Raw genomic sequence first — 52,696 nt, 5'->3', positions numbered from 1 at the left:
GCCCAAAAATCCGCATCAAAATCAAAAAAACGACCTACAAGCGCGATGGCTCCCCGGGTGGTGAAATATCCGGGCTAGGGTATCCCGCGTCATCCGGAGGCTTGACTGCAGCTCGTCGACAACCGAGTCCCGCTCGCTTTGTTCGATCCGCTCCAACACGAGCCATGTCAATGTGAGCGCGAACCCGGCAACGTCCGTGCCACCGGCCGTGACCAGCAGTCGCATTCGGCCCACGCTTCCGTGGGCGCCCCAGCGGCGAGTGGAGAAGAGAAACAGGGCGGCCAGCGCGAGCGCCGCCACGAACCCGGAAAGCGCCAGTTCGTACACCAGGGCGCGGGGGGTGGTATCGGAGGAAGGAGCGGCCCAATGACGCGCGTCCGCGCGGGGGGAAAGGGGCGCGGCCGCCAGGTCGGCGTCGGCTCCCACGTCGTACGACCACGGCACATGCCCCCCAGAGAAGTCCGTCGCCGGCACAGCCGCGCAAAAGGTCCGCGAATCACCCGCCAGGGCGTCCAGCGCCACAGCCCCCGGAACAAGTAGAACAAGCAACAGGAGGGCGGAGAGGCGGTAGAACCGCATCACGTCGCAATTGAACGAGAACCAATTGCGTGCAGAAGTCATGGCCACTCCAATAGCCCGCGGATACATGGCATTGGTGCCAGGCACCCAGGCCCCAAGATCCCACCCCCATCGATTCTCGCACGCCCGGCGGTCAAAGTCAATTACAGGTGCGCCGGGAGCAGGGTCCTATAGAGTATGTTCTCTGCGCCCATGTGTGCATCAGGTGAGTAAGAGCGAAATCGGTGATTCAGCGAGCAACTACATCCCTTCGCGCAGCAATCATACAATACTTCGTATTCGTGGTGAAGCACGAAACCGAGCCCCGGGGCAGCACCAAGTCACTTAAGGTGGCATCCGAAGTACGCCCGTTTCCTCCGTCCTGCCTGCGACGTCTACCTGATCGAACTCAGGGCTCGATGGTGAAGGTCGCATTGCTCGCATCGAACAGGGTCGGCGTGGCGGCTGAGATGACCTCGATTGTCCAGCCGGGCCCGTAACCGTAGGTGGCCGGGATGTTCCAAATGTAGCTTCCGTCGTTGGGGGTTCCCCCCGCGAGGGTGCCGCTGTAGGCGCCCCTCCGGATCACAATCTTGATGGTGGTGCCAACATTGCCGGTCGATTCCCACCGGATTTCATGGGAGGTGCCCCGGCGGATTATCTCGCCGCCATTGGGCGACAGCAGGGTGAGGCTATCCATGGGGGGCGGCGTGGCAATCGTAAAGTTGGCGTCGCTGCTGTCGTACAGCGTCGGAATCGCGACGGAACTCACTTCGATCCGGTAATCCGTTCCGGGGAACTGCGCCGACGGTACGGTCCAGTTGAAACTTCCGTCGTTGTTCGTGGAAGAGGTTACGGTGTAGGTCTGGCCCGCGCTTCGGGCGACGATTTTCACGCTGTCGCCCGCCGGGCCCGTGGAGTTCCAGGTGATGGGGAGGACAGCTCCCTGAAGGTAAGATTCGCCGCCATTCGGGGTCGTCACCGTAATCGAAGCAGGCGCCGTGATGGAAAAGGTGGCGTTGCTGCTATCCAGTACAGCGGGAAAGGCTACCGAGCTCACCTCAATGGTGTAGTCGGCCCCGGCGAGTTGCGCGGAGGGGATAGTCCAGTTAAACGCGTTATCATTGTTCGTGGATGGGGTCACGGTGAAGGTCTGGCCTGCGCCGCGGGCAAGGATTTTTACGCTGCCGCCCACCGCCCCGGTGTAGTTCCACGCGATCGGCAGGACGCCCCCCTGGAAGTAGGACTCCCCGCCGTTGGGGTTCGTCACTGTTATCGTGGCCGCCGTCAGAATGGTGAAGGCGGCGTTGCTCGTGTCGCCGATGGCCGGCAGGGAGGTGGACCGCACCTCGATGATGTAGTCGGTTCCCGGCGTCTGGGCCGTGGGCACGGTCCAGTTGAAGCTGCCGTCGTTGGCGGTGGATGCGGCCACGGTGTAGGTCTGCCCCGCGCTCCGGGCAAGAATCTGTACATCGGCGCCGGTCGTTCCCGTTGTGGTCCAGGCGATGGGGAGGACCCCGCCCTGAAGATAAGATTCGCCGCCGTTGGGCGCGGTCACGGTAATACTTGGCGGCGAGGCAATCGTGAAGGCGGCGTTGCTGGTGTCGCCGATGCTCGGCAGGGAGAGGGACCGCACCTCAATGATGTAGTCGGTCCCCGGCGCCTGGGCCGTGGGCACGGTCCAGTTGAAGCTGCCGTCGTTGGCGGTGGATGCGGCCACGGTGTAGGTCTGCCCCGCGCTCCGGGCAAGAATCTGCACATCGGCGCCGGTCGATCCCGTCGTGGTCCAGGTGATGGGGAGGACCCCGCCCTGCTCATAAGACTCGCCGCCGTTTGGCGCGGTCACCGTGAGCGTCGACGGCGGGGCAATAGTGAAGGCGGCGTTGCTGGCATCGCCGATGCTCGGCAGTTCGACGGAGCGCACCTCAATGTTGTAGTCGGTCCCCGGCGCCTGGGCTGTGGGCACGGTCCAGTTGAAGCTGCCGTCGTTGGCGGTGGATGTGGCCACGGTGTAGGTCTGCCCCGCGCTTCGCGCAAGAATCTGCACGTCCGCGCCGGTCGTTCCCGTGGTGGTCCACGCGATAGGGAGAACCCCGCCCTGAAGATAAGATTCGCCGCCATTCGGCGCGGTCACCGTGAGCGTTCCACTGGGCAGGGTGTTCACCAGACTGAAGAGGCCGTTGCTCGTATCGGTGATGGCCGGTGCGAGAACGGCGGTGATCTCGATGTAGTAGTCCGACGCCACCGGGCTGCCGGGCATCCAGTCAAAGCGCCCATTGTTTGCCGTGACGCTGGTGACATTGATGACCGAGGCGCCCCGTCGCAGCGCAATCTTGACCGCGCCACCGATATTGCCGGTTGTGCTCCACGTGATCGGATAGGAGACATTGCGAAGGATGGACTCGCCGCCGTTGGGTGAAAGCACGGTGATCGTTCCGGCCAGTGGCTCCGTCCCAACGACGGTGAACGGCGCATCGCTGCTATCCAGGATGGTCGGGTTGGCCAGTGAACTGATCTCGACGGTCAGTCCGCTTACGGCTGGAAAATTCATTGGCACCAGCCAATCGTAGGCCCCGTCGTTCGGTGTGATGGACGAGAGCACCGCGCTGAAGCTCCCCTTCCGAGCGACGATTTTCACGTTGGGTCCGATGTCGCCCCGGCTGTTCCAGGTAATTGGCTGCAGCGTGGCCCAGGGAATCACCTCGCCCCCATTGGGACGGGTCACCGTGATGGTATCCAGAATAGGCGGCGTATCGCTCTCAAAGGCGCCAATGTCGTAGTTGGATCCGTCGCCCGTGACCGAACCGAGGCCATCGCCGTCGAAGCCGCGCGGCGTACCGTCGAAGTCCTCCACGACCGCGCCATCCGCCGGGCCGCTGGTATCGAGTCCCGCGTCGATGGCCGTCGAATCCAGCTCCAGGTGGTAGTCGGCCAATTGGTAGCTCTGGCCCGATAGAATCCACGAGGACTGGTCGCCCCGGACTTCGATGGCGTTCGATGTGTTGTCCTGGATGAGGAGCTGAACGGTCCTGTCCGCGGAAAGCGCGATCAACTGGCCCCGCAGCGCACCGGGCACAAAGGTGGCCGCGCCATCGGTCAGCGTGCTTCGCCCCGTGGTGGCGTTGTAGGAAACGGCCGCGGTCCAGGCGCCTTGGGGCATGGTGAAGTCGGAGGGGCCGTCAACATTACCACTCGCGCCGACAACTCCCGCGTTGATGGCGGTGGCGCCGTTGCGGATCACGGGGGCGCCGCTCACAAACTGGTAGTAGTCGCCCTCCGAATTTCCATCGAAGAGGCAATTTTCCATCACGAGTCCGGTGCCGTTGGCATAGTCGACCACGGCGTAGTTTCGGTTGCCCGCGAAGAGGCAATTGACAAAGACGGGCGTACCCGCCAGAACTTCCACGCCGCCGCCGCCGTTGGCACCCGCGTCGTTGTGCGCGATGGTGGTATTGGAAACCACCGTGCCCGCACCCCCGCCGATGCTGAGTCCGCCCCCGCCCATCTGTCCCGCATCGTTGCCACTGATAACGCAATTGGCGATGAGGGCCGTGGCCGCGTCCCCGATGAACACACCGCCGCCCGCGCCCCGGTTGCCGCCGATGACACAGCGCTCTATCAGGGGCGCGCTCGCGCCGCCTGCGTAGAGCCCGCCACCTTCGCCGTCCGTGTAGTTTTCGGCGATGGTCGTACTTGATATTACGGGACTCGCGTCGATCAGCCGGATACCGCCGCTTCCATTCGTGCCGGCCGTATTGCCGATCACGGTGCAGTTGGCAATCTCCGTGGTTGAATCGAGGCCCACGCCCAATATGCCCGCGCTGTTCGCCGGGCCGCTTGCCGGGGCGTATGCACCCGTCACGGTGAATCCGTCGAGAATGACATTTACAACGCCATTCAGCACCACGACGTTGGGTGCCGGACCGCCGCTGACCGCGATAGAGGCGTCCAGCACCGTCGTATGGGTTTGAATATCCCGGGTCCAGGCGCCCGCCTGATACCCCCCAATCAGATGTTCGTGGCTGTCGGCCATGAGCGCGCCGCCGCCCGTGCGCAAGTGGCGGTATGTGCCTTTGGCCACGCGGATAGACACCGTGTTTGCCGCGGTCCCGCGGACCGCCGCCACGGCCCGGGCGATAGTGGCCCAGGGGTGGGCCTGTGTGCCGAAGCCGCTGCTGTCGCTGCCCGACGCGCCATCCACGTAGACGCTCGAAAGGACCGATGCGCTGCTGGACGGGTTCGTGCCCCCGTCTACTTCCGTGCCGTCCGGAATACCGTCGCCGTCGGTGTCGGCAAGCAGCGGGTTAGTGCCGAGGCCCACCTCCTGACCATCGCTCAGCCCGTCGCCGTCCGTGTCGGACTGGAGCGGGTTGGTCGTGCGCGTCACCTCGTCGCCATCGTCAAGCCCGTCTCCATCCGTATCCGCCACCAGGGGATTGGTGCCCCGCGCCGCTTCCTCCGCATCATCGAGTCCGTCGCCATCGGTATCCGGCGAGGGACTGCTGGTGGATATGGTCAATTTCGCCCACTGTATACCCCAGCGATTGGAAACTTCGGCGTACTGCTGCAGTGCCCAGATCGAGGCGCCGTTCAGCGGATCGGGATAGATGCCGCTGTAATCGCCCCAACGCGGTCCGGTGTAGGGGCCGGCGCCCGCGCGGAACTTCTGGTAGCCATCCAGCGTCCCCGGCAGGCTCGACGGAGTGCGCCAGGCGTAGAAGGCCCCCACATACTCCGTGGGCGAACTTCCCGAGCAGGCCAGCATCATCACACCCTGGTTGTTGACTACCAGACTGGGATAGTAAAAGGAACGCTGCGCCGCGCCGTCGTCCAGCGCGCCCTGCTGTTCGGTGATGCCCGTTGCCGGATCCAGGCACCACCACTTGGCCCCGGTTCTCACGGCGCCGCCGGCTGGAAAGCCCGCGTTGTGGCAGGCCCAGATACGGCCGTCGCGATATACGGCGGAGAGCAGGCGGTCGTCGTTGGTCTCGATGGTCGCCGTGGATCCCAGTTGGGGGGCGTTGGGGAGGGATGTGGACCACGGATCGCCCAGCGCCGCAAAGGGCGCGGCCAGAAAGGTCGAAGCCCCGAGGATTCCGCCGAGGGTGAAAAGCTGGATCCGCCCCTGAGAAAACAAGTTGGCCGAACCCGTGCGCACCACATACTGGGTACTCACGTCGGCATCGAAGGTGCACACGGGCACCAGCGTGCCTCCCGCGTTCGTAACCTTGAAAGTCTCTCGGGTCAACGCGCCGCCGTCCAGCGCCGAGGCCTTGTTGATCCGCCAGAATTGCACACCGGTGAAGGTGTCGTCGGACACGCGGAACATGTTCCCCGTGACGGTGATCTCGTCGAAAGTAAAGCCCAGATTCCCGTAGTCCAGCCAACTTAGGTTGGCGGGATCCGCATCCAGAACCCAGCGGTGCCAGATTCCCGTCGGATCACTGTTTGCGCTGACGGCCAGCAGCAGGCTCGAGGAGGCGCTGCGGCGATCACCGCACGTGATCATGATGTAGCGCCCGCTATGGGGATCATAGTAACTGCGCGGGTCAAAGGCGTCAACCACCCCCAGGTCCTGCCAGAAGGCCAGAAGCGTAATCGAACTGATCACGTTGCCCGAACGATCTTGAATGCGAACGCTGCCGTTGGTTGCCAGCAACAAATGATTGGGGCCCACCGCGCCGTTGGTATCCGGCGGCAGGGAAGTGCCCGGGGCGATTGCGGGAAAGCTCTCGGCAACGACCGGGGCCTCCAGTTGGGAAGGTTGACTCCAAGCCGAAAAGGAAAGCCCTGTGGTCGCGCAGAGAATCAAAAAAATAGCGGCGGCGCGAAGATCGAATTTTAAGCTGCTCATCAAGTGAGGTTTCCAGTCCACCAGAATTTAAGGGCGGAGTATAGCACAGATTACAAAAAAAGTGCCCAAATTCTGTGCATCGGGTTCGTGTTGGATCGGGTCGCCAGGACGGTTCCGGATCTGCGGTGGGAACAACAAACCCGAGCATGCCAGTGGGAGCGCGAAGCACGCGGTAAAGGCTGCGCCGCCCCCGGGCGGAGAGCGGCGCGGCCATCGGTTCAAACCGGTAAATCTATCTGACGCCTCAGGTCATCGTGCATCCAATCGGAGTTTCCCCTTCTCCTTCGCCCTCGCCTTCCCCTTCGCCTTCACCCTCGCCCGCCGTGGGGTTCGGATTGACAAAGGAGGCCAGGGCCATACCCGCGGGGATCTCGAAAATGGGGTCGTTGAAATCGGCGCCAAAAACCGCCTCGGGGCTTTCGCCGAACCAGTCTTTGATGACGTTGGAATAGATGGAACGGAAATCGACTTTGTGGGCGAGGTTGCCGCGCAGGAGCGCTTCCTCGCTCAGGTCGGGCTGGCCGCCATAAACGCCGCCCTTCACACCGCCGCCGAAGGCCATGATGGCGCTCGCGCCGCCATGATCGGTGCCCATGCTGCCGTTCTCATCGATGCGTCGCCCGAACTCGCTGAACGTGAGCACGAGGACCTTGTGCAGATTGCCGGTGTCGCGCAAGTCGCTGAGAAAGGCGTTGAGCGAGTTGTTGAAATCGCCCAGCAGGTTTGCGTGCTCGCCGTAAGCGGTGTTGCCGTCCGTTTGATTGGCGTGGGTGTCGTAGCCGCCCTGGCTGCAATAGTAGATCTTGGTGTTGCGTCCCGAGCGGATGAGCTTCGATACATTGCGAAGACCCTGTCCGAGACTGTCGCCGGGGTACTCGCGCAGGTCGGGTGTTTCGCTTGCCTGGTTGAATTCTTCCACCGTGGCCTCGACGACATTCTCCACGCGCTGGATATAGTCCAGATCCGAGCTGGGGACGTTGAGTCGGTTGAAGGCCGAGAGGTAACGCGCCAGCAGGCCGCCGTCATCGGGCAGATAGAACTCGTTCAGGTCGCTCACACGGGGCGGCAGGTAGAGGTCGCTTCCCGCGAGGGTATTGGGCAACTCGTAGGTGTTGAGGGCGAGCATGGACAGGGCGGGGATGTCCTCGGGGTTCACGCCGGCGCAGGCGTTGTCGAAAAAGCGGGCAATCCAGCCCCGGCCATCGGGCACGGTAACGCTGCCGGGGGAGGCGCCAAACTCGTAGTAGTCCGTGGAGAGGAAGTGGGAGAGATTGGGATTGGGGTAGCCCACATTCTGCAGCAGGGCCATATAGCCGTCGTCGTACCAGTTCTTCAAATCGCCCATGCGCGGGTGGAGCGCATTCAGGCCGTCGCCCAGTTCATGGTATTCGCCGGTGATGCCGATATTCGGTCGGGCGATGTAATAGCGATCATCCTGATAGGGGATCACGGTATTCAGTCCGTCGTTGCCGCCGCCCATCTGGAGCAGCACGAGGATGCGGTCTTCGAATTCGCCCGCGCCGAGGCCGTGGGCGGATTTGGCCACCCAGACGGGCACCGTGGCCGTTGCGCTGATATAGGCCAGACTGCCGAGGCTGGCTTTCATAAAATCACGTCGTGAAAGTTTCATGGATCGGGTTCTCCCTTCGTTGCGTGCTGGGCGCGATGTTCCGGTTGGGGTTACTTCATCTGCCACATGGGGAGGGACATCATGAGAAAGATGAGCCCGCGCACCTGGCGCCGGAAGCGGTCGGGCGGCCAGTCGGATTCGGCCGCCTGCTCGTTGAGAAACGTTATCATGCCTTCTTTGGCGCCCGGTGCCCACCGATCGATGTCGTCCTGAATAATGGCTTTCAGGAAGTAGTCCCGGAGCCCTTCGTAGTCTTCCGGGTCCAGTACGCCGCCATTGATGACGGTGAGATCGTCAATCGCCTCCTCGGTGACGAAGCGCGAGGTGGTGCGCTCGAGAAACTGGTAGCGATTGAGGAGATACTCCGCATTGATCCAGGGGCGGCCATGGCGCCAGCCCGAGACGTTGGGCGGGCTGAACAGGGTCATGCCCATGTTCCGCATGCGGTCGATGGGCGCATCCCACCAGAATCCCCGTTCGTAGTCGAAATCCTCCGGGGCAATACCGACGGCGGCCTGGGACATGCGCAGCCCGGCCACGCAGAAGTCCGCCGGGGTCTTGGTGATGGTGAAGAAGTTGTCCGTATCGTAGAAGAGCTTCGACAGAAAGAGCCGCCGCATGCACGCGCGAAGGTCATAGGGGTAGCGGCGCTGCGGATAGGGGGCGCCGTCGCTGCCGCGCATGTAATCGGCCAGTTCCAGCACGGCGGGATCCGGCGGATCGAGGGTGACATTCTGGTTCAGAAACCAGCGAAGGATCTTCCACGACATGTAAACGGCCGCGGCGGGAAGGTCATTGTAGGGGGCGGAGAGGCCGCTGACATTGGGGTTGACACTGACGCGGGCAAGAATGAGGTCGACAACCTGGATCAATTCGCCGCCGGCGTTGTCCTCGGTGACCGTGAGGCCAAAGACGTTCTTGTCTCCCGACGCATGGTTGCCCGCGCGGAATCGGTAATCGAAGGCATCCGGCGAGCCGTCGTCACGTATGCCGTCCAGGGTTTCCCCGGTCAGGCACTTGGCAATTTCGCGAACGTCTTCTTCGCTGTAGTTGTCCACGCCCATGGAGAACAGCTCCATGATCTCGCGGGCATAGTTTTCCTGGGCCCGGCCTTCGCCCACGCCGTTGAGCCAATTGTCGAGGTAGATCAGCATGGCCGCATTGCGCGATATCTGGATCAGCGTCTCGCGGAAGTCGTCGAGACCGATCTGGCGCAGGAGCCGGTTCTGCTCCAACAGGAGATCGCACGTGGCCTGGTAGGAATCGATACTGGGTTGATAATCACCCACGACCTGGCGCACCTTCCCAAATTCGGATACGAAGTGGTCGTGCAGGAAGAGGTTGAACTGCTCCTGGAAGGGTTGGGATGTATAGAACATCCGGTAGAAAAGATGGGCTTCCAGATGGCGGTCATAGCGCGGAGACTTGACCTCGGCCTCCGCCGGGGGCTCCTCCTCGCCCTCCGCACGATTCGGGAGGCCCGCAATCGGCCCGCCCCAGCGTCCGGGGCCCGAAGGCGCGTCCAGGTTCGGATCTTCCGGCTGTATGTCCAAAAGACTGTCGACTGCGGCGTAAAGGGCGTCCTGGGTGCCGTCGCCCACCGCCACCGCCAGCTCGGCCGCTGTGGCGCCGAAAGCCGCGCGCCGCCAAAGATGGGCGGCCTCCAAATCAGACCAATTTCCATCTTCACCCACACGATACTCGTCCAGTAACGCCATGGTACTCCTCCCGTGGTCGGATCTCCGACCTTATGCAGATGTTGCACCCCCGATTCTGGATTTCGAACGTCGTCATCCGCCCTAATCATATGGGGAAAATACCCCATGTCAAGTGGCGAAAAATATCATAAGGGCGCAATTCTCGAATTTGGTGGTGCCGGAAATTTGTCGATTTTCTGTGTTGCCGGCGCGCGAAGTAAAGAATTTACTGTAAATATGCGGGAAGGACGCGTTGGAGAGGCCGTCAGGGGTGAACTTGAGAAATATCGCCCCGGTGCAGAAAAATTACGTGCGGGGGTGCGTCCACACCGGGATACAGGCGCAGAACGCCTCGACCGGGAGAGGAGTGCCGTGGGGGCGGCGAGCGCCGAATTTCAGCTTGCCATTGCAACGCGCTTGATGGTGTCGTCAACCTCGCCCTTGTTCAGGAAGCCGATGTTGAAGGCATCGATGCAGCCGAGTCCCATCACGAAGCTGAGACTGCTGTCGATCTTGTCGGCGATTTGTCCTTCGCCCAGGATCTTCATTCCGATCATGCCCTTGCCATTGTCGTGGGCAGTTTTCAGTACTGCGGTGACTTCCTCCGGGGTTCCGTCCATCTTCACGCCGTAGGGGTTGATACGATTCAGCATGATATCAACCCAGTCGAGGGAGGCCGCGGTCTTCATGGCATCCAGATTGTGGCAGGAGACGCCCAGAGCACGGATCTGACCCTTTTCCTTGGCCTTGGACAATACTTCCATGCATGGCGCGAGGGTCTCGTTCCAATTGCCTTCCGTCATGCAATGAAGCAGCACAATATCGAGATAGTCCGTTTCCGCCTCCTTCAGAAAGCGCTCCACATCGGCCTGGGTCTCTTCGGCGGTCTTGCTGGTGGTCTTGGTCAGCAAGGTCAATTCGTCGCGCTTCATCCCCGCCTTCTTCTTGGCTTCCGCCATGTACGGGTGGGAGCCGTACATGTCCGCCAGGTCAAAATAGCGGATGCCCTGTTCGTGCGCATGGATCAGCGTATCCACGAAGACATCCTTGCCCGCACGAATCTGTGCGGAGTCCTTGTTCCAGGACACGGTCCCCGTCCCCATGCCGAGGAGCGTCGTGGTGATGCCGGTCTTGCCCAGGGTGCGGGTGGTGGTGGCGGTGAGGGCCTTCACTTCGGCACGGCTGGCGCCTGAATACATTAAAGAGGCGGCGAAAGCCCCGGCCGAAGTCTTCATGAAAGTGCGGCGGTCGATGGAGCGCATGGCGGACATCCTCCGAGGGTTGCGAGCGGCATCCGAATCGAATTGAAGCAATTGTTTCCACTCTACGCCATTCGAGGCGTAACATCAAGTCAAGTTCTCCAGGGATGTATCCTATGGAGACGAATACTGTTTCTAAACTATACAATCGCGTCGTTTTCGCCTTAAAGTTGCATGATTCACCAAGCGGCAATCTTCGTAATCGCGTCGTGTAACGACTTAGACCGATTGGCACGACAGTTGCACTCCGAATAGCGAAGGCGCGATGTGTGTAATTGGATCGGCTGACGCGCCGCCGAAGGCAGGAGGATTGTACGATGAGCGGAAAGGTACCCCCGAACCTTGGGTTGAAGCTGGCGGCGGCCTGGCTCATTGCCACGGGCTTGATCGGTCTGGTGAATCTCACCTTCGCCGGTCTGGCGGTGCTCATGTCTGTGCTGGCGCTGGCCGCCGGCCTACTCATTCTTGTTGAGCGTTAGGAGATAGTATTATGCCTTGCCTGATGATTTTGATCGGAGCCTTCTTCCCCCGCGTCGTGCTGGTTCTCGTGTGGCTCACGGGCTATGGCGCCCGGGCCTTTGATTCCACGATTGTGCCCCTGGCGGGATTCTTCGTCATGCCCTACACCACCCTGGCCTACGCCATCGCCATGAACGAAGTGGGGGCCGTCCATGGCCTCGGTCTCGCGCTGGTGATCGTTGGCGTCGTATTTGATTTGGGCGGCTGGGGCGGCACCCACTCGGGCTACAAGCACCGGCGAGGTCGGGGATAGCTCAACAGGATGTCGGTAGCGTTTCACTGTTGCCGCATGGGCCAACGTCAGAGCCTTTCATATGCCTGAAGAAAAGCCCGATGGGTCGCGCTGCCAAAGAGGACGAAGCGGACGAGTTCAATTTCCCCGTGGCTCTCCAGAACGCTGGCAACCGTGCCCAGGGCGATCCATGCCGCTTCTGGAATGGGATAGCCATACACGCCGCAACTGATGGCCGGGAAGGCGATGGTCTTGAGAGCGTTTTCAAGGGCGACCTCGAGACTGCGACGATGGCAGCGGGCAAGCAGCTCGGGTTCGCCCTGCTGGCCGCCGCGAAAAATCGGCCCCACGGTGTGAATAACGTGTTTCGCGGGCAGATTGCCCCCCGTGGTGATCTTGGCGTCTCCAGTCGCGCAGCCGTGGAGCTTGCGACAGGCCTCCAGAATGGCGGGACCGCCCGCGCGGTGAATTGCACCGTCAACACCGCCCCCGCCGAGGAGGCTTTCGTTGGCGGCGTTGACAATCGCGTCGACGTGTTGGCGGGTTAAGTCGCCTTCGACAATTTCGATTCGGGCACGGGGCATGGTATCGGGATTCCTTGTCCCGTAGTTGCGCGTGGAGCTTCCCACTGCTTCACTGATCGGGAGTGCGGTTATGCGGGCGTCACTTCTCGTCGTTACGCCATGCGACCCCATCGGAAGGTCATTGGTTCCAGATTCCGTCCCACCGTTCCAGCGGTCGAACATCGGGAATCGGGATTTCATTTTCGCCCGGCCATTCCGGGCGCAGCAAGATCGAGAGGGTGACGGATTCCGCGCCCGGAGGAACGGTGGCGATCAATCGGCTTACCCCCTTGTTGGTTCGCTGCGGTTCGGCTTGCTCCGCCGATTCCGTCGTGAAGATCGCGTTTTCCGGAGAGAGAATGCGGGCCTCGAGACGTTTTCCGTTCTGGACCAATGTGGCGGCTCCCGGTTCTGAAATGGTAATCGCCGCATCCGTCGTCATGCCCCACGTGATTGAGGCAGGCGCCTTCAGCGAGAATTCGTCCTGCACGATCAGGGCTCTCCGATTCGCGATGGCCGCGACGCCCCGCGCCACGGAATGGGTTTGGGCCGAGTAGGCGCCGCTGAGGTCGAGGATGGCAAAGGCACAGCCCGCGTTGCTCCCCGCGCGGGTGATGTCCGCCTTGCCTGAATGGTCCTGACCCTGGCCGTCGATCAGGGGTACATTGTGACTCTGAGAACTATTGCGGTAGTAGGTCCATCGCTGGCCTCCGGGTTTCCGATCAAAATACCCCGGCAGGTTGTAGTCGTCCGACCCGAGGTCCCGTGCCCAGCGCACCCCCAGTGCGTCCATCTCGAAGTTGCCCAGATCCAGATGGCCGTGATTGACCTGATTATAGCCTCCTTTCACCCCGACAAACAGCGCATCGGGATCTTCCCAGTCGCTTCGCGTTACCGCCACGGGCACACTACCCCGGAAGACCCGGTCTCGGGGCGGCGCGGCGGAGGCGCCCGCCGGCTTCGGCACATACCAGATCAGGTGCAACGCCTCGGCGGGTTCCATCTCCAGCATCGCGTGCTCCAGAGAAGCCACCGCGGGCAGGTCGTAGGTCTTTGCGAGCCAGAAAAGGGCCGGCATCGGCTTGCGCAGGCTGTTCTGGCTGCAATCCGCGAAATTCAGCAGGAGGCCGGTTGGCCCGGTCGTGAGGAGCGGGAACCAGGCCGTTTCTCGAAGTCCGGGCGTCTCACCCAGCCCGAAGTCGGTCCCCAGGGCGGAGCGGAGCGCGGCAATGCCGTAGGCGGTGTAGCGTGTGGCGTAGTGCCAATAGGCCGGCCCTTCGCTCCAGACCCCTTCCGGCCCGTAGGAGGCCAGCGCGATCGGCAGGGAGGTCACTGCTTTGGGAACGAAGGAACGGGCGTAGTCGGGATCGGTTTCGGCAACGGCCAGAGCGCCGATCAGCAAACCGCTGTTGCAAACCTGATTCCAGTTGAACTCCGATCCGACCCACCACGCATCACCGGCGTAGGCCGCCACGCCCGCCTCAAGGCCATGGCGGATGAGTCCAGCCCTGATTTCGGTGCGCGTGGGTTCATCCATCGCGTCATAGAGCCAGTCATAGCCGATAGCCACCGCATGGGTCATCTCGGCCACGTCGAGGAAATGGGACGGATTCCAGTCCGGGAAAGCGCAAACGGTCTTGAGATTGGCGATGGCCGCTCCGGCATAGGCTTCGTCGCGGGTCCAGCGCCAGGCGAAGGCCAGTGCATAGACCCGATCCAGACAATCGCGGCTGACCGCCAGGAGCCGGGGGCCTTTGAGTTCATGCTTGAGTGCCGGGGCCTGCTGGTAGGTCAGGGCCTGATCCTGAACCTGGGCCCACATGCGCTCGAAGGCTGGGTCGTCCCGGGTCCGCACCTTCAGGGCCGCCAGCGCCGCATCATCCAGGAGTAGCCTCGGATGGCCCGGTTTCAGCGTCGCAAGCGGATCGCTCTCCACACCTCGGGCCGGCGCTATCGGGACACTCCAGAGCAGGAGCAGCATGCCTAGTCGAAGCAGTGTGGATTGCAGAGGTTTCATGATGGTGCCGATGCTCCGGGAGATTCGCAGGAAATTCGGGGAAAGCCCGATGTCGAAGCGATTAAAGCAGGCCCGGAGGCGCCGGTGCAAGCTGTGGCGGCAATACGTCATTGTGGTTTCTTTACGGGTTGCGTATACTTGCGGCACGGGAGGGTTTACTCAGAGGTCACGACGGGTGCGTGGCGTGTGCGGCGGGTTCCCGAACCGGAACGAGCGGTATAGCGAGGCCGCGCCAGGCGCGGCCCACAGTCAGTCCTTGTACGGGCCTGCCGGAGTGTTGAATGAAGCTGAGTGACAAGCAGATCGATGCCCTCACCGAGGTGCTGAACGTCGGCATGGGCCGGGGAGCCGGGGTGCTCAAGACCATGCTCCAGTCCCACGTTTCCCTGCAGGCGTCACCCGTGCGGATCCAGGCGCTGGACGCCTATCTGGATCAGCTTCGGGGCTCGGGCCCCGATCACCTTTCCGCCGTGCAATTGGGTTATCAGGGCGCCTTTTCCGGCAAGGCGCAGTTGCTGTTTTCCACCGCAAGCGCGTCAAAACTGGTGACCGTCTTGACCCGGGAGGCGCTGGATTCGGACGATTTCGATCTGATCCAGGCGGGAACGCTCAGTGAAGTCGGAAACATTGTCATCAATGGCGTTCTGGGCACCATCAGCGGCATGCTGGGCCAGCACTTCGTCTATTCCGTGCCCACGTACCTGGAAGAGAAAGCCGAAAGCCTGCTCTGCACCCCGGATCGGGGCAAGGGCTACACAGTGATGCTGGCGCGCACCCGTTTTACACTTGAAGGTCATCAGATCGAAGGGGATTTACTGTTGCTGTTTGAAGTTGGAGCGCTCGATTCGTTGCTGGAGGCGCTGGGAGCCCTGATGCCTCATGAGTGACGCGGAACATCGGGAGCACGCAGAGTCAAATCGTTTTTCGTTGCTAAATCATGTGCCGGTCGGGGTGTGCGTGCTGAGTAGCGACTACCTGGTGGTTTTCTGGAACGAGTGCATGTCCTTCTGGACCGGTATCCGCGCGCGGGACATCCTCGGTCGCCCCATTACCCACTATTTTCCCCACCTGGGCGAGGCCCGCTACCGGAGCCGCATCGAAACCGTGTTTCAGGGCGGGCCACCGACGGTCTTTTCCTCCCAGTTGCACAAGCACCTCTTTCCCGCCGAGCTGGCCGGCGGAAAGATGCGGGTCCAGCAGACCACCGTCATGGCTGTTCCGGTTGGCGACGGTCCCGAGGCGACCGCCGAGGCCTGGCACGCCCTCATCACCGTGGAGGATGTCACCGAGCTGACCCGGCGCGTGCAGGATTACCGAACCATGCACCAGACCGCCCTTGAAGAAATGGAGCGGCGCAAGCTTCTGGAGGAAGACAAGGCGCGGATGGAGGAGCACGTGCGGCACATGCAGAAGCTGGAGAGCCTGGGGGTTCTCGCCAGCGGTATCGCCCACGACTTCAACAATCTGCTCGCCGTCATCGTGGGCAATTCCGATATTATCGCCGCGGAAGTGGGGGGCAGGCAGCTCATCGGCCACTGCAACATGGAAATCCAGAAAGCGGCCCAGCGCGCCTCCGATCTGGTCGCGCAGATGCTGGCCTACTCCGGCGGCGGCACCTTTGTCGCCGACGCGGTCGATCTTTCCCTCCTCATAGAGGGCATGCAGTATCTGCTGCGCTCGTCGGTGTCGAAGAAAGCAAGACTGGAGTACGCCCTGGCGACCGAACTGCCCGAAGTGGCGGGAGACGCCGCCCAGTTGCAGCAGGTCGTCATGAACCTGGTTACCAACGCCTCGGACGCCCTGGGCGAAGACAATGGGGATATCCGCATTGAGACGGGCCTGGTGGACGCCGACGAGGCCTACCTCGCTTCGCTCTACCTCGATGAACATCTTGCCCCCGGGCGCTACGTCTACCTCGAAGTGAAAGACACCGGATCCGGACTGGATGAAGCGGCGCTGGACAAAATATTCGACCCCTTCTTCACCACCAAATTCGCCGGTCGCGGGCTGGGCCTCGCCGCCGTAATGGGGATCGTGCGCGCCCACAAGGGCGGGGTGCGCGTGCTCAGCATCCCCGGCCAGGGTACCGCCTTCCGCATTCATCTGCCGCTCATGAATCCCACGGTCGTGGCGGAGAGCGTGCTGGATGACGCGGACCGCCTCGTGGAGGACAGCGACGGCGCCACCCGAATTCTTCTGGCCGACGATGAAGAAATGGTCCGGGTGCTGGGACAGCTTATTCTGGAGCAGCACGGCTATGTGGTGCTCACCGCATCCGACGGGGACGAAGCCATCGCCGCATTTCGGGAGCATTGCGACACCCTCTCGCTCGTGTTGCTGGACATGACGATGCCCCGTAAAAACGGCTATGAAGTCGCGGCCGCCATTCGCGCCATTCGCCGGGATACGCCCATCGTGCTGTGCAGCGGCTATGCGGACGTGGAGGCGCGGACGCGCTATGCGGATCTCCAGATGGACGGGTTCTTGAAGAAGCCCTATCGCATGAATGAGCTGATTCAAGTAGTCCAGCGGGTTTTGATGCAATTTCCCTTCTAGCGCACGGCAGACACTTGAACAAATATTCAGTATGTGCTAGGCTGTCTCACGAGGTGAACAGCCATGACGCTACGACTGATTGATGATGAAACCATCCCCGGGCGCGGAACCTGGTGGAATACGGAGAATCGCTTCGAGGAACGAAGCCTCGTGTATGAGTGCGACGACCAACCGGCCGGGCCGACGCGGGTCCCTACGGTTTTCCGCGAGGACAGTTCCAAAAGCATCCTCTGCCAGAACGACAGCCCGGATGTTGGCTTCGATTTCAGCATCAACCCCTATCGGGGCTGTGAGCACGGCTGTGTGTATTGCTATGCGCGCCCGACCCATGAATACATGGGCTACTCGGCCGGCCTGGATTTTGAGACCCAGATTTTTTACAAGCCCCGCGCGGCGGCCCTCCTGGAAGATGCCCTGGCGAAGAAGTCCTGGAAACCCGATGTTATCGCCCTCAGCGGTGTGACGGATCCCTACCAGCCTATCGAGCGTGAGAAACGGCTGACCCGGGGCTGTCTGGAGGTACTCTGGAAGTACCGCAATCCGACGGTCATCGTGACAAAGAACCGCCTGGTGACGCGGGATATCGATATTCTCGCCACCATGGCGGAGCAGGGCTGCGCCGGGGTGCTCCTTTCCCTCACCACCCTCGATCTGCGGCTCAACCGCATTCTGGAGCCCCGGAGTTCTTCCCCCCAGCAACGCCTGGACGCCATTCAGTCGCTACGCGCGGCGGGGGTGCCGGTCGGCGTCCTGGTGGCGCCGGTGATTCCCGGGCTGACCGACCACGAGATTCCCGCGTTGCTTTCAGCCGCATATGACGCGGGCGCCCGCCATGCGGGGTATGTGATGCTGCGCCTGCCCCACGCGGTCGCACCGCTCTTTGATGCGTGGCTGGAACAATACTATCCCGACCGCAAAGAGAAAGTACTGGGACGGCTCCGTTCGATGCGCGGGGGAGCCCTGTATCAATCCGCTTTCGGCGAGCGCATGCGGGGCACGGGATTTCACGCCGATCAGGTGGCCCATCTATTTAACCTGCTCCACAAGCGCCTGGGCTTCAAAGATGGCCCCATGCCCCTTCGGACTGACGGGTTTCGACCCGCTGGCGGCGAGCAGCTCGCCCTGTTTTGATCCCGCTCTTCCTGGCGCTCGCCCGAGTTAACCATGATTCGGATGCGCGGGGAAAAACTCGTCCCGAGTCGCGCCCGTTCAGCGAGGGGGGACCGCGGATTCCCGGCCGGTTGGTTCGGTTGAGGTGGAAGCTTCATTCAAGAGCGCCATTTGGGCCTTCGCGATGGGCAAGTGGGTTGCCACAATCGACTTCAAATCCGCCAGTCTTGCCGGAAGGGAAAGATAGTCGTCCATACCGGCTTCCAGGCAGCGTTCCCGCGTGCCCGCCATAGCGTCGGCGGTCATGGCGACGATGGGGACATGCATCACCTCGCCTTCCCAGGCCCGAATCTGTCCGGTCAGTTCCATGCCGCTCATGTCGGGAAGATTGATGTCCATCAGAATGAGGTCGAAAGATCGCTGGCCCAGAAGAGAGAGGGCCGCCGCACCGTTTGTCGCTATTTCGCAACGCAGACCCAAACGATCAAGCATGCGGCGCGCCACCTTCTGGTTCACCGGGTTGTCTTCCACCACGAGAATACTTCCCGCGTTACGCATGGTCTCGGCAATGGTGTACTTCGTCACCAGGCCGTCGTGGTGATCGCGACCGGTCGCGGCACGGCGGAGCAGGGCCTCAATACATCCGATGAGCTCGTCCCGCTTCATGGGCTTGGGCAGGTAACCGTCAAACCCCGCGCTGCGGAGCCGCTGGGCGTCTCCCCGCTGCGGGGCGGAGGGAATCATGACAAGGGCCAGCGGGTTGAACGCGGAATTGGCGCGTATCCGCTTTCCAAGCGCGGCGCCGTCCATCTCGGGCATGTGGAAATCGATGAGGGCGATATGGAAAGGATTTCCTTCATGCAACGCCGCGTTCAGCGCTTCAAGCGCCGCCTGGCCCGATCCCGCCTCGGCGGTCTGGTACCCCCAGCGCCGCAACAGCCCCTGAAACATAATCCGATTGGCCCGGTTGTCGTCGACAATAAGAATCCGGACCGACGCCGGGGCCCGTGCGACAGCCGGTTCGGACGTGTCCTCGTCCTTGCGTGCATCGCGGACCTGGACGGTAAAGGTGAAACGGGCGCCGCCATTCGGGCCATTCTTTGCCTGAATGGCGCCGTGCATGGCGATGACGAGCTGCCGGCAGATGGAGAGACCCAGTCCGGTACCGCCAAAGGTGCGCGTCGTGGACGCATCCGCCTGCGTGAAGGGTTGAAACAGGTATTCGACCATGTCCTCGGGAATTCCGATGCCCGTGTCGCTCACGGTAAAACGCAGGGTATAGCCCGATTCGGTCTGTGCTTCCAGATCGAGATGAACGGCCACTTCCCCGGCGTGGGTGAACTTGATCGCGTTGTTCAGGAGGTTCAAGAGGACCTGGCGGATCCGTCCCGGATCTCCACTGACGGTGCGGGGCAGCTCGGGGCTTACGACCACGGCCAGATTGAGCCCCTTCTCAATCGCGCGGAAACTCATGAGTTCCACGGCACTCTCGACGCAGGTCCGCAGATCGAAATCGATGTACTCGAGGTCGAGTCGACCGGCTTCCATTTTGGAAAAATCGAGAATGTCGTTGATGATCACCATCAGTGCCTCGGCGGAGGTCCACATGATGTCGGCAAACTCCTCCTGCTCCCCGGTCAGCGGAGTCTCGCGGAGCATTTCGAGCATACCGATAATCCCGTTCATGGGCGTTCGAATCTCATGGCTCATATTGGCCAGAAACCTGCTCTTGGCCTCGCTGGCCTGCTCCGCCGCGATGGCCATGGCGCGGGCCACGGATGCCGGGACGAGGGCCTCGCTATTGTCCACACCCGTGATGGCCGCCGCCGGGGGAGGGGCGTCCGCCCGCAGGACAATGACGATCTGGTCGCGCAGCGGCGCCGCGGAGGCTGTGACGCCTCGCTCGTCTTCCCCGCGGGATGGAGAAATTTGCAGGCTCTGCTTCGTTCTCGTCCGCAGGGTGGTCGCGAGCAGCGACTCCAGCGGCGCCAGCCATCCCTCGGGAACGAGATCAGGCAAGGTTTTCCCCGGCGTAGCGGTTCGAAGTCCGAAGAGGGGAGGGGAATGTTCGTCGCTGAGATAGCTAATGGTTCCAAGCGGATCAATGCAAAGGACACACCCGCCCAGGAGATCCAGCACGAGCGCCATCTCGTTATCCATGGGTCTATCCATTGCGTCGGCTCCCACCGTATCATAACCACAAATCACTGACCGTCCGGCACTGCGTGTTTATCCGGGCTTCCCAGACTCCCACCGCGATGACCTGATAGGCCTGTAGTATAGCGGTTCTGAAGCCCTCGATTCGAGGGCGGCCAAAGTCGGCGTTCAGCCGCCGTGATTGGCCTTGTGGATGATGGAATCCTCGAGTTGGTTCGCGTTCAGGTATTCATCCCCGTCACTATCGCCCTTCAGGAATTTATCGAAAAAGGCCACACTATAGCCATTCGTGAGGGTGTGGGCCCGCCGCATGGAGAAGTACTCCAGCGGCTGGCCATTGGTGATGCGCGTTCCCGATCCGGCGCCGTCGCCCCACTTCGGATTGATCTGGTCCATATCGGAAAAGGTGTAGTGTCCGCCATCCTTGAATTCGACAAGGTACTTCGGCGCGGTGGTTGCCTCGAAATAGGCCCGGGCGCCGGCGTTGCCTTTCTCCCCGATCGTGTCGTCTTCCGTGGCGATGAAAAGGAGCAGGGGACGGGGGGAGGCCGAGATGGATTCGGGCACCACGCCGGCCATCGGGGCGATGGCGTCGATGCGCGGGTCCTGGGCGACCGCGGCCATCGCGGTGAACCCGCCGAAGGAGTGTCCGGCAACGCCGATGTTCTCGAGATCCACCTTTCCGAAAAAATGAGACTTGGCGTCACCGTTCAGTTGGCCGAGCTGGTCAATCAGAAAGCTCACGTCTTTCGGGCGATCCAGCGCCGCCTGGGGCCGTCCTTCGTTGTCATAGGGGATCACCTTGCCCTCGAAGGATGTCGCACAGGCGTTGCGCGTATGATCGGGTGCGACAACGATGTAGCCGTGACTCGCCATGTGGTCGCACCAGAAGGTGCTCTGGGAGCGCATGCCGCCGTTGCCGTGGGAAAAGATCAGCAGGGGGAACTTGCCGTCCGCGATCTCGCCATCCCGCACCGCCAGGGTCTTAAAATGTTTGTCGATTTCCGTGATATTGAAGCGGAAGGCAATCGTCAAGATGGTGTTCATCTGTATGTCCTTTCCGCCCATGAAGAAATCCGTGAACTTTGCGGGGGTGCCGGCACGGGCCGATTCGGCCGCCGGATACCAGATTTCCACCAGCAGCGGTCGGGGGGCCTTGAGTGTCGGATCCATGCGGGACGGATCCTGCATCTGAATCGTCGTGACGCCAACGGGATAAGGGCCGGGCGATTCGGGGCTCTCCGCAACCGCAAACAGGCTATACAGTCCGGTGCCGATGACGGCAAGTGTGCAAATGCGCATTTTCATTGGGTGTCGGGGCTCCTGCGATCATAGGCGCGAATGGCGATCACGCGCTCGATCTGGTCGTTGGATTCCTGCCAGGCGCGGTGGGCGCGCGGTGGCAGATTGGCGGCGGCGAGTTCTCTCCGGCTGCGTTCGAGGAACTCGGGGGTATAGACCGGCGGAAAGAGATTGTCGAACCACACGCCAATTCGATGCTGCTCGGTTTCCCAATCGGTTGTGCGAACGGCCTCAAACCATTTGTCCACGTAAGGCTCGGAAAGCTCGGGGTAGAGCGCACTGTGGAACGAACCCGACCCCGCGCGCTGCAGGCTGAGGGAAAGCCCGGAGTCGGCGAGACGCTCCCACTGGGCCCGCTTGGCCTCCGCCGTCGGGATGGCGCCGCGAATGCCAAAGGCGGCGCGATGGCCTTGATCGGTGGGGTCGCGCACGAGCTCCGCCTCCAGCAGGGCCTCCGCATCCGGGGCGCCCAACTGAGCGAGCTTGCTCACAATGTTCCACCGCCGGGGCTGGTCCAGCGTATTGCCTTCGAGCAGGGGGCGAAGAACGTCGATGGATTCCCTGGTGGAGGCCAGGCTCACCAGGGCGTCGTGCCAGAGTAACCAGCTATCGGAGTCGCCCGGGGCCTTGTCGCGCCCTTCCATCAGAATTCCCACGAGTCGCGTTGCGAAATCGGGGCGGTGCTCCGGGGCGAGAAAGTTAAACAGGGTCTCGTTGATAACACGTCCGCCGAGGAGGTACTCCAGGACACCCAGATCGTGTTCGGTGGGGAGGTTGGCAAGAATCAGCGCCATGAAGTCCGAAGCCCGAAGTTTCTCATGTCGCACCATGGCGTACAGCGTGCCCCAGACCATCCTGCGCTGGAACGGTTCCTCCAGCGCGGAAAGATGATTCATGATCGTGTCATAGGAACGGGGATCCAGAAAAAAGAGGCCGTAGTCCATATCGCCGAAATTCGGGTCGATGAAATCGGGACAGGGCTTTCCAACCAGATCGGGCACATCGGTCAGGGCTTCTGCATAGTCCACAGCAAGCACTTCGCGCCGTTCCAGTTTGCCCGAGGCGTTCAGATAGAAGAGGGCCGCCTGCGTTCTGTGCGGCGAGAGCCGGGTCGCGTTCACCGCCGTCTGGCGGATGGACAGCCGCTGGATCCTATCGTCGTCACATGTGATGTCCATCACCATCTGCGCCAGCCCTTCCGTCTTGAGCCAGGCCTCGGTCCAATCGCCGAGGTCGGTGCCGGAGGCCTGGGCGATGGCGTCCATGAATTGCGCGCGGGTGGCGTTTCGCCAGGCAAAGGCCTTGAAATAGGCCGCCACACCCTGCTGATAGGCATCGGCGCCCACTCTAAACCAGAGCTGCTTCAAGGCGGAAGCGCCTTTGGCATAGGTAATGCCATCGAAATTGTCCATCGCCATCCGTGCGGAGGGAACCTCGGCCTCAATCGGATGGGTCGTGCTAAGCTGGTCCTGATAGTAGGCCCAGCCTTTCATGCCGTAGAAATCCTGCCAGATCGCGGGATCCTTCGTCATCGTGTCCTGGGCGAGAAAGGCCGAAAACGTCGCGAAGCTCTCGTTCAGCCAGAGGTCGTTCCACCAGGCCATGGTGACGAGATCGCCAAACCACATGTGGGCCATTTCGTGGAGCAGCGTGTTGTTGCGATCGCGGTAGTTCTCCGCTTTCACGGCCCCGCGAAAGATCATGTGCTCGTTCATCGTGACCGCGCCGGCATTTTCCATGGCTCCGGGATTCAGCTCGGGCGCAAAAATGTGGTCGTACTTGTCGAACGGATAGGGATACTGGAAAAACGCATTGAAGTAGTCCAGGCCCGCCTTGGTTTCGGCGAAGAGCCGTTCCGGATCGAAGTGCTGCGCCAGGGACGCGCGCGCATAGAGGGCCAGGGGCAGGCCATCGTGGGTGTCGCGCCAGACCTGGTAGTCGCCCGCGCCCAGGAAGAACAGGTACGTGCTCAGGGGCGGCGTGGGTCTGAAGGTCACCTTCTGAACGGTCCCGGACGATGATCGAGACGCCTCCTGCATGTTGCCGATCACCACCCAAGCCGCCGGGGCCTCCAAGGTCAGGGAAAACGTGGCCTTGATATCGGGTTGATCGAAACAGGGAACCACCAGATGGGCGCCATACGGTTCCAGATTGGTGTAGAGATACTCTTTATCATCGACAGGATCGGTGAAATGGCACAAGCCCTCGCCGGACCTCGAATAGTCGCCGGTGTAGTTGACCACAATTTCCAAGGGCTCCAGCGAAAGGTGTTCGGGCGGAATGTCGAAACTACCGTTCCGTTCGACCAGATTCTGAACCGCCTTTCCGTTGACCAACACGCTATGCAGCGCATGGGCCTTCAAGTCAATACTGAGCGCCGCGTCCGCGTCATGAAGTTGCACCTGCAGTCGGGCCGTACCCTCAAAGGTCTCCGAGCGTTCCCGTAGTGCAAGGTCGAAGGCATAGGAGACCGACTTAATCTGGCCGCGGCGAAATTCGGCCATCTCCCGCGTAAGGTCGTCCAAATCCGAGCGCACGGGAGCGCACAGGGCCGACGGCGCGAGAAAAGCAACGTCCACAAGCCAAAATATCAGGCTGCAGGCAAGGCCGGCGTGTCTCATCATGTTTATCATTCCTTGTGCTTCGCGTGTCCGGCGAGCCAACGGCAAGCGGAATCGGGTAACCAGTCGTGTCCGCCTTCAAACACTGTGACCCGGGCCGGGCCGGCCTCCTCGCGAAGATGGATTGCCCGTTCGTAGTTCGGGTCCACCACGGGCGTCGCGGCCGGAGTCCACTCCTGAGAGAGCGCGTTGATACGGGATTGAGAAACAAGCGGCAGGCCGAGCGTTTCGGCGATGACATTGAAGGCATCCAAGCCGTGGTGGATTGGCACGGATCCCGTATGGCCGTCGTGGATGCCCGTGTTGATGTCCAGGGGCAGACCCGCCGCAGCAGCCAGGTGGTAAAGGGGAGATCGGAGCTTGAGCTGGGCGTCCGTTGCCGCGTTGCTGCCGGGAGCGCCCCCCGCCGAGGCCACCACATCTTCCCAGTAATTCCGGCCTGCGGCCTTCGTTTCATCATGCCAGGCCGCCAGATCGCTGATGCCGACCCAGGCCGAGACCGCAGTCCAGGTATCGGGCGCATGGGCCGCCATCACCAGGGCCATGTGACCGCCGCCCGATACGCCGCAGAGGTAAATGCGCGATGGGTCAACGTCTGCGCGCGCCTTCGCGGCCGCGACCGTATCGAGGATATCCTGTCGCGCCGCGGGCGATGCGCAGGCCTCGGGATTCTTATTCGCTCCGCGAAAGTGGGGGACCACCACGTGCCAGTCGTGTGACCGGGCCGCAGTCACCCAGTCGTCGGGATTAAATGAATTGATGTCCGAACTCCAGGTGTGGAGTTGCACCAGCAAGGGCTGGGGGCCATCCACCGGTGATGGATAAAAGCGCGCGGGCTGCTCCGTCTGGTCGTGGGAGCTGACAAAGGTGATCGTCTCGTAGGGAATGTCTCCCACGGGGGGCGCGGCGAGCATGAGCAGCGAGGCGATGAACTGGAGCATGGGCGTGTCGTCCTTCCTGGTAAGTGGATGCGCCATGGTAGACCGGGGCTCCGGGAAAGATCCAGCGAAGGGGTGTCATGGGTCTTATGGGGCCGCACCGCTGGTCCCACACGACTCACGCCTTCATCCGCCTGCAACATTGATTCCCGGCGGTGTGCCCCCCTACACTGCTTCGGCATAAGCCGCACCCAGGAGACTTTGATCATGCTCGCAGTTCGTTTTCCGTTCCTCGCAATAGTCGCCGCGTTTACTGTTCTTGCTTCGACAGTTTTCGCCGCCGACCCGAAAGAAGTGGAGAAGCTGGATCCAAATTTTGCGGTAAAAGACCCCGCCGCGGACATCCAGTGGTTTGATGCGCTGCAACTGGGCCTTGAGGGCCAGGGCTGGACCGAGAATGCCCACCCCTACGACCGCCTCCCCGCGAAGGCCGAGAAGCTGGCCCCGCCCGCCGTCTGGTCCCTGTCTCACCACTCCGCCGGACTCGCCGTTCGCTTTGTCAGCGATTCGCCGGAAATCTCCGCGCGCTGGTCCGTGCGAAGCGAAAACCTCGCCATGCCCCACATGCCCGCCACCGGCGTAAGCGGGCTGGACCTCTATGCAAAGGATGGCGCGCGCTGGCGCTGGCTCGCCCAGGGGCGTCCAAGCCAGCAGATGGACAACGTGGCGAAGCTTGTGGGTGGTGCGCCGGCGGGCATGCACGAGTACATGATATTCCTGCCGCTCTACAACGGCACGGAGAAGCTCGAAATCGGCGTGAAGCCCGGCACGACCCTCGCCAAGGCGCCCGCTCGGGCCGATGAGCGCCCGATCCTGTTCTACGGCACTTCGATTACCCACGGCGGCTGCGCGTCCAGGCCCGGCATGGCCTACCCGGCTATCGTGGGCCAGCGCCTTGACCGAAAGCACATCAACCTGGGTTTCTCCGGCAATGGGAAGATGGAGCCCGAGATGGCCTCGCTTATCGCCGAGATCGACGCCAGTGCCTTTGTCCTCGACTGCTTGCCCAACATGACCCCCGAGCAGGTGGCGGAGCGCGTCGCGCCGACGGTAAAGACGCTGCGCGCGGCGCACCCGGATACGCCCATCGTTCTCGTGGAGAATATCATCTACCAGAGCAGTTGGTTCTTTGAGGGAGACGCAGGACACGTGGCAAAGAACGTGGAACTGAAGAAAGTCTACGAGCAGCTCTTGGCCGAGGGCGTTGCGGGCCTGACGTATGTCCCCTGCGACAACCTGCTCGGCGCCGATGGCCTCGCCACCGTAGATGGCACCCATCCGACCGACCTCGGTTTCCTCCGCCAGGCCGATGTGCTGGCGCCGCTCCTTGCAAGGTTGTTGACGGACTGAGCCTATACTTCAAAGGCCGGGCCAATACGAGCCACACCACAGGGAACCCTCCATGACCGATCACATTCTCATCACTACAGCCGACGCCGTTACCACGCTCCAGCTCAATCGCCCGGAGAAGAAGAACGCCCTCACCGTCGCGATGTATCAGGCGCTGGCGGATGGCCTCGCGGCGGCCGAGGCGGATCCTTCCGTACGCGTCGCCGTCATTCGCGGCACCGATGGCTGTTTTACGGGCGGTAACGACCTGATGGACTTCATGCAGCATCCCCCCACGGGTGAAGATTCTTCCGTGGGCCAGTTTCTCAAGGCGATCGCCACTTTTGGCAAGCCGCTCGTGGCCATTGCGGATGGCGTGGCGATCGGCGTGGGGACCACGCTGCTGCTTCACTGCGACCTGGTTTATCTGGGCGCCAGTGCCCGCCTGAAGCTGCCTTTCGTGAATCTGGGGCTGTGTCCCGAAGCCGCGTCGAGCCTGCTCCTGCCCCGTCTGGTGGGTACCGCGAAGGCGTCGGAGCTCCTGCTGCTCGGGCGCGAATTCAACGCCTCCGAGGCGGTGAGCATGGGGCTCGCCAATGCTAAGTTCGAATCTGCGGACCTGGTGGACGGCGCGATGGCCGTCGTGCGCCAACTGGCCGCTCAGCCGCCCGAAGCCGTGCGCGTATCCAAAGCGCTGATTCGCGGGCGGGATCGAGATGCCGTAGCCGAGGTGATGCGCGTGGAGTTTGAGCAGTTTACGGCCCGCCTCATGTCGCCCGAAGCGGCCGAGGCCTTCCAGGCTTTTGCCGAGAAACGGGCGCCCGATTATTCCAAGTTCAACTAATACATAGCCAGAAAGACTGTCCAGAAGAAAGTTCTCATGATCGTGAAAAGAGGATTCACCCTGATCGAGTTGCTGGTGGTGATCGCCATCATCGGTATCCTTGCCGCCATCCTGTTGCCGGCCCTGTCCCGCGCGCGCGAGGCGGCCCGGCGGACGGCCTGCGCAAATAACCTGAAGCAGATGGGCCTTTCCCTTGCCATGTACGCATCGGAGGAGCGCGGCATGTATCCCCCGCGCCAAATCCGGACGATCACGGGCGCCCTGAGCGTCGAGATGATGTTCAACGGCCCGGAGATGTTTCCCGAGTACATCAACGACTACAACGTGATCTGGTGCCCCTCCTGGGGGGCGACCAGCGGACCGCTGGAGCGCTACGACGTCGGCAAGGGTGATGGGGACGGCGTGATCGAGCCGGAGGAGATCGGCCAGGAGCCCTACCACTACACCGGCTGGCTGATCATGGAAGACCGAAATATCATCGGGCCGCTCGTGGGGACCCTGGGGGTGGGGCCCAATGGACGGCACGAAGAACCCGCCTACGCCGGTACGCCCTGGGGTGAACTGGCCGCCCGCAACGTGGCCTCGAGCGGCGAAGCGAGCCGGGCGGACTTTACCGTCTCCGCGGCTTACGCGGGAACCCAGGTGTCGGGCGGCAACACCCTTTATCGCCTGCGAGACGGCATCGAGCGATTCATGATAACGGATATCAACAACCCCGGCGCCAGTGCGAAGGCCAGCAGCAGTATTCCCCTGATGTGGGATCATGCCAGCACGAAGACCATCGATTTCTCCCATGTGCCCGGTGGCGGAAATGTACTGTATCTCGATGGTCACGCGGAATTTCTGAAATATCCCAATGCGCAATTCCCCTTCACGGAAGACAGCGCCCGCACGCTGGGGCGCTACGGAAAGCCCTTCGACGGGATCTGACCCCGGCCCGCTACAGGTACTTCCGCGCGGTGGCCCGAGCCAGACCGATCTGGCGCGGACTGACCGAGACCGACCGGATTCCAAGCTCGATCAGTTTGGGCAGGTAGCGGGGTTGGCCGCCGATCTCGCCGCAGACGGAAAGAGGTCTTCCATGTCGGCGCGCGGCCTCGGCAATCTGGCCGATTATCTTCCAGAAAACCGGCTTGTCCGGGTCGTAGTCCCCCGCAACCCGCTCATTGTTCCGATCAATTGCGAAGATGTACTGGATCAGGTCGTTCGTGCCGATGGAACCAAAGGCGGCGACTTCCATCAGCTCATCCGCCAGCAGGCACGCCGAGGGCACCTCGAACATGACCCCGTGAATCAGGTGGTGGCCCTCGATGTCCGCAATCGCATGTCGGATGCGCTCCCGCAACACGAGAAACTGTTCCACGTCCACGATCATGGGATAGGTCACATGGATGGGGCCATGGCACGAGGCCCGGGCCAGCGCGCGCGCGTGGGGCACGAGCAGGTCGGGACGGCCCAGCAACAAGCGTGCGCCGCGAAAGCCCAGACAGGGGTTTTCCTCCCGCGTGAGGGACAGGAACGGGGCGTCTTTGTCTCCGCCAAGATCGAGCAGACGCATGAAGACCGGCTTGCCCGCCATCGCCTCCACCACCGTGGCATAGCGGACGTATTGGGTTTCCTCGTCGAGCAGTCGGCCCGAGGCCAGAATCTCGAACTCGGTACGATAGAGTCCGATGCCCTCGGCGCCCACCTGCTCCAGCACTTCCAAATCGTCCGTAAGCCCGATGTTCGCCAGCACCGGGAAGCCCGCCACGGCCTCGACTTTGCGGGCGCGTTGCGCGGAGACACGCCGGGCCGTCGGGTAGAGGGAAAGGGTCTCCGGGGACGGATTGAGAAAGATATCGCCCGTGTCGCCATCCATCAGGATGTAGTCGCCGGTATTGATCATATTATGGATATGCTGGATCCCGCTGATCGAAGGAATACCCATGGCGCGGGCCAGGATCGCCGCATGGGAGGCCGCTCCACCGTGGGCGGTGACAAAGCCCAGCGTCTTCTCCGTGTTTAAGTTCACCGTCTCGCCCGGCGTCAGGTCGGCCGCCACAATGATGTGAAAGTCGTTGGACAGGCTGCGCTTCTCCGAGCGCGCGGGGGGGCCATTCTCCGCGATCATGATATCCAGCAGTCGGCGGCGCAACTCGCCGATGTCCGAGGCGCGCTCGCTCATGTATTCGTTATCCACCTCCTGGAGCAACTTTTCATAGCGGTCGAGGCACTTGGCTATGGCGGCCTCCGCATTGAGGTGCTCCTCATCGATGGCCTGCATGATCTCAATGTGGAGTGTTGGATCTTCCAGCATCATGCGCTGCGCCACAAATATATTGGCCTGGGCCCGCCCCACGCGCAGTTCCACCGTATCGATGAGTTCCGTGAGTTGCCGCGCCGCCTCCGCCATGGCCTCGATCACCCGCGCCTTCTCCCGCGTGGCGCCGCTCTTGGAAATGCGGAACCAGGGCACGGACTGGTGGGTGACGGGATGAAGAACAACCGCCTGGGCGTATACCACGCCCTCGCTGATGGCCAGGCCGGAAAACTGCATTTCCGCTGTGGCGGTTGTCGTTGCCATGAAATTCTCGCTGCCCTGAACGGAGTCGACTTGCCCGCCGGTCCGCCGGAAGGCGCGCTCCAGCATAGCACGGAAACAACAAACACGCAACGCACTTTTCGAAGTATCGCAAGGGCCTCGCGGCGGGGCCTCTCTATCCGCTATACTACGGTGCGAGCAGGCCGGACGGTCGCGGTATCCCCTCGGGGATATGGAGGAAAGTCCGGGCTCCAAAGGGCGAGGTGCTTCGTAACGCGAAGGCGGGGCAACCCGACGGAAAGTGGAACAGAAAACACACCGCCTACGTCTTCCTCGGAAGGCCGGTAAGGTTGAAATGGTGCGGTAAGAGCGCACCAGCGTCGTGGCGACACGGCGGCTTGCAAAACCCCACCTGGAGCAATTCCAAATAGGGGAGCATTGGCGTGGCCCGCGCTGCTCCCGGGTAGGAAGCTAGAGGCGCACGGCGACGCGCGTCCCAGATGAATGGCCGTCTCGGGGGCTCAGGCCCCTAGACAGAACCCGGCTTACAGGCCTGCTCGCGCTTTTTTTTCAACCGGATCGGTCCGATCCCTCCGATTCACGGGCCAGGTCGCCCCCAAACCCGCCATGGCTCAGCCCTTTGCGCGTTTTTTCGTGCGCAGGTATCGCGACACGGCCGCCACCAGCCCCACCAACAGCAGGCCCGCGCCCGGCAACACCCAACCCAGCGCCGGTCGATCCTTGGTATGGGCGTCTCTTGCCGCGGCCGCTTTCGTCGTCGGAGCTTTGCTCAGCGGCCCAAGCCAGGCCACCGCCTGCTCAAACCGCGCCTTGAAGGTCGGATTCACGTAGGCCTGGCGCTCGAGATCAAAGAGCGAAATTTCATAGTGCCGCTTCAGTTCCCACGCCTGTTCGCCGCTTAGACGGGGCTCGACCGCAAGCGGAAATTCTATGGTGTTGAGCGCCGATGTGGCGGCGCGGCGTGTGGCTTCATTTTCGCTCACCAGCCCATCCGCAAGCGCCGGCAGGGCTTCCGCACCTATCGCGCCCAACGCCCGCTCCGCCCGGCCCCGGGCATCTTCCGTTCCCCCTTCGAGCGCCTCGGCGAGCGGAGGGATTACTGCCGCCATGTCGGCCCCGACCAACCGGAGCGCCGCCACGATATCCGGTTCAACAATCTGGCTCTCATTCCGGTCGTCCTTCGCCAGGAGTGCCTGGGATAGCGCGGGTATTGCCGCCGCGCCGTCCCTCCCGAAGGAACCCAGGGCTACGGCGGCACTGAACTTCACCAGCGGTTCCCGATCCGCCAGCGCCGCGATCAGCGCGGGAACGGCACTCAGCGGTTTGGGATCAAGCCCCCCGAGGGCCTCGGCCGCCGCACCCCGGACGGACGCGTCGGAGGCTTCCAGAAGCGCAATCACCGCATCGATTGTCTCCGGCGACGTCGGCACGGCTTTCGACAGGGCCTGGAGCGCCGCCAGTTGGACCTGCGATTCGCCGTCGTCCAGCGCGCCAATCAGCGCCGCCGCGACCCCGGGGCCATCGATCAAGCCGCCAAGCGCCTCTGCCGCACCCGCACGCACATCGGGTTCACCGTCGTCCAGGGCACGAATAAGTACCGGGGCCGCCTCCGACGCCGACACGCCGATTTTCCCGAGGGACAGCACGGATTGGGTTCTCAGCACCGCAGCAGGATCACCGACCGCCGTGAGAAGCGCGGAAAGGGCGGGCCGTGCCCCTTCCCCGATCAAGCCCAGCGACGCGGCGGCTTTGGTGCGGATCCGCGAATCCTCCTCCGCGTCCGCCAGAATTCCGCCCAGGGCCGATACCGCGTCGCGCGCCGCAGGACCCATCACACCGGCGGCATACACCGCCGCGCGCCGGATTTCGATATTCACCGACGTGTCGCCCATCACCGCCGCCAGCGCCGGAACCGCAACATCCGCCTGCGCTCCGCAACCGCCGAGGAGATGGGCCGCCGCGCGCCGCGCTTCGACCGTCTCTCCGGAATCCCCGACACACGCCGCCAGCGCCGACGCCGCCTCCGCGCGAAGGGTAATGAGCTTCTGATGCGCCTCCGTGCGAAGGCTGCTATCCTCCACGCCAAGCTGATGCACGAGCTGACGAAGCTCTCCCTCGCTCACGGCCGCCGCCGCCGGGGCCGAGGACTCCTGCGCCGGCGCGCCTCCATTCGTCACTAGCCCGGCAATGAGGAGTAGGAGTATGACAAGCCGCCCACACGCGCCGGAAAAGGGCCTTCTAAACTGCATTATCCGCCTTCGCAATTTCATGCTTCGTTTGCAACGGGGTCAACTGAGCCACAGCCGACCGTTTCGACAAAATTGTCGTGTGTTCGGGGGCCCCGAAGCAAGCGGACGAACTCCCTCACAGTAGATCTACTCGAAATGCCTTCGTTGCCTCACGAAGGAAATCTATCCGAAACGGGTTGGGCCCGGTTGCGTAATCCCAGGCGCTGAAAGTCCCCAGGCTGGCGCAATTCGAAACCCCGAATGCCATAACGAAACCCCACTCGTTGCCACGGCCCCCGTGGCAATGCCAAAACGCTCCCCTCTTATCGCGACATCGCGAAAAGCGTTCGTAGCATATACGGAGCAATAATCAGGACGACACCCGTCATCGGAAATGCCGCCTTTACTGCTATCGTCAAATTCTGAATTCCATGCCGCATACATTGCCCTCGCTTGGTTTCTCCGGTTTGACTTGCCCGTCGGCAGCCGTTAGCATGATGCCACAACCCGCAGCATCGGCCCAAGGCCGCCGGAGTCTCCATTCCCATGAACGCCCTCACTTCCCAAGCCGTCTACGAGCAGCTCCTCAAGAAAGTCACTACGGGGGAATACCCGCCCGGCATGCGCCTGAGCGATCAGGCCCTGGCGGATGAGATGGAGGTGGGCGCGCCCGCGATTCACGATGCCGTGCGCCGCCTCATCGAAGACGGCCTGGTGGAGCAGATCACGGGGGAGGGGGCCTTTGTCCGCGAGTTCAGCGGGAAGGATCTCATCAAACTCTATGCCTTCCGCGAGCAGATGGAAGTGCTGGCGGCGCGGGAAGCGGCGGACAACATTCAGGCGCACCAGAAGCGCAATCTGCTGTCCCTCTGCGACACCCTGGCCGAACTTTCCGCCGCGCTGGAGAAGCTGGACCCCGCCGCGCCGGATCGCAAGCTCATCCACGAGTGGCACGCCCAGGATACGGCCTTTCACGAGGCGATCATCGAAGCGGCGGACAACGAGTGGCTGCGCCACGCCGCCCACGCCACACGCTTGCTCGCCCACATCACCCGCTGCAAGCCCCGCGACAAAATGCCCCAGGATCCGGCGCTCACGGTGGAGGAGCATCGCGAAATCGCCAAGGCCATCGCCGACGGCAACGCCTACACGGCGGGCGAGGCCATGGCGACTCACGTACAGCGCGCGATGAATGCGCAGTTGTCGTTTCTGGAGGGGCGCGTCTAGGCGACGCGCCGAGCCGTTTACTTTTGGTAAACCTGCATGCGGCGCTATGGCGCTGAGATCCACTGCGACGCCATGCGGTTATTTCAGCCCCATTTCGCAAGTCAAGGTGGGTTGGGCGTCCCGCCTGACCATAGCGCCTCTGCCGCGTTCCGGCAATCTGCATATTCGTACGCCACTTGCGTTTGTTGCCGCAATGTTCAATCATTATCGAAAGCCAGGTCGATTCGGTCAGGCGGGACGCCTACACGGCGGGCGAGGCCATGGCCACCCACGTGCAGCGCGGGATGAATGCGCAGTTGTCGTTTCTGGAAGGGCGGGTTTAGGCGACGCGTCGAGCTGTTTACTTTTGGTAAGCCTGCATGCGGCGCTATGGCGCTGAGATCCACTGCGACGCTATGCGGTTATTCCAGCCCCATTTCGCAAGTCAAGGTGGGTTAGGCGTCCCGCCTGACCATAGCGCCTCTGCCGCATTCCGGCAATCTGCATTTTCGTGCGCCACTTGCGTTTGTTGCCGCAATGTTCAATCATTATCGAAAGCCAGGTCGAATCGGTCAGACGGGACGCCTAACCCACCTTGGCGCTCTATTGATAGCTGCAATGAGTACCACAAGAGCGGGATAGACGCGGACATCGGTAGTTTTTATTGCCTTTCCCTTTGATAAGTGTCGCCCATGGCGACAAACACGTCGCATGGATAAAGTTTATTTTTAGTTTTCTCTCCTACGGATATAGAAAGCACCATCATGAAGTCCATCTCCGGTCTTATCGCCGCCACCTTCACGCCCATGCATGCCGATGGCACCTTGAACCTGGACCTCGTTCCCGCCATCGTCGATCGCATGGTCCAGTACAAGCTGGGCGGTCTCTACGTCAACGGCAGTACCGGCGAAGGCCCCCTGCTGACCACCGCCGAGCGCAAGACCACCGCCGAGGCCTACGTCAAGGCCGCCGACGGGCGCATCCCGGTTATCGTGCAGGTGGGGCATGCGAGCAACTGGGAAGCCCGGGGCCTCGCGGAGCACGCCGCCGCCATTGGTGCCGATGCCGTGAGTGCGCTGCCGCCCATCTACTTCAAGCCGGACAGTCTGGATAAACTGACGGCGTGCCTCAGAGAAATTGCTATGGGTGCGCCGGGATTACCCTTCTACTACTACCACATTCCCACGGTAACCAACGTCAGCTTCGACGTGCGCTTGCTGCTGCGGGCCGTGGCGGATCAGATTCCGTCCTTCGCCGGCGTAAAGTTCAGCAGCCACCTCCTCCACGAATTTCAAGGCTGTGTCAGTCAGGCTGACGGCCGGTTTCAGATGTTCCTCGGTGTGGACGATCTCTGCGTCACCGGTCACAGTCTGGGGGCCAGCGGCGCCGTCGGCACGACCTACAGCTTCATGGCGCCCCTCTTCCAGAAGGCCCTCGCGGCTTACGACGCAGGGAACACCAGCGAGGCCATCGCCCTCCAGGTAGAAGCCGGACGGATCGTTACGCTGGTTCTCGAGTACAAAGGTATGGCGGGTCTGAAGGCCATGATGAGATTGCTCGGACTCGATTGCGGCCCCTGTCGCCTGCCGCTCCACACCCTCAGCGATGCAGAGTGCGCGTCACTGCGCGTGGCCCTGGAAAAAATCGATTTCTTCGAGAAATGGGCGATGCAATGAATGGGACTGTCCAGCAAGGTCCACCCAGCTTCTTAAAGTTCGCGTGTCCCAACGACGAGCACTCGCTGTTTTATAGCGTACTTACCCATAGGACTGTCCCACGCTTTATAGAGACTACGTATGCCACTCGTTCCCACGGTCTGCCGTGGGAATGCATACCGTTCCGCTCTGCGGAGCAAACTTCGCGAGAAGAACTGGGTGCCACCAAGGTCCACGCATGAAAGCCCGTGTTTCTGTGCAATCAAGGAGCGACAGCATGATCTTTAGTTTCCTCTTGCTCGTGTCCGCGTTCGCAATCCCATCCCTCGCTCTCGCCGCGCCACCAGTCCCAGACGCCGTCACCGTATTCACCCGCGAATCCAACGACGCCTACGAGGCCATCCGCATCCCCGCCATTGTCCAGTCGAAAAGTGGCACCCTCCTCGCCTTCGCCGAGGGTCGCGTGCTGGACAGCGATCACGGCGAGAACGATATCATCCTCCGTCGCAGCAATGATGACGGCAAAACCTGGAGCGACACGCAGGTCGTCGCGGAATCCGGGAAAGATTCCCTGAACGATCCCTGCGCCCTCGCGCTTCATGAACCCGATCGCGTCCTCCTGGTCTACCATCGCTATCCCCAGGGTTACCACGGCCGCGCCATGGATCACGCAAAGCGTGTCGAGCCGGGCTACGACGGCCCTGCGAACAGCCAGTCCTTTATCATCCAGTCCGACGACGACGGCGCAACCTGGTCCCCGCCTCGTGATATCACCCGCACATTGCGCCAGCCCGACGTGATCGCCGTGGGCAGTCCAGGAAACTTCATCCAACTCCAGCAGGGGCCCCACGCGGGCCGCATCGTGCTTCCCCTCTACGAGAACATGCCCCTCGGCGAAGGAGACAAGCTCCACAATCTCCGCGCGGCCTTCAGCGATGATCTTGGAGGCACCTGGCAGCTCGGCGAGCGCATTTCCTACGAAAACATCACCGGCTGGGGCACCGAAGCGCAGATCGCCGAGTGTGCCGAGGGCAAGCTGATCCTGTCCGCCCGACTACAGGACGGCGGTGCAGAGCGCATCCTCTCCGAAAGCCGAGACGGCGGCCAGACCTGGTCGTCCGCCCGCCTCGAATCCGCGCTGCGGACCCCGCCCTGCATGAGCAGTATCGTCTCGCGCGTGAACAGCGGGGGAGAGGTAACACTCTTCCACACCCTGCCCAACACAATCGATGAACGAAAAAATGGCACACTCTTCCGCAGCGCGGACGGCGGGAAGACCTGGATGCAAGACCAGATCATCTACCCCGGCGGCTTCGCCTACAGCGCCCTCGTCGTGCTCAAAGATGGCCGCCTCGGTTGCCTCTACGAGCGCGACGACTACAAGAGCCTGAGTTATGTTGTATTGAATGTGGAGTAGAAGAGTTTAACCACAACGAACTTAGAGCAGCCATTGGCCGCAGCCAAATATTTCACCACGAAGGCCACGAAGAGCACGAAGAAGAAGGAGAGCAAGAAGCGTTCTGCCTTCATAGTTCCCCCATCAATCCAAGGGGAATCACATTCCCACTATCTTTGCGCCTTTGCGTGCAATACATCGGAAAGTACATGAGCCATGGGTGACTGCATAACCGCCGAAGCCCTATAATGCCCACAGTCTACCCTTTCTTCGTGTTCTTCGTGCCTTCGTGGTGCAAAATTCATTGCCATCATTTCCTGTTTGTACGTTGCTCAGTTCGCGACAGTTTGTTTGGATTGTCTTTCCAGGAAAACAGGATAGTGGTGGATCGTAGTGCAAAAAACACAAAGAGAAATCTTTTTGTGATCTTTGCGTTCTTTGTGGTTAAAATTCCCCCATCCTGGCTCGCGAAGGGCCACCTGCTCATTTATCCACCCTGCTGAAAGCCACCCAGATGTCCATCACCCTCGCCCAGACCTTCAAGACCGCCTTCGAGGCCGTCTCGGGCCATGCCCATATCGTTCAGAACGACGCCGAGGCCGCCGCGAAGATCGCGGAGATCGTCCAGGCCGCCGGTGCGGGCCGAATCGCCTTTGCGGAGCTCCCGGAGGCCTTTATCGACGCTGCCGCAGCCCACTGCGGCGCCATGGAGGTCCTGCGCCCGCCCTATGCCTCCGCCACGGCCATCGCCGAGATCGATCAGGTCCATGTGGGCATCACCGGCGCCAACTTCGGCATCGCGGAAACCGGCACCCTCGCGGAAGTCGTCTTTGACGACGCCAGCCGCCTTTGCTCCTCGCTGCCGCGCACCCACATCGGCGTGGTGCGCGCCCGCGATCTCGTGCCCACACTGCGTGGCTCGGCCGACCGCATGAACCAGCTCTACGCCGCCCACCCGGAAAACATCATGATCAGCTATATCTCTGGGCCCAGCCGCACGGGCGATATTGAAATGATTCTCACCCTCGGCGTTCACGGCCCGGAATACGCCCACGCCATCCTGATTCTCGGAGACGACGCATGACCACAACGCGCCAGCAGAACCTGAACGACGCCATTCTCAAGGCCATCGCGGAACCGAAACAGTCCAACGCCCTCTACAACTGCATGAAGCGCGGCCGGGACAAACGCACCGAGCGCCTCCTCACCCTGCCCGGCGGCACCGCCTTCCGCGATGAAGTGCGCGCCATCAAAGACCGCTGCATCGACAAGCAGGAAGAGCTGCTGGAGCGCTTCGTCGCCTCGGCCCAGGCACGGGGTTGCCACGTCTTCATCGCGAAAGACGCCAAGGCCGCCAACGACTACTGCGTCCAAGTCGCGCTGAAGCACGAAGCGAAAACGGTCTCGAAATCGAAATCCCTCACCACCGAAGAGACCGAGGTGAATCACGATCTTCAGGCCGCGGGACTCAGCGTCGTGGAGACGGATCTCGGCGAGCTCATCATCCAGTTGGTCGACGAGCGCCCCTTCCACCTCGTCTTTCCCTCGGTCCACAAGATGCGCGACGACGTCGCCGCGATCTTCGCGAAAGCCACCGGCAAGCCCGTCGAGGCCACCATCGAGTCCATCATGCCCGTGGTGCGCGCCTACCTGCGCCCCATCTTCCTCAACACCGACATCGGCATGACCGGGGCCAACGTGGGCGTCGCGGAAAACGGTGCCATCTGCATCGAGACCAACGAGGGCAACGGACGCCTCGTCTCCGCCATCGGCAAGGTTCACATCGCCGTCATGGGCATGGAGAAGATCGTCGAGACCATGGACGACGCCCTCGGCATGGTGCTGGCCCACCCCGTGAGCGCATCGGGCCAATTGCCCACGACCTACGTCACCTGGATGGCCGGCCGCAACCCCATCGGGGCCGACGGACAGCCCCGCGAGTCCCACATCGTCATTCTGGATAACGGCCGCCGCCGCATGGCCAAAGATCACCTCATGCGCGAGAACCTCCGATGCATCCGTTGCGGCGCCTGCATGAACGTCTGCCCCACCTACGGCGTCGTCGGCGGACACGCCTTCGGCCACATCTACCCCGGCCCCATGGGCATCCCCTGGACCGCCGAGGTCCATGGGCAGGACATCGCGGCGGACTTCGCCGATCTCTGCATCTCCTGCGGGCTCTGCAAGGAAATCTGCCCCACCCAGATCGACATGCCCATGGCCATCGCCAAGGTGAAGCACGAAGACCACAAGAAGAACCCCCAGTCCATCACCAACGAACTCCTCATGGCCGCCGAGACCGCAGCGAAGCTCGGCTGCGCCTTCGCGCCCCTGTCCAACTGGAGCCTCCGCAACCCCGTCTTCCGCTGGGTCATGGAAAAGGCTGTGGGTATCGACCGCCGCCGCGAATTGCCGCCCTTCGCCCGAAAGACCCTGCGCAAGCGCTGGACCAGCAGGCTGAACCCCGCCACGGCCAAGCGCAAGGTCGCCTATTTCCACGACATCTACGCGAACTACAACGCGCCCGAACTCGGCATGAAGGCCCTGCGCCGTCTGGAGGCGCTCGGCTGCGCCGTCGTGCTCCCCGAGCAGCAGGCCAGCGGCTACCCCTACATCGGCTACGGCGATCTCGACCGCGCCCAGGACGCCGCGATCTACAACGTGTCCCGCCTCGCAGAATATGTCGAACAGGGCTACGACATCGTCGCCACCGAGCCCACCGCGGCCTATTGCCTCCGCGTGTCCTACCCCAAGCTGCTGCCCCACAACCCCAAGGCCAAACTTGTCGCCAAAGCCAGCCACGAATACTTCGCCTACCTCATGATGATCGAAGGGGACACCGTGACCAACGAATTGGAAGGCCGCACCTACGGCTTCCACTGCTCCTGTCACCAGCGGCCCCTCGGCATGGGCAGCGAAGCCATGGCCTGGGTCAAGAAACACGGCGGAAGCATCGAGCTCATCGAAACCGGCACCTGCTGCGGCATGGGTGGCACCTTCGGCCTGAAGCATGGTCCCCTCGGCTACGAACTCTCCAACGCCGTCGGAAAACCCCTCTTCGCCGCCTTCAAAGAAAAAAGCGTCGAAGCCATCGTGACCGAATCCTCCGTCTGCGCTATCCACCTCAAAGAAGGCACCGGACTGCCCACCTGGCATCCCCTGGAATTGCTCTAGGAAGGACCCGAGAGTAGGGACGGACCCGCGCACAGGCCCCGGCAGAAGCGAAAGGCCCGCTCATCCCCATCGCCCACGCCACCGAACAACGCCATCCCGAGAGCGCGGGCCTGTCCCAGTGGAGCTAACCGCAGGCACGTGGACCACCCTGGGAAAACGGGGCAGCCACCTGTAAGAGAGGTTTTCCTGCCCACCGCGACGAGTTCACTCAAAACACCATGTCTATCGTCGCCATTGCGAATGTGGGAGCGTGCCGAAAGTGGCTTAACCTTCCAGGTTGAGGCAACGGCTCCCACGGTGTCGAAAGGTCGTGTCCCTTCTGTGAGATCGATTCCAGGCACCATACAATAGACACCACACACCATCACCGTGCCCATTCCAATCGACGCATGGTTTGCGTCAACCCGGAGGGTTAACCCACCTTTGGCCACCTTCCCCTGGGTGGGTGATTGTGCCGCAACCAGGCAGAAGAGCATGGCTTCGACTTCTCAGGTAGCGGGTCCCCGCCACCCGCCCGAACCCCATACCCGCCAACCTCTTCCCCGTCCAGCACTGCAACGTCCGCTCCTGATCCATAGGGGAAGTACATCAACTCTTCCCACATGCATATTTCGGCACGAATAGGCCATCGGAAACGGCGGATCGCGGCCACCTATTTCGGCATGGCACATAGGGAAGAGCGGCTTGCCGTTCAAAATGATCCGGACAAGTGGTGGGGGAAACGAAGCATGTTCACTCTTCCGATGGGAGCCATAAAAAGCCGGTCTTGTAGACTCCAAACATTAAAACTGCAACGTCCCATCCAAATATAATGGGGGGCATCCACGCCGGACGCGCCCGGAACACTGCGAGGATGCCATGGACATATCACTTCAATCGAATCGCAAGCAGTTGGCATGGGCCATCGTGCGGCGCCTCCGGCGCACGCCAACGCAATGTCGAAGCAAATCGCCCGCACCGGCGTTCCTAACCGATGGCGTGGGTCAGGCCATCGCCCCGATCGGGGATGGAACTGCGCTGGGCAAAGTCCGCATAGGTGCGCATGCCCGCCTGGGGTGCGCCGGATTGCTCGGGCGTCGACGCGAATTCGTCCACCAGATGGCAGGCGCGGCAGTTCATGCTCTTGCCCCGAAACGGGCCCGGCAGCGCGCCGTTTGTGGTGGCGGTCGCGTCCATCACCGGGTCGCCATGCACGAGCGGCTCATTGATGCCGGTCATGTGTTCGGCGAAATACTCCGCGAAGCGCGTCTCCATGAACAGCGCCTCGCCAATGCGAATCTCCGGCGGATCCAGCTCGGCGGGGGCTTCGGCCGCGGGCACGCCCGTAAGAAAGGGTAAAAGTGACAAAAGTAGTGCGCTGAGTGACATGATCGATCCCATCCCGTTAAAGACCCTTGGACCCGGTGAGCGCGGTGACGGTTGCAAATTGGGCTCATGGATAGCTGAGTTTTCCATGGCACAAAACGCACCCGAGGTGCGACTATGATGTACATGCGCCTGGAGCGCGGCCGCAGATCGGCGCGGCGGCGGAAGGGGCGTACCATGGAGGATTCATTGTGGCGGTGAACGCAACAGACGACGGCGCGGTAATTCGGGAGGTGCTCTCGGGGCGGACGGACGCCTTTCGTTCCCTGGTGGAGCGCTATTTTGCCACGGTGCGGCTCGTAGCCCTGGCGAAAACGGGGAATGTGGCCGACGCGGAAGATGTGGCCCAGGAGACCTTCATCAAGGCCTATGAGACCCTGGGCGTGCTGCGCAATCGCGAGCGCCTCGCGCCGTGGCTCGTGGCTATCGCGCGGAACCGCGCCATATCGCTCGTGCGCCGACGCGAGCGGGAGCGGCGGAATGCCGAGGCCTGTCCAATCGATCCGCTGGTCCATCCCGATCACGAACGGCGCGAAACCCTCGACGCCGTGGCGCGGCAGGTGGAGGCCCTGCCGGAAAATCTTCGCGAGGTGGTATTGCTTCACTACTTCGAGGGACTGAAATGTCGCGAGATCGGTGAGCGCCTGGATCTGAACACGAACGCCGTCGTGAAGCGCCTCGCACGCGGGCGTGATCTACTGGGCGACCGCCTGCTGCGCGAGTGGGGTGGAGGGGAGCGCGAGCAGACCGCTACGGGCATATACCGGGTCATGGGCGCGATCGTGTTATTGCCCCGGCCAGATTGGGGGGCGCAATTGGCCAGCATGGGTGGCGCGGGCACGGAGGCGCTGAATGTTGGTGGACTGGCTGCGGCGATTTTTGAACCTACCAAGGCCTTGAAATTGATTACATCGGCGGCGGCCGTGGCCCTGGTCGCGCTTTATACCACCCCCAATCAAGGCGACCGTGTTCGCGATACTACCGTATCAGGGGCGAATACGGCCCCGGTCGAAGAGAAGAGCGTGGTCGCCACCGCCAAGGCAGTGGCGGGGAACTTGATCGAGCGAACTTTTAGAGGAGCGGAAAATGATCCGGCCACCATTGAGATCCCTCCGCCGCCGCCCATGGCCGAAGTGGGTTTTGTATCCGGCGTGGTGGTGAATGCCGACGGCGAGCCGATACGAGACGTGACGGTCTCGGTAACTGGCGGCAAGAGCCGGGGGATAGCGGCGACCAATCCCAACGGTAACTTTCGCATCAACGTGAGCAAACCCGTACCGACAATTCAAGCGGGGAGAATGTCGAAGTATGTCACGCTTTCTTGCAGCATGCCGGGCTACGTGTCTCGCACCGTAGATAGCGTCCGGCTGGGTACGTCGGATGTCCAAGTGATATTAATGCGTCCCGCGCTACTTTCTGGGCGGGTGGTCGATGCGGAGACGGACGCGCCCATACCAGAATTCTCGCTGCGGTTAGATGGTCCCGGACCGATGCGCAATCCTGATACCGGCATGCCCATCAATTCTGTGTGGCAAGACTTCGAGTCCGTTTCGGGCGAGTTCCAGATTGAAGGGCAGTACGGAGCCGGTAAGCTGGACGTAATTGCGTCAGGTTATTTGGGGAGCAGCGTCGCGACCGGGTTGTATCAGGGGGAGGCGTCCGAAGGAGTCGTCATTGCACTCGAACCCGGTGGGCAGGTGGGCGGTGTTGTCTATGATGAGCGGACAAGGGGAGCCGATCGCGAACGCATGGGTGCGCCTTCCGTCAGATATGGTGGAAGTGCCTCGCAAAACGTTCGCTGTAAGGACGAAGGACGATGGCTCGTTCACCCTGACGGACCTTCCGGCCTACACCGACTTGGTGTTGCACGTGGATGCGATGGGCTATGCCCGGGAAGCCTTGCAGGTGTCCGTCACGAGCACAAATGGGCCGTTGGCTGTTTATCTTGGTCGAGGCGCGTCCGTGCGCGGTCGCGTGACGTATCAGGGAGGACCACCACCCGGCAGCGACAAAGTACGCCCGGAAGACGGCTACTGTTCTGTTCGGATAGGCCACAACACCGTTTATGTACGACCCGATGGCACCTACGAGATGACGGGGCTGGAAGGGGGCCAGTATCTAGCGTGTGCATACTTCTGGACGGACGAAGGTCGATTTCAACAATCCTCCGTGTACAAACGATTGAACATATACGACGGCGGCGCAAATAATCTGGATATCAGTTTCGACGAAATTGGCGGGATAATTCACGTGACCGTGTCGGACGGGGAGGATCCGTACGCAGCACAAATCGATCTGCTCGAATCGTCGGACGCTACAGCAGTGCTCGAGCGGCAAGGTCCCAACCCATTTTTCATGACGGAGGAAGAGGAAAGAGGCGAAACCTTCCCGCAGTCTGGCGCGACGTTGGAACCAGGCGAATACTTGATCAGGGCTTACAGGCCCGAAAGCGGGGGGAGTACACTGGAGGAGAGCGTCCAGGTGGTTGCCGGTCGGACGACGAACGTCCACTTCGACTTGGGCATCGCGGAAATCGAAACGGAGAAAGACGGGATTCATGTCGGCGTGGTCGAAGATGATGTCGAGGGCCTCACGGATACAATTGACGCACCTTGACGCTGGCTGGACCGACCTGCGGCCTCTACAAGTGCCGCAGATATCGAAAACCTTCCGAAGCATCGCGAGATTACCGGAAACGCCGCCAATGCGCCTTCCCGTCGACCGGAAGAGATCTCTCGGACACCTGCGCATCGTACCTCCACGCTCACTCGCCGTCTTCGGGCCATAGGGAGCGGGGGCTTTCCAGCCCCCGATGCACAACGCCGTTGCTGAGCCCAATGGCGGTATGGCTGTAGGCATCCGGGGGCCACGATAAGAGGGGGCCTGGAAAGCCCCCACTCCATGATGGTCCACCTGGAGGTTTCTGGCGGCAGAGGCGTCGCCCATCCGGACGACGCCCCGACTGCCTGCGATTAGGCTTGCGTCGTGCTGCGGCTGGCAACCTGAATCGCAGCCGGCTTACGAATGAAATGCTCCAGCGTCCAGTCGCCGCCGCCGAGGAGGCCGAGGCTGGCGAGGACCACCGCGAGGGTCAGAGCATACTCCATACCACCCGCCTGAGCATTAAACCCGCCGCCGTGGGCCACGAAACTGGCCACGAGCATGGTGAAGACCATGGGGATCGTTACGAAGTGGACAAGAACACCCACAAGAAGAAGCATACCGCCAAAAAACTCCGTCGATCCGGCCAGAAAGGCGCTTACGGTGCCGAAGGGGATGCCGATGCTCTCCATATACTGGCCCGTGGCCGTCACGCCATAGCCGCCGAACCAGCCGAAGAGCTTCTGGCTTCCGTGGAAGATGAACACAGTGGCGAGGATGAGGCGGAGGGCAAGCAGAGCGATGTTTGTGGTGGTTTGGGTGTTTTTCATTGTGGTTCTTCTTGTGTGTTGTTGGTTGCTGTTTGGCATGTGATTTGTATATAATTTATTGCTATATCAATTATTGTGCTGAAAAATTTCAGCCCTTTTCCTGGCAGGATGGGCAGTGGGAGCGCATCTTTTCCAGGAGCACAATCAGGTTCTTCAGCTCTGCTTCCTCCATATGGTCGAGCAACTGCTTGTTCAATTTCGACAGGGGCTTGTCCAGATCGCCTAGAAGCTTGAGGCCCTGACCCAGGATCGTCACACTGACCACCCGGCGATCTTCCTCCGAGCGCGTGCGCCGCACCAGGCCCTGCTTTTCGAGCCGGTCTATCAGCCCCGTAATCGCCGGGACCACCGTCACCATGCGATCACCAATCTCGAGAATGGGCAAGGGTTCACCCGCGCCCCGGAGGATCCGCAGCACGTTGTACTGCTGCGACGTGATGCCATACTCGCGAAACAGCCGGGTGAAGGCGATCTGGATATGATCGGCCGTCCGCTGCAGGTTGAGCAGGGCTTCCTCGGCGGCGGAGGAGAAGGCCTTGGTTTGCTTAATCTCGAACTGGAGTTGGCTCATGACTAAAGTCTACATCAAATTGATTGATATGTCAAGCAGTTTTTCAGTGGACAGTTGACCGTGGACAGTTGACAACCGGTGTGACCCAGACCCATACGACCCATACGACCCATACGACCCATACGACCCATACGACCCATACGACCCATAAGACCCATAAGACCCATAAGACCCATAAGACCCATACGACTCCCACCGCCCCAAGGCATCGGGTTTCGCTGTCCACTGTCCACTGTCAACTGTCAATTGTCAACTATCTTGTTGTATCCTCACGGGTCTTTTTACTTGGAGCGTACCGGAATGATCGAACACTACAGCGACCCCGCAGATACCCAGGAGCAGTTGGAAGCCGTTGTCGATGGCGGCGATGCCGAGGCCCTGGAGGAATTGCTGGACAGCATGCCGTCCGGTGAGTTGGCCTATGCGCTATCGCGCCTGAGCGACGAAGACCAGACGAAGGTGCTGACGACCCTCTCCACGGAGGATGCTGCGGGTATCATCGAGCAGTTGTCCCATGCGCAGGCCGTGGATCTGATCGAGCAACTCGCGCCGGACCTGGCGGCGGGCATTCTGGATGAGCTGCCAAGCGCGGAGCAGGCGGACATCATCTCGGAGATGAGTGAGAACAGCGCCGAAGCTGTTCTTGCCCATATGGATCCGGAGGAGGCCGCGAACGCCCGGGAACTGATCCAGTACGACAGCGACGAAGCCGGCGGCATCATGGTGAAGGAATACCTGGCCTATCCCATGGACGCGACGGTGAAGGATGTGGTGGACGATCTCTGCGAGCGGGGCGAAGAATACCGGGACTACGACATCCAGTATTCGTACATCGTTGATGGTGACGGTCGCGTCAAGGGGGTCCTGCGCATGCACAGCCTGCTCATGGCCAAGCGCACCACGCCCATCGAAACGATCATGATCAAGAACCCGGTATTCGTCCACGACACGATGAGCCTGGATGAACTGGCGGAGTTCTTTGACCAGCACCACTATCTCGGCGTTCCCGTGGTCGACGAAAACGAGCGGCTCATCGGCGTGGTGCAGCAGCGCGCCGTGCAGGAGGCGGTGTCGGAGAAGCACGACGACGACTACCTCAAGTCCCAGGGTATCGTGGGAGGCGAAGAATTCCGAACGATGCCCCTGATGCGCCGCACGTCCCGGCGGCTCTCCTGGCTGAGCATCAACATCGTCCTCAATCTGGGTGCGGCCGGTGTCATTGCCCTGTTTCAGGATACCCTTTCGGCGGTGATCGCGCTGGCGGTCTTCCTGCCGATTATCAGCGACATGAGCGGCTGCAGCGGTAGCCAGGCGGTGGCCGTGAGCGTGCGCGAACTCTCCCTCGGCCTCGTGCGCCACACGGAGTTGATGCGCGTGTGGCTGAAGGAAGTCTCGGTGGGTGTCGTGAATGGCGTGATTCTCGGCGCGCTGGTGGGGCTTATCGCCCTGATCTGGAAGGGACAGCCCTACCTCGGCCTCGTGGCGGGCGCGGCGCTCTGCCTGAACACCATCGTCGCCGTAAGCTTCGGCGGTTTGCTGCCCCTGGTGCTCAAGCGCTTTGACACGGATCCTGCCATCGCGTCCGGACCGATTCTCACGACGATCACAGATATGTGTGGCTTCTTCCTCGTGCTGGGCATGGCCACGATGATGTTGGATAAACTGGTGTAGGCAGTTGATAGTTGATAGTTGATAGTTGATAGTTGATAGTTGACAGTTGACAGTTGATAGTTGATAGTTGACAGTTGACAGTTGATAGTTGATAGTTGATAGATGATAGATGATAGATGATAGATGATAGATGATAGATGATAGATGATAGATGATAGATGATAGATGATAGATGATAGTTGACATCACATCGACATACGACTCATAAGACTCATAAGACCCATAAGACCCATAAGACCCATCCGTTGACTGCTACGGCTGCCAGCTCGCCCACATCGCACCATGGCCCTCGGGAACGCTCGTGATCATCTTCGCCTCACCCCCGCCAATCGGCATCACGTAGAGCTGGCGCGTGCCGGTGCGCGTGGCGCCAAAAGCCAGCCACTTCCCGTTGGGTGAGGGCTTGGGGTGGTAGTGGGTGACTTTCGGGGCGGATTCCGTGATGCGTGTGATCGTGCCGTCCAGGGTGACGTACATCAGCTCCACAGATTCGCCGTGCTGGCAGGTATAGAAAATGCCCTTGCCATCGGGAGCCCACACGGGCACGTCGCTGCTGCCGCCGTGAAAATCGAATACGTCATAGACCGGTGTTACGCCGGAGAAGCCGCCGCGATCCGCGAGTTTGTGTAATTCCGTGCCGTCGGGTCGCGCGAGGTGGGGGTGGCAGTTGTAGTGCTCGCCGGAAACAAACATGAGCCACGACCCATCGGGGGACCATTGGGGCACGAAGTTGAAGGAATTACCCGTTTCGATCTTGCGCGCGTTCGCGCCATCGGCATCGGCCACGTAGATCTGGTAGTCCTTGTGGTAGGCCACGCGTGCGCCGTCGGGTGAGGGACTCAGTCCGTAGGTGAAGGCCGCATCGCCGTCGGTCATGTCCTTCTTGTTCCGGCCATCGCGATCCATGGAGTAGGGGTGGGACACGCCCTTGATCAACGCGGTGAAGGTGAGCTTGTCGCTGTTGGGCACGAAGATGATGCCCGTATTGTAATCGCTTACCCGCTCCACCGCCGTGAGATTGGTCAGGGTCTTCGAGGTCATGTCATAGGTGTACATGTCGTAGAGCCAGCCTTCTGTCATGCGGAAGTCCTTGTGCTCCTCCTCCCACGCGGCGTTCTCCGGCGTTTCCCAGCCGCGACCGAGAATGGCCTGGGTCCGGTCCGGCGACCATCCCGCGAATTGGGTCCAGGCGTAAGGCTCATTCACCAACTCAAGCGCGATTTTCTCGCGGCCGGTGCCGTCAGCGCGCACCATGCACGCCCGCGCCGTGATCATATTGTCGTAGCGCGTGGGGAGGTTGGTGCGGTATTCGGTGTAGCCGATCAAACCGGGTTCGGACGGGCTGGCTGACGCGGCCAGGGCGAGGGCACTGGCGCTGCTTGCCAGGAAAGCGCGTCGGGTGATCGAGGTTGGCGGCATGTGGGGGCTCCGTAGCGGTTGATGGGTCTTATGGGTCGAATGGGTCTTATGAGTCTTATGGGTCGTATGGGTCGTATGGCACGTCAGTATTGTCGATCTGCCATAGCTCCGCTCTCCATTGTCAATTGTCCATTGTCAATTGTCCATTCATTTCGGTCTCAACGTCGCCTTCTCCGGCACCAGGTGCAGCATGCCGTCGCGTTGCACCACGCCGAGCTTTTCATCAAGCGCCGCAGCCAATGGGTCGGGCCCGGTCATGCCCATGCGCTCGCGAACCCGCGCGCGGAGCCACCAGAAGCCCGAGTTCCAGGAGTACAGATGGTGCCCATGCGGGTGACCGTCCACCGTGCTGATGGACTCATGAAAGGCGGGCATGGTCGCGAGCTCGCGCTCCAGGCGCCAAAGCAGTTTCGCGTCCGTCTCCTCGGGCGTCGCGCCGTGGATGAGCCCGTCGAGGTAATTGCAGGCGTCGTTAAGAAACCACGAGCCGCCAAAGGTGTACACGCCGGAGTGACCGTCGATCAGGTCGCCATTGGCCTTGGAGATGACCCGCATGCCGTAGGGCGACTGAAGCCGCGCGGTGGTTTCCAGGTGCTTCGCCACGATTTCATCGGGCAGCAATTTCTCGCCGAACACCGCATAGGTGAGCACCTCGCCGTAGAGGGAATCCTGGCCGATATGTTCTTGTTGTTGAAGGCTGGTGGCCATGTAGCCGCCCTCCTCGTTGAACATTTTTCGGTAGCCGGCTTTGGCCCGTTCGATATCGGCGTCGGGCACCTCATACCCCAACTCGCGCGCCGCAAAGAGCGCCCCGCAATGGAAGCCCTGGTTGGAAGAGGGGGGATCGCCATCCTCATAGGGCAACTGGTCGTGGTAGGTGCGCATGTGCTTCCACTCGGGCTTCAGGCGCGGCGGGAGAAAGAATCCATCCTTGTCGTTGTTGCGAATGAAGTGCCAGGCCCGATCAATCGTGCGCGGATCCACGTCGGCCCCGGCGCGCTTCGCCAGTACGGCCCAGATAAGGTAGTATTGGGCATTATCCTCATAGTTGATGCGCTCAAAGAAAACCGCGGCCTGAGCCGGAATGTCGTACTCCGGCATGTCGAGGCCCCGGCTCATGTAGAAACCGTCGCTTACCCATTGTTTCCACCCATAGCCCACACCGGAAATGAAAATGTAGTCACTCTCGGGGCGCAGCAGATTGCGGCGCAGCAGCAGGTAGGAGGTATTCCGGAGGATGGCCTCCAGCCCGCTGCTGTTGAAGCCTTTCGCATTGGCGAGGGCAAGGTGAGCGGCGAGTTGAATGTCATACTGCGACTTCACGGGCGACGAGAAGATCCACGTGGTGAAAGTCTGCGTCTCGCCCGCCTCGATGTGCTGCCAGCCATCGAACTCGGCGCGGTAGACGCTCGTCGCGTCCACTTCGCGGGGAATGGAAATGACGCGCTTCGCGGAACCGTCCCCGTTGGTCAGTGAAAAGTTCCGGTGCTCTACGTCAAAGCCGAGGAAGGAGCGGTTCTCCCACTTGCCCGGTGTATCGCCGATGATGCCGTAAAGCGTATCGCCCGATCGCACGCCGAGAAAGGGAAAGGTCTGAAGCGATGCACCGCCAAACTCGGGCCCGCCGCATCCGGGCGTGTAGGTTGCCGACTTTGGTTCTTCGCCGGTGAAGGAGTGAAACGTACCCTCAACCGCTACCTTCCAGCCAAAGTCGAGGTAGTATCGCGCGTCTGATTCGGCGGTCACGGTAACGGTGCGCTCGATCAGGTTGGGGGCGAGGCTTCGATAGGTGTCGCGCAGCGCCAGACCATGGACGTTTCCATCAAGCGCTGTGATGCCACCGCTCGTCTCATGATTCGCAGCCGGAATGGCGGTTGACTCAGAGCCCGACGCGGTCGCGCAGGTCAGCCGCAACGCGGGTAGAGAATCCGAACCGGAGAACACGGGCGAAGCGCCATCATGAATAGCGGCGCGGTTCCCATCGACCACGACGGACAGTTGCGCGTCAGCCGAACTGAAGCACAATGCGGCTGCCGCCACGAGAAGCGCAAGTGAACTGCGTGTCATGTGAAAGATCCCTCTTATGTGTTGGCATAGATTCGGACCGATCCGTCCGATCCGACTGATCGGTCCGCCACGTGTCCGACACCCTGGGCACGGTCCGCCTATTCTTTGATCAGCCAGACTTCCGCCACTTGATTGCCACGTCCGATGACCTTGTCCCAGCGCAGATCGAGTACGCCGTCTTCCGTCGCTGCCTTGGGCACGATGAACTCCAGCGGGAACTGGGGCAACAACTCGGACTCTTCTCCCGGGGCTTTCTCCGCCACCTTTACCTGGGCCGCGCCATCGCCCTTGATGGTATAGCGTACATTTTCCAGCGTAGGACCATAGGCTCCGTGGATTTCGTACGCGCCATCGGCCGTCAACCGCATCACCGCATTGTAACGGCCCGCATAGGTCACGCGAAGTCGATAGTGCGCATCGGGATCGAGGCCCTCATAACGCATCAGCAGGGGCGTATTGCCCAGGCACTCCGCCACGTCGAGCCACGAGAGGCGCTGGGGGCTCCCGTCGTCCATCGTGAAGCCTTCGCGGGGACTGGCAATGGCGGCGGGGTCATCGTGGGCATAGTGCTGGCGCACCAGGTGGGGTTGCTTTGCGGCATTGCCGAGATCGTCATAGAAGCTGCCGTCGCCCGGCGTCTCCCATTGGGCCACGCGGTCGAGGCGCGCGAGGCGCACATCGCCCTCCACGGCGCCCTCGGGCGAGGATGCCGTGGTGCGCCCTTCGAGGATTGCGTCAAACTCATTTTCCAGCCAGAGTCGGTTATTGAGCGGATTGTCCAGGAACTCCAGAATGGCGCCCCGTTCGGGATTGCGCGCCTTGTAGTTTTTTACATCAAGCTGGGCGCCGATGCTCTTGAAGAGTTCACCGCCGAGGGCCTCCATGCGCTTGCGCAGCACATCCGTGGCGGTGTCCTGATCCGACTCCGCCAGAACCGCGCGGGCCTGCTTGATCGCGGGCTCCACCCCGAGCGTCGGGGCATCTCGCAGCACCGCCAGGGCGCGCTCTTCCTGGTCCAGGGCCTTCAGCAGGCGCATCTGGGTGTAGCGGTCAAAATAGGCCCGCATGACGCAGGACTGAAAACGCCAGTTGGCCAGAAGCCTCTCGTCGGCCTTTTCTTCAAGGCCCTTCCAAAGTAGAAAGTTCTCCTCCACACCCTCGCATTCCGCCAGTGGGCCGCTGAAGTTTTCCTCGAAGAGAAAGATGCCCCGCTGCACTTCCTCCGCAATGTCCTCGCCAAAAAAGAAGCGGGCATAGTCGCGCACGATATCCTCTACCGGGCGCTCCGGGTCCCAACCGAGCGCCGACCACACAAACTTGTTCACATCGTCGCCAATGCCGTCGGAATAGGTCACGAAGCCGTCGGAGAACTCCGCGAAGCGATTGTGGATGTTGGCGTGGCCCCGGGGACGAGGCGCGAATGGCTCACGCCCCAGCGTGCGCGCAAATACGGGGTCCCACTCGGGCACGGTGTATTGCGCACGCACCGCATGGCCCACGTCGTCGTAGCGGCGAATCGGATACTGCTCCGGCGTGCGGGCGCGCTGCTCGTCCGCAAAAATGCGCGTCCACGCGCCATAGACCACGCCCGTGAGCCACGTGGGCTGTTCCCGCTGAAGGTAGTCAAAGAACCAGTTGTTCTGTTCCGGGTCAAAGCCCTGGTTGGACGTCCACACGCCGAGATTGGGGTGAATCTTTCGCGCCTCCGCCGCAAAGCGCTCCAGTTCCTTGAACATGAGATCGGGACGGCGGTGGGGGCTGCCGCCGTCGCCCCCGGTCAGGTAGATGTGGTCAAGGTGGGGGATATGGCGCAACGTCTCCACGTGCGCCTCGATCGCTTCATTGACTTCCTCCTCCGGCTGTCCCTCGCCGCCGAAGGCGCCGGAGAAGAGCCAGAAGTCAAAGCCGTAGGCCTGGCAGATACGCGACCACGCCGCCGCCATCTCCGCGCCCGTGAACTTGGTATGGGGCCCATCGAGCTCCCCGGAATCACGAAAACGGGTCGTCTCGAAAGCATTGGCGCCGAAGATGCCCAGCTCGCGCATGTACTGCTCGTAGATTTCAGGCGTCCAGGCGTCGTAGCAATGGGACAGGTTGCGGTAACCGATCTGGTGCCCGCGGTGGGGAAAACGCGGCGCACTCGCGACCGCAAAGGCATCGTCAATGATTATTGAATTCGGACGTAGTTCCATCGCCAGTAGCAGGCGACCGACGGCATAAAAGAGACCGGCGTCGTCGTAGCCCGCAAGAAACACGGTCGGGCGGTCCCTATACTGCTGCACCTTAATCGAGTAGCCTTCGGGCTTCTCCGGTACGGCAAGCTCGACGGGTCCTTTGGTCGTCTGGGCGTTCACCACCTTCATAACGATGAGCGGTGTGCCGTCCTCCCGCGTTATTTCCGTCGTGTCCAGCGTGATGCCCGTACGCCGGGCAATTTCCTCGACCAGCACGCGCCGTGCCGTCTGTTCGATGGCACTGTCGCCGGACTTCAACACTGCGGCGTTGTTCAAGTCAAGAGCCGCCGCATGCGTAGGACTACATACAGCACACACTACAGTGGCCAGGGCCAGCAAACGGGAAACAATCATGGGACATCTCTCCAAGGACAGGGGAAAATCTAGGAGAAGCGATAATAGCCGCTGGCCAATGCCCATGCAAGATAGTTGATAGTTGATAGTTGACAGTTGACAGTTGACAGCGAATTGTCCAGACTCCAGACTCCAGACTCCAGACTCCAGACTCCAGACTCCAGACTCCAGACTCCAGACTCCAGACTCCAGAC

35 protein-coding genes, 1 other RNA gene and 1 pseudogene are annotated in these 52,696 nt (G+C 61.6%); 18 read left to right on the top strand and 19 right to left on the bottom strand.

Annotation, left to right across the window (positions count from 1 at the left end; genetic code table 11):
• Positions 1–21: 21 nt before the first annotated feature.
• From JNK74_22220 to JNK74_22200, 5 genes are all read right to left on the bottom strand, one after another.
• The gene (locus tag JNK74_22220; protein ID MBL7648901.1) at positions 22–621 is read right to left on the bottom strand and encodes a hypothetical protein; all 600 of its coding nucleotides are present in this window, start codon (positions 619–621) and stop codon (positions 22–24) included.
• Between the two features lie 346 nt (positions 622–967).
• On the bottom strand, positions 968–6,412 hold the full coding sequence (locus JNK74_22215) for a right-handed parallel beta-helix repeat-containing protein (protein ID MBL7648900.1): 5,445 nt from the start codon (positions 6,410–6,412) through the stop codon (positions 968–970).
• Positions 6,413–6,656: 244 nt separating this feature from the next.
• Positions 6,657–8,042: a DUF1501 domain-containing protein gene (locus JNK74_22210; protein ID MBL7648899.1), complete on the bottom strand. Its 1,386-nt coding sequence runs from the start codon at positions 8,040–8,042 to the stop codon at positions 6,657–6,659.
• A 50-nt stretch (positions 8,043–8,092) separates the two neighbouring features.
• Complete coding sequence (locus JNK74_22205) at positions 8,093–9,760, bottom strand: DUF1800 family protein (GenBank protein MBL7648898.1); 1,668 nt, start codon at positions 9,758–9,760, stop codon at positions 8,093–8,095.
• 374 nt (positions 9,761–10,134) lie between these two features.
• Positions 10,135–11,001 carry an aldo/keto reductase gene (locus JNK74_22200; protein MBL7648897.1) on the bottom strand — a complete coding sequence of 289 codons (867 nt, stop codon included), beginning with the start codon at positions 10,999–11,001 and terminating at the stop codon, positions 10,135–10,137.
• A gap of 314 nt (positions 11,002–11,315) precedes the next feature.
• Here JNK74_22200 and JNK74_22195 point away from each other — a divergent pair, with 314 nt between their 5' ends.
• Together JNK74_22195 and JNK74_22190 are read left to right on the top strand one after the other, a co-directional pair.
• Positions 11,316–11,477 carry a hypothetical protein gene (locus tag JNK74_22195; GenBank protein MBL7648896.1) on the top strand — a complete coding sequence of 54 codons (162 nt, stop codon included), beginning with the start codon at positions 11,316–11,318 and terminating at the stop codon, positions 11,475–11,477.
• A gap of 11 nt (positions 11,478–11,488) precedes the next feature.
• The gene (locus tag JNK74_22190) at positions 11,489–11,770 is read left to right on the top strand and encodes a hypothetical protein (protein MBL7648895.1); all 282 of its coding nucleotides are present in this window, start codon (positions 11,489–11,491) and stop codon (positions 11,768–11,770) included.
• Between the two features lie 47 nt (positions 11,771–11,817).
• Here the strand turns inward: JNK74_22190 and JNK74_22185 are convergent, their stop codons facing one another.
• Both JNK74_22185 and JNK74_22180 read right to left on the bottom strand, forming a co-directional pair.
• The gene (locus tag JNK74_22185; GenBank protein MBL7648894.1) at positions 11,818–12,333 is read right to left on the bottom strand and encodes an O-acetyl-ADP-ribose deacetylase; all 516 of its coding nucleotides are present in this window, start codon (positions 12,331–12,333) and stop codon (positions 11,818–11,820) included.
• Between the two features lie 118 nt (positions 12,334–12,451).
• Complete coding sequence (locus JNK74_22180) at positions 12,452–14,440, bottom strand: heparinase II/III family protein (GenBank protein ID MBL7648893.1); 1,989 nt, start codon at positions 14,438–14,440, stop codon at positions 12,452–12,454.
• Between the two features lie 170 nt (positions 14,441–14,610).
• On the opposite strand from JNK74_22180, the gene JNK74_22175 reads away from it, so the two are divergent.
• The 3 genes from JNK74_22175 (at position 14,611) to JNK74_22165 (ending at position 18,016) form a co-directional block, all read left to right on the top strand.
• The gene (locus tag JNK74_22175) at positions 14,611–15,216 is read left to right on the top strand and encodes a chemotaxis protein CheC (GenBank protein ID MBL7648892.1); all 606 of its coding nucleotides are present in this window, start codon (positions 14,611–14,613) and stop codon (positions 15,214–15,216) included.
• Positions 15,217–15,286: 70 nt separating this feature from the next.
• Positions 15,287–16,885 carry a response regulator gene (locus JNK74_22170; protein MBL7648891.1) on the top strand — a complete coding sequence of 533 codons (1,599 nt, stop codon included), beginning with the start codon at positions 15,287–15,289 and terminating at the stop codon, positions 16,883–16,885.
• A gap of 78 nt (positions 16,886–16,963) precedes the next feature.
• Positions 16,964–18,016: a PA0069 family radical SAM protein gene (locus tag JNK74_22165; GenBank protein ID MBL7648890.1), complete on the top strand. Its 1,053-nt coding sequence runs from the start codon at positions 16,964–16,966 to the stop codon at positions 18,014–18,016.
• 78 nt (positions 18,017–18,094) lie between these two features.
• On the opposite strand, the gene JNK74_22160 is transcribed toward JNK74_22165, so the two are convergent.
• The 4 genes from JNK74_22160 to JNK74_22145 form a co-directional block, all read right to left on the bottom strand.
• Positions 18,095–20,155, bottom strand: coding sequence for a response regulator (locus tag JNK74_22160; GenBank protein ID MBL7648889.1), 2,061 nt, complete (start codon positions 20,153–20,155; stop codon positions 18,095–18,097).
• A 165-nt stretch (positions 20,156–20,320) separates the two neighbouring features.
• Positions 20,321–21,460 (bottom strand): dienelactone hydrolase family protein, encoded by a 1,140-nt coding sequence (locus JNK74_22155; protein MBL7648888.1) that lies wholly within the window; start codon positions 21,458–21,460, stop codon positions 20,321–20,323.
• Positions 21,457–24,078, bottom strand: a complete 2,622-nt coding sequence (gene pepN / locus JNK74_22150; GenBank protein ID MBL7648887.1) for an aminopeptidase N — start codon at positions 24,076–24,078, stop codon at positions 21,457–21,459. Before pepN ends, JNK74_22155 begins: the two co-directional genes overlap by 4 nt.
• Before the next feature lie 5 nt (positions 24,079–24,083).
• Positions 24,084–25,052, bottom strand: a complete 969-nt coding sequence (locus JNK74_22145; protein ID MBL7648886.1) for a prolyl oligopeptidase family serine peptidase — start codon at positions 25,050–25,052, stop codon at positions 24,084–24,086.
• A gap of 168 nt (positions 25,053–25,220) precedes the next feature.
• Between JNK74_22145 and JNK74_22140 the strand changes: the two genes are divergently transcribed.
• The 3 genes from JNK74_22140 to JNK74_22130 all read left to right on the top strand — a co-directional run bounded on the left by JNK74_22140 (position 25,221) and on the right by JNK74_22130 (position 28,116).
• Positions 25,221–26,363: an SGNH/GDSL hydrolase family protein gene (locus JNK74_22140; protein MBL7648885.1), complete on the top strand. Its 1,143-nt coding sequence runs from the start codon at positions 25,221–25,223 to the stop codon at positions 26,361–26,363.
• A 52-nt stretch (positions 26,364–26,415) separates the two neighbouring features.
• Positions 26,416–27,186, top strand: coding sequence for an enoyl-CoA hydratase (locus JNK74_22135; protein MBL7648884.1), 771 nt, complete (start codon positions 26,416–26,418; stop codon positions 27,184–27,186).
• A gap of 222 nt (positions 27,187–27,408) precedes the next feature.
• Positions 27,409–28,116: a hypothetical protein gene (locus JNK74_22130; GenBank protein MBL7648883.1), complete on the top strand. Its 708-nt coding sequence runs from the start codon at positions 27,409–27,411 to the stop codon at positions 28,114–28,116.
• A gap of 10 nt (positions 28,117–28,126) precedes the next feature.
• Here JNK74_22130 and ptsP read toward each other — a convergent pair whose 3' ends face one another.
• On the bottom strand, positions 28,127–29,752 hold the full coding sequence (gene ptsP / locus JNK74_22125) for a phosphoenolpyruvate--protein phosphotransferase (GenBank protein MBL7648882.1): 1,626 nt from the start codon (positions 29,750–29,752) through the stop codon (positions 28,127–28,129).
• A gap of 153 nt (positions 29,753–29,905) precedes the next feature.
• Between ptsP and rnpB the strand changes: the two genes are divergently transcribed.
• An RNA gene (gene rnpB, locus JNK74_22120) (RNase P RNA component class A) lies at positions 29,906–30,274 on the top strand.
• A gap of 68 nt (positions 30,275–30,342) precedes the next feature.
• Here rnpB and JNK74_22115 read toward each other — a convergent pair.
• The gene (locus JNK74_22115; protein ID MBL7648881.1) at positions 30,343–31,980 is read right to left on the bottom strand and encodes a HEAT repeat domain-containing protein; all 1,638 of its coding nucleotides are present in this window, start codon (positions 31,978–31,980) and stop codon (positions 30,343–30,345) included.
• Between the two features lie 525 nt (positions 31,981–32,505).
• Between JNK74_22115 and JNK74_22110 the strand changes: the two genes are divergently transcribed.
• The 5 genes from JNK74_22110 to JNK74_22090 all read left to right on the top strand — a co-directional run bounded on the left by JNK74_22110 (position 32,506) and on the right by JNK74_22090 (position 39,390).
• Entirely contained in the window at positions 32,506–33,186 is a 681-nt protein-coding gene (locus tag JNK74_22110; GenBank protein MBL7648880.1) for a GntR family transcriptional regulator, read from the top strand.
• Between the two features lie 743 nt (positions 33,187–33,929).
• The gene (locus tag JNK74_22105) at positions 33,930–34,841 is read left to right on the top strand and encodes a dihydrodipicolinate synthase family protein (GenBank protein ID MBL7648879.1); all 912 of its coding nucleotides are present in this window, start codon (positions 33,930–33,932) and stop codon (positions 34,839–34,841) included.
• 256 nt (positions 34,842–35,097) lie between these two features.
• Positions 35,098–36,237: an exo-alpha-sialidase gene (locus JNK74_22100; protein ID MBL7648878.1), complete on the top strand. Its 1,140-nt coding sequence runs from the start codon at positions 35,098–35,100 to the stop codon at positions 36,235–36,237.
• A 493-nt stretch (positions 36,238–36,730) separates the two neighbouring features.
• A complete protein-coding gene (locus JNK74_22095; GenBank protein MBL7648877.1) occupies positions 36,731–37,300 on the top strand; it encodes a lactate utilization protein in 570 nt (189 codons plus the stop codon).
• Positions 37,297–39,390 (top strand): LUD domain-containing protein, encoded by a 2,094-nt coding sequence (locus tag JNK74_22090; GenBank protein MBL7648876.1) that lies wholly within the window; start codon positions 37,297–37,299, stop codon positions 39,388–39,390. Before JNK74_22095 ends, JNK74_22090 begins: the two co-directional genes overlap by 4 nt.
• Positions 39,391–40,356: 966 nt before the next feature.
• Here the strand turns inward: JNK74_22090 and JNK74_22085 are convergent.
• The gene (locus JNK74_22085; protein ID MBL7648875.1) at positions 40,357–40,758 is read right to left on the bottom strand and encodes a hypothetical protein; all 402 of its coding nucleotides are present in this window, start codon (positions 40,756–40,758) and stop codon (positions 40,357–40,359) included.
• A 188-nt stretch (positions 40,759–40,946) separates the two neighbouring features.
• Between JNK74_22085 and JNK74_22080 the strand changes: the two genes are divergently transcribed.
• Entirely contained in the window at positions 40,947–42,965 is a 2,019-nt protein-coding gene (locus JNK74_22080; protein MBL7648874.1) for a sigma-70 family RNA polymerase sigma factor, read from the top strand.
• Entirely contained in the window at positions 42,937–43,371 is a 435-nt protein-coding gene (locus JNK74_22075; GenBank protein MBL7648873.1) for a hypothetical protein, read from the top strand. Before JNK74_22080 ends, JNK74_22075 begins: the two co-directional genes overlap by 29 nt.
• A 356-nt stretch (positions 43,372–43,727) precedes the next feature.
• Here JNK74_22075 and JNK74_22070 read toward each other — a convergent pair whose 3' ends face one another.
• The gene (locus JNK74_22070; protein MBL7648872.1) at positions 43,728–44,225 is read right to left on the bottom strand and encodes a DoxX family protein; all 498 of its coding nucleotides are present in this window, start codon (positions 44,223–44,225) and stop codon (positions 43,728–43,730) included.
• Between the two features lie 49 nt (positions 44,226–44,274).
• Positions 44,275–44,757: a MarR family transcriptional regulator gene (locus JNK74_22065; protein ID MBL7648871.1), complete on the bottom strand. Its 483-nt coding sequence runs from the start codon at positions 44,755–44,757 to the stop codon at positions 44,275–44,277.
• Between the two features lie 82 nt (positions 44,758–44,839).
• Between JNK74_22065 and JNK74_22060 the strand changes: the two are divergent.
• Positions 44,840–44,905 (top strand): annotated as a pseudogene (locus JNK74_22060) (DUF485 domain-containing protein).
• 152 nt (positions 44,906–45,057) lie between these two features.
• Positions 45,058–46,428: a magnesium transporter gene (mgtE, locus tag JNK74_22055; GenBank protein ID MBL7648870.1), complete on the top strand. Its 1,371-nt coding sequence runs from the start codon at positions 45,058–45,060 to the stop codon at positions 46,426–46,428.
• A gap of 252 nt (positions 46,429–46,680) precedes the next feature.
• Here the strand turns inward: mgtE and JNK74_22050 are convergent, their stop codons facing one another.
• From JNK74_22050 to JNK74_22040, 3 genes are all read right to left on the bottom strand, one after another.
• The gene (locus JNK74_22050; GenBank protein ID MBL7648869.1) at positions 46,681–47,847 is read right to left on the bottom strand and encodes a PD40 domain-containing protein; all 1,167 of its coding nucleotides are present in this window, start codon (positions 47,845–47,847) and stop codon (positions 46,681–46,683) included.
• A gap of 147 nt (positions 47,848–47,994) precedes the next feature.
• Complete coding sequence (locus JNK74_22045) at positions 47,995–49,914, bottom strand: hypothetical protein (protein ID MBL7648868.1); 1,920 nt, start codon at positions 49,912–49,914, stop codon at positions 47,995–47,997.
• A 98-nt stretch (positions 49,915–50,012) separates the two neighbouring features.
• Entirely contained in the window at positions 50,013–52,502 is a 2,490-nt protein-coding gene (locus JNK74_22040) for a hypothetical protein (protein ID MBL7648867.1), read from the bottom strand.
• Positions 52,503–52,696 lie beyond the last annotated feature (194 nt).

Source organism: Candidatus Hydrogenedentota bacterium (assembly GCA_016791475.1).
Lineage (GTDB): Bacteria > Hydrogenedentota > Hydrogenedentia > Hydrogenedentales > JAEUWI01 > JAEUWI01.
The sequence above is the reverse complement of the archived record's forward strand: the minus strand, read 5'-3'. Positions and strand labels throughout refer to the sequence as shown.

Bases quoted from the DNA above. Each gene is read 5' to 3' on its own strand.
- JNK74_22220 (MBL7648901.1), bottom strand. From the start codon at position 621: ATGACTTCTGCACGCAATTGGTTCTCGTTCAATTGCGACGTGATGCGG.
- JNK74_22215 (MBL7648900.1), bottom strand. From the start codon at position 6,412: ATGAGCAGCTTAAAATTCGATCTTCGCGCCGCCGCTATTTTTTTGATT.
- JNK74_22210 (MBL7648899.1), bottom strand. From the start codon at position 8,042: ATGAAACTTTCACGACGTGATTTTATGAAAGCCAGCCTCGGCAGTCTG.
- JNK74_22205 (MBL7648898.1), bottom strand. From the start codon at position 9,760: ATGGCGTTACTGGACGAGTATCGTGTGGGTGAAGATGGAAATTGGTCT.
- JNK74_22200 (MBL7648897.1), bottom strand. From the start codon at position 11,001: ATGCGCTCCATCGACCGCCGCACTTTCATGAAGACTTCGGCCGGGGCT.
- JNK74_22195 (MBL7648896.1), top strand. From the start codon at position 11,316: ATGAGCGGAAAGGTACCCCCGAACCTTGGGTTGAAGCTGGCGGCGGCC.
- JNK74_22190 (MBL7648895.1), top strand. From the start codon at position 11,489: ATGCCTTGCCTGATGATTTTGATCGGAGCCTTCTTCCCCCGCGTCGTG.
- JNK74_22185 (MBL7648894.1), bottom strand. From the start codon at position 12,333: ATGCCCCGTGCCCGAATCGAAATTGTCGAAGGCGACTTAACCCGCCAA.
- JNK74_22180 (MBL7648893.1), bottom strand. From the start codon at position 14,440: ATGACGTATTGCCGCCACAGCTTGCACCGGCGCCTCCGGGCCTGCTTT.
- JNK74_22175 (MBL7648892.1), top strand. From the start codon at position 14,611: ATGAAGCTGAGTGACAAGCAGATCGATGCCCTCACCGAGGTGCTGAAC.
- JNK74_22160 (MBL7648889.1), bottom strand. From the start codon at position 20,155: ATGGATAACGAGATGGCGCTCGTGCTGGATCTCCTGGGCGGGTGTGTC.
- JNK74_22155 (MBL7648888.1), bottom strand. From the start codon at position 21,460: ATGAAAATGCGCATTTGCACACTTGCCGTCATCGGCACCGGACTGTAT.
- pepN (MBL7648887.1), bottom strand. From the start codon at position 24,078: ATGATGAGACACGCCGGCCTTGCCTGCAGCCTGATATTTTGGCTTGTG.
- JNK74_22145 (MBL7648886.1), bottom strand. From the start codon at position 25,052: ATGGCGCATCCACTTACCAGGAAGGACGACACGCCCATGCTCCAGTTC.
- JNK74_22140 (MBL7648885.1), top strand. From the start codon at position 25,221: ATGCTCGCAGTTCGTTTTCCGTTCCTCGCAATAGTCGCCGCGTTTACT.
- JNK74_22135 (MBL7648884.1), top strand. From the start codon at position 26,416: ATGACCGATCACATTCTCATCACTACAGCCGACGCCGTTACCACGCTC.
- JNK74_22130 (MBL7648883.1), top strand. From the start codon at position 27,409: ATGTATCCCCCGCGCCAAATCCGGACGATCACGGGCGCCCTGAGCGTC.
- ptsP (MBL7648882.1), bottom strand. From the start codon at position 29,752: ATGGCAACGACAACCGCCACAGCGGAAATGCAGTTTTCCGGCCTGGCC.
- JNK74_22115 (MBL7648881.1), bottom strand. From the start codon at position 31,980: ATGCAGTTTAGAAGGCCCTTTTCCGGCGCGTGTGGGCGGCTTGTCATA.
- JNK74_22110 (MBL7648880.1), top strand. From the start codon at position 32,506: ATGAACGCCCTCACTTCCCAAGCCGTCTACGAGCAGCTCCTCAAGAAA.
- JNK74_22105 (MBL7648879.1), top strand. From the start codon at position 33,930: ATGAAGTCCATCTCCGGTCTTATCGCCGCCACCTTCACGCCCATGCAT.
- JNK74_22100 (MBL7648878.1), top strand. From the start codon at position 35,098: ATGATCTTTAGTTTCCTCTTGCTCGTGTCCGCGTTCGCAATCCCATCC.
- JNK74_22095 (MBL7648877.1), top strand. From the start codon at position 36,731: ATGTCCATCACCCTCGCCCAGACCTTCAAGACCGCCTTCGAGGCCGTC.
- JNK74_22090 (MBL7648876.1), top strand. From the start codon at position 37,297: ATGACCACAACGCGCCAGCAGAACCTGAACGACGCCATTCTCAAGGCC.
- JNK74_22085 (MBL7648875.1), bottom strand. From the start codon at position 40,758: ATGTCACTCAGCGCACTACTTTTGTCACTTTTACCCTTTCTTACGGGC.
- JNK74_22070 (MBL7648872.1), bottom strand. From the start codon at position 44,225: ATGCCAAACAGCAACCAACAACACACAAGAAGAACCACAATGAAAAAC.
- JNK74_22065 (MBL7648871.1), bottom strand. From the start codon at position 44,757: ATGAGCCAACTCCAGTTCGAGATTAAGCAAACCAAGGCCTTCTCCTCC.
- mgtE (MBL7648870.1), top strand. From the start codon at position 45,058: ATGATCGAACACTACAGCGACCCCGCAGATACCCAGGAGCAGTTGGAA.
- JNK74_22050 (MBL7648869.1), bottom strand. From the start codon at position 47,847: ATGCCGCCAACCTCGATCACCCGACGCGCTTTCCTGGCAAGCAGCGCC.
- JNK74_22045 (MBL7648868.1), bottom strand. From the start codon at position 49,914: ATGACACGCAGTTCACTTGCGCTTCTCGTGGCGGCAGCCGCATTGTGC.
- JNK74_22040 (MBL7648867.1), bottom strand. From the start codon at position 52,502: ATGATTGTTTCCCGTTTGCTGGCCCTGGCCACTGTAGTGTGTGCTGTA.